This is a genomic window from Chromohalobacter moromii (assembly GCF_023091865.1).
Classification (GTDB): Bacteria; Pseudomonadota; Gammaproteobacteria; order Pseudomonadales; family Halomonadaceae; genus Chromohalobacter; species Chromohalobacter moromii.
The window spans coordinates 334,014-389,866 of sequence record NZ_JAHXDI010000002.1; the positions used below are offsets into that span (position 1 = coordinate 334,014).

Annotated in this window: 55 protein-coding genes (2 of these 55 cut by a window edge); 25 read left to right on the forward strand and 30 right to left on the reverse strand. The window is 63.1% G+C overall.

Annotated features, from left to right (window positions below; genetic code table 11):
- From KZO83_RS08105 to KZO83_RS08130, 6 genes are all read left to right on the forward strand, one after another.
- A protein-coding gene (locus KZO83_RS08105; protein ID WP_247620427.1) for an NfeD family protein crosses the window boundary here: on the forward strand, positions 1-40 show its 3' end. It extends 1,340 nt beyond the left edge of the window; the window shows 40 of its 1,380 coding nt (coding positions 1,341-1,380); its start codon lies beyond the left edge, outside the window; its stop codon occupies positions 38-40.
- A gap of 66 nt (positions 41-106) precedes the next feature.
- Positions 107-967, forward strand: coding sequence for a slipin family protein (locus tag KZO83_RS08110; RefSeq protein ID WP_075368220.1), 861 nt, complete (start codon positions 107-109; stop codon positions 965-967).
- A gap of 61 nt (positions 968-1,028) precedes the next feature.
- A complete protein-coding gene (locus KZO83_RS08115; protein ID WP_075368219.1) occupies positions 1,029-1,760 on the forward strand; it encodes an HAD family hydrolase in 732 nt (243 codons plus the stop codon).
- A gap of 294 nt (positions 1,761-2,054) precedes the next feature.
- Positions 2,055-3,542 (forward strand): SulP family inorganic anion transporter, encoded by a 1,488-nt coding sequence (locus tag KZO83_RS08120; protein WP_075368218.1) that lies wholly within the window; start codon positions 2,055-2,057, stop codon positions 3,540-3,542.
- A 129-nt stretch (positions 3,543-3,671) separates the two neighbouring features.
- Positions 3,672-4,529, forward strand: coding sequence for a universal stress protein (locus KZO83_RS08125; RefSeq protein ID WP_075368217.1), 858 nt, complete (start codon positions 3,672-3,674; stop codon positions 4,527-4,529).
- Positions 4,530-4,571: 42 nt separating this feature from the next.
- Positions 4,572-4,934, forward strand: coding sequence for a RidA family protein (locus KZO83_RS08130; RefSeq protein WP_075368216.1), 363 nt, complete (start codon positions 4,572-4,574; stop codon positions 4,932-4,934).
- Between the two features lie 33 nt (positions 4,935-4,967).
- On the opposite strand, the gene KZO83_RS08135 is transcribed toward KZO83_RS08130, so the two are convergent.
- The 20 genes from KZO83_RS08135 to KZO83_RS08230 all read right to left on the reverse strand — a co-directional run bounded on the left by KZO83_RS08135 (position 4,968) and on the right by KZO83_RS08230 (position 23,361).
- Positions 4,968-5,591: a hypothetical protein gene (locus KZO83_RS08135; protein WP_075368215.1), complete on the reverse strand. Its 624-nt coding sequence runs from the start codon at positions 5,589-5,591 to the stop codon at positions 4,968-4,970.
- Positions 5,592-5,699: 108 nt separating this feature from the next.
- Positions 5,700-6,425, reverse strand: a complete 726-nt coding sequence (fabG, locus tag KZO83_RS08140; RefSeq protein WP_075368214.1) for a 3-oxoacyl-ACP reductase FabG — start codon at positions 6,423-6,425, stop codon at positions 5,700-5,702.
- Entirely contained in the window at positions 6,422-6,895 is a 474-nt protein-coding gene (locus KZO83_RS08145) for a hotdog family protein (protein WP_247620428.1), read from the reverse strand. Before KZO83_RS08145 ends, fabG begins: the two co-directional genes overlap by 4 nt.
- A gap of 1 nt (position 6,896) precedes the next feature.
- Complete coding sequence (locus KZO83_RS08150) at positions 6,897-8,099, reverse strand: beta-ketoacyl-ACP synthase (protein ID WP_247620429.1); 1,203 nt, start codon at positions 8,097-8,099, stop codon at positions 6,897-6,899.
- Complete coding sequence (locus KZO83_RS08155; protein ID WP_075368211.1) at positions 8,096-8,692, reverse strand: DUF3261 domain-containing protein; 597 nt, start codon at positions 8,690-8,692, stop codon at positions 8,096-8,098. Before KZO83_RS08155 ends, KZO83_RS08150 begins: the two co-directional genes overlap by 4 nt.
- Positions 8,689-9,960, reverse strand: a complete 1,272-nt coding sequence (locus KZO83_RS08160) for an NAD(P)/FAD-dependent oxidoreductase (protein WP_336296575.1) — start codon at positions 9,958-9,960, stop codon at positions 8,689-8,691. The genes KZO83_RS08155 and KZO83_RS08160 overlap by 4 nt, the downstream gene beginning before the upstream one ends.
- On the reverse strand, positions 9,957-12,272 hold the full coding sequence (locus KZO83_RS08165) for an MMPL family transporter (RefSeq protein WP_075368210.1): 2,316 nt from the start codon (positions 12,270-12,272) through the stop codon (positions 9,957-9,959). Before KZO83_RS08165 ends, KZO83_RS08160 begins: the two co-directional genes overlap by 4 nt.
- Positions 12,273-12,292: 20 nt before the next feature.
- Positions 12,293-12,889 carry a LolA family protein gene (locus KZO83_RS08170; RefSeq protein ID WP_075368209.1) on the reverse strand — a complete coding sequence of 199 codons (597 nt, stop codon included), beginning with the start codon at positions 12,887-12,889 and terminating at the stop codon, positions 12,293-12,295.
- Between the two features lie 39 nt (positions 12,890-12,928).
- The gene (locus KZO83_RS08175; RefSeq protein WP_075368208.1) at positions 12,929-13,900 is read right to left on the reverse strand and encodes an LpxL/LpxP family acyltransferase; all 972 of its coding nucleotides are present in this window, start codon (positions 13,898-13,900) and stop codon (positions 12,929-12,931) included.
- Positions 13,897-14,655, reverse strand: a complete 759-nt coding sequence (locus tag KZO83_RS08180) for a glycosyltransferase family 2 protein (protein WP_075368207.1) — start codon at positions 14,653-14,655, stop codon at positions 13,897-13,899. The genes KZO83_RS08175 and KZO83_RS08180 overlap by 4 nt, the downstream gene beginning before the upstream one ends.
- Positions 14,648-16,492 carry an ApeI family dehydratase gene (locus tag KZO83_RS08185; RefSeq protein ID WP_247620430.1) on the reverse strand — a complete coding sequence of 615 codons (1,845 nt, stop codon included), beginning with the start codon at positions 16,490-16,492 and terminating at the stop codon, positions 14,648-14,650. The genes KZO83_RS08180 and KZO83_RS08185 overlap by 8 nt, the downstream gene beginning before the upstream one ends.
- Positions 16,482-17,057: a COG4648 family protein gene (locus KZO83_RS08190; RefSeq protein WP_075368206.1), complete on the reverse strand. Its 576-nt coding sequence runs from the start codon at positions 17,055-17,057 to the stop codon at positions 16,482-16,484. The genes KZO83_RS08185 and KZO83_RS08190 overlap by 11 nt, the downstream gene beginning before the upstream one ends.
- Positions 17,058-17,065: 8 nt before the next feature.
- On the reverse strand, positions 17,066-17,329 hold the full coding sequence (locus tag KZO83_RS08195) for a phosphopantetheine-binding protein (protein WP_040242746.1): 264 nt from the start codon (positions 17,327-17,329) through the stop codon (positions 17,066-17,068).
- A gap of 155 nt (positions 17,330-17,484) precedes the next feature.
- Positions 17,485-18,192: a beta-ketoacyl synthase chain length factor gene (locus KZO83_RS08200; RefSeq protein WP_075368205.1), complete on the reverse strand. Its 708-nt coding sequence runs from the start codon at positions 18,190-18,192 to the stop codon at positions 17,485-17,487.
- Between the two features lie 372 nt (positions 18,193-18,564).
- Positions 18,565-18,861, reverse strand: a complete 297-nt coding sequence (locus KZO83_RS08205; protein ID WP_083632673.1) for a con-10 family general stress protein — start codon at positions 18,859-18,861, stop codon at positions 18,565-18,567.
- Positions 18,862-19,020: 159 nt separating this feature from the next.
- Entirely contained in the window at positions 19,021-19,341 is a 321-nt protein-coding gene (locus KZO83_RS08210) for a YnfA family protein (protein WP_247620431.1), read from the reverse strand.
- Positions 19,335-20,861: a PhnE/PtxC family ABC transporter permease gene (locus tag KZO83_RS08215; RefSeq protein ID WP_178999254.1), complete on the reverse strand. Its 1,527-nt coding sequence runs from the start codon at positions 20,859-20,861 to the stop codon at positions 19,335-19,337. The genes KZO83_RS08210 and KZO83_RS08215 overlap by 7 nt, the downstream gene beginning before the upstream one ends.
- A complete protein-coding gene (locus tag KZO83_RS08220) occupies positions 20,858-21,556 on the reverse strand; it encodes an ATP-binding cassette domain-containing protein (RefSeq protein WP_247620432.1) in 699 nt (232 codons plus the stop codon). Before KZO83_RS08220 ends, KZO83_RS08215 begins: the two co-directional genes overlap by 4 nt.
- The gene (locus tag KZO83_RS08225; RefSeq protein WP_247620433.1) at positions 21,553-22,404 is read right to left on the reverse strand and encodes a putative selenate ABC transporter substrate-binding protein; all 852 of its coding nucleotides are present in this window, start codon (positions 22,402-22,404) and stop codon (positions 21,553-21,555) included. Before KZO83_RS08225 ends, KZO83_RS08220 begins: the two co-directional genes overlap by 4 nt.
- A 96-nt stretch (positions 22,405-22,500) precedes the next feature.
- Positions 22,501-23,361, reverse strand: a complete 861-nt coding sequence (locus KZO83_RS08230; RefSeq protein ID WP_246894930.1) for a MurR/RpiR family transcriptional regulator — start codon at positions 23,359-23,361, stop codon at positions 22,501-22,503.
- 282 nt (positions 23,362-23,643) lie between these two features.
- Here KZO83_RS08230 and zwf point away from each other — a divergent pair, with 282 nt between their 5' ends.
- The 7 genes from zwf (at position 23,644) to KZO83_RS08265 (ending at position 31,007) form a co-directional block, all read left to right on the forward strand.
- On the forward strand, positions 23,644-25,119 hold the full coding sequence (gene zwf / locus KZO83_RS08235) for a glucose-6-phosphate dehydrogenase (protein ID WP_246894931.1): 1,476 nt from the start codon (positions 23,644-23,646) through the stop codon (positions 25,117-25,119).
- 18 nt (positions 25,120-25,137) lie between these two features.
- Positions 25,138-25,812: a 6-phosphogluconolactonase gene (pgl, locus tag KZO83_RS08240; protein ID WP_247620434.1), complete on the forward strand. Its 675-nt coding sequence runs from the start codon at positions 25,138-25,140 to the stop codon at positions 25,810-25,812.
- Between the two features lie 32 nt (positions 25,813-25,844).
- Positions 25,845-26,507: a bifunctional 4-hydroxy-2-oxoglutarate aldolase/2-dehydro-3-deoxy-phosphogluconate aldolase gene (locus tag KZO83_RS08245; protein WP_247620435.1), complete on the forward strand. Its 663-nt coding sequence runs from the start codon at positions 25,845-25,847 to the stop codon at positions 26,505-26,507.
- 215 nt (positions 26,508-26,722) lie between these two features.
- Entirely contained in the window at positions 26,723-28,039 is a 1,317-nt protein-coding gene (ugpB, locus tag KZO83_RS08250; RefSeq protein ID WP_247620436.1) for a sn-glycerol-3-phosphate ABC transporter substrate-binding protein UgpB, read from the forward strand.
- A gap of 91 nt (positions 28,040-28,130) precedes the next feature.
- A complete protein-coding gene (ugpA, locus tag KZO83_RS08255; protein ID WP_247620437.1) occupies positions 28,131-29,009 on the forward strand; it encodes a sn-glycerol-3-phosphate ABC transporter permease UgpA in 879 nt (292 codons plus the stop codon).
- A complete protein-coding gene (gene ugpE, locus KZO83_RS08260; protein ID WP_247620438.1) occupies positions 29,009-29,854 on the forward strand; it encodes a sn-glycerol-3-phosphate ABC transporter permease UgpE in 846 nt (281 codons plus the stop codon). The genes ugpA and ugpE overlap by 1 nt, the downstream gene beginning before the upstream one ends.
- Positions 29,855-29,894: 40 nt before the next feature.
- Positions 29,895-31,007, forward strand: a complete 1,113-nt coding sequence (locus tag KZO83_RS08265) for a sn-glycerol-3-phosphate import ATP-binding protein UgpC (protein WP_247620439.1) — start codon at positions 29,895-29,897, stop codon at positions 31,005-31,007.
- Here the strand turns inward: KZO83_RS08265 and KZO83_RS08270 are convergent.
- Both KZO83_RS08270 and ehuR read right to left on the reverse strand, forming a co-directional pair.
- The gene (locus KZO83_RS08270) at positions 31,001-31,933 is read right to left on the reverse strand and encodes a 2-hydroxyacid dehydrogenase (protein ID WP_040242727.1); all 933 of its coding nucleotides are present in this window, start codon (positions 31,931-31,933) and stop codon (positions 31,001-31,003) included. The genes KZO83_RS08265 and KZO83_RS08270 overlap by 7 nt on opposite strands.
- 63 nt (positions 31,934-31,996) lie before the next feature.
- Positions 31,997-33,400 carry a MocR-like ectoine utilization transcription factor EhuR gene (ehuR, locus tag KZO83_RS08275; protein ID WP_247620440.1) on the reverse strand — a complete coding sequence of 468 codons (1,404 nt, stop codon included), beginning with the start codon at positions 33,398-33,400 and terminating at the stop codon, positions 31,997-31,999.
- 181 nt (positions 33,401-33,581) lie between these two features.
- Between ehuR and doeA the strand changes: the two genes are divergently transcribed.
- The 11 genes from doeA to KZO83_RS08330 all read left to right on the forward strand — a co-directional run bounded on the left by doeA (position 33,582) and on the right by KZO83_RS08330 (position 47,614).
- Positions 33,582-34,781: an ectoine hydrolase DoeA gene (gene doeA, locus KZO83_RS08280; RefSeq protein WP_247620441.1), complete on the forward strand. Its 1,200-nt coding sequence runs from the start codon at positions 33,582-33,584 to the stop codon at positions 34,779-34,781.
- A gap of 31 nt (positions 34,782-34,812) precedes the next feature.
- Entirely contained in the window at positions 34,813-35,829 is a 1,017-nt protein-coding gene (gene doeB, locus KZO83_RS08285; protein ID WP_247620442.1) for a N(2)-acetyl-L-2,4-diaminobutanoate deacetylase DoeB, read from the forward strand.
- A 19-nt stretch (positions 35,830-35,848) separates the two neighbouring features.
- Positions 35,849-36,322, forward strand: coding sequence for an Lrp/AsnC family transcriptional regulator (locus KZO83_RS08290; protein ID WP_247620443.1), 474 nt, complete (start codon positions 35,849-35,851; stop codon positions 36,320-36,322).
- A 96-nt stretch (positions 36,323-36,418) separates the two neighbouring features.
- Positions 36,419-37,198, forward strand: a complete 780-nt coding sequence (locus tag KZO83_RS08295) for a formate dehydrogenase accessory sulfurtransferase FdhD (protein ID WP_247620444.1) — start codon at positions 36,419-36,421, stop codon at positions 37,196-37,198.
- A gap of 77 nt (positions 37,199-37,275) precedes the next feature.
- A complete protein-coding gene (locus tag KZO83_RS08300) occupies positions 37,276-39,702 on the forward strand; it encodes an FdhF/YdeP family oxidoreductase (protein WP_261505575.1) in 2,427 nt (808 codons plus the stop codon).
- A gap of 194 nt (positions 39,703-39,896) precedes the next feature.
- Positions 39,897-40,553 carry a hypothetical protein gene (locus tag KZO83_RS08305; protein ID WP_040242719.1) on the forward strand — a complete coding sequence of 219 codons (657 nt, stop codon included), beginning with the start codon at positions 39,897-39,899 and terminating at the stop codon, positions 40,551-40,553.
- A 232-nt stretch (positions 40,554-40,785) separates the two neighbouring features.
- Entirely contained in the window at positions 40,786-42,255 is a 1,470-nt protein-coding gene (locus tag KZO83_RS08310) for an NAD-dependent succinate-semialdehyde dehydrogenase (RefSeq protein ID WP_178999270.1), read from the forward strand.
- Positions 42,256-42,421: 166 nt separating this feature from the next.
- The gene (locus KZO83_RS08315; protein ID WP_247620445.1) at positions 42,422-43,828 is read left to right on the forward strand and encodes an aspartate aminotransferase family protein; all 1,407 of its coding nucleotides are present in this window, start codon (positions 42,422-42,424) and stop codon (positions 43,826-43,828) included.
- 102 nt (positions 43,829-43,930) lie between these two features.
- Positions 43,931-44,926 carry a hydroxyectoine utilization dehydratase EutB gene (eutB, locus tag KZO83_RS08320; RefSeq protein ID WP_247620446.1) on the forward strand — a complete coding sequence of 332 codons (996 nt, stop codon included), beginning with the start codon at positions 43,931-43,933 and terminating at the stop codon, positions 44,924-44,926.
- A 61-nt stretch (positions 44,927-44,987) separates the two neighbouring features.
- Positions 44,988-45,947: a cyclodeaminase gene (locus KZO83_RS08325; protein WP_247620447.1), complete on the forward strand. Its 960-nt coding sequence runs from the start codon at positions 44,988-44,990 to the stop codon at positions 45,945-45,947.
- Positions 45,948-46,063: 116 nt separating this feature from the next.
- On the forward strand, positions 46,064-47,614 hold the full coding sequence (locus KZO83_RS08330) for an alkaline phosphatase D family protein (RefSeq protein ID WP_247620448.1): 1,551 nt from the start codon (positions 46,064-46,066) through the stop codon (positions 47,612-47,614).
- A 69-nt stretch (positions 47,615-47,683) separates the two neighbouring features.
- Here the strand turns inward: KZO83_RS08330 and KZO83_RS08335 are convergent, their stop codons facing one another.
- Both KZO83_RS08335 and KZO83_RS08340 read right to left on the reverse strand, forming a co-directional pair.
- Complete coding sequence (locus tag KZO83_RS08335; RefSeq protein WP_247620449.1) at positions 47,684-48,292, reverse strand: LysE family translocator; 609 nt, start codon at positions 48,290-48,292, stop codon at positions 47,684-47,686.
- A gap of 17 nt (positions 48,293-48,309) precedes the next feature.
- On the reverse strand, positions 48,310-49,140 hold the full coding sequence (locus KZO83_RS08340) for an AraC family transcriptional regulator (RefSeq protein WP_247620450.1): 831 nt from the start codon (positions 49,138-49,140) through the stop codon (positions 48,310-48,312).
- Positions 49,141-49,349: 209 nt separating this feature from the next.
- Between KZO83_RS08340 and KZO83_RS08345 the strand changes: the two genes are divergently transcribed.
- Positions 49,350-49,952, forward strand: a complete 603-nt coding sequence (locus KZO83_RS08345) for an exopolysaccharide biosynthesis protein (RefSeq protein ID WP_247620451.1) — start codon at positions 49,350-49,352, stop codon at positions 49,950-49,952.
- A 336-nt stretch (positions 49,953-50,288) separates the two neighbouring features.
- On the opposite strand, the gene KZO83_RS08350 is transcribed toward KZO83_RS08345, so the two are convergent.
- The 6 genes from KZO83_RS08350 to narH all read right to left on the reverse strand — a co-directional run.
- The gene (locus KZO83_RS08350; RefSeq protein ID WP_247620452.1) at positions 50,289-51,542 is read right to left on the reverse strand and encodes a molybdopterin molybdotransferase MoeA; all 1,254 of its coding nucleotides are present in this window, start codon (positions 51,540-51,542) and stop codon (positions 50,289-50,291) included.
- Positions 51,539-52,132, reverse strand: a complete 594-nt coding sequence (gene moaB / locus KZO83_RS08355; RefSeq protein WP_178999278.1) for a molybdenum cofactor biosynthesis protein B — start codon at positions 52,130-52,132, stop codon at positions 51,539-51,541. Before moaB ends, KZO83_RS08350 begins: the two co-directional genes overlap by 4 nt.
- 64 nt (positions 52,133-52,196) lie before the next feature.
- Positions 52,197-53,012 carry a peptidylprolyl isomerase gene (locus KZO83_RS08360; RefSeq protein WP_097021969.1) on the reverse strand — a complete coding sequence of 272 codons (816 nt, stop codon included), beginning with the start codon at positions 53,010-53,012 and terminating at the stop codon, positions 52,197-52,199.
- Between the two features lie 14 nt (positions 53,013-53,026).
- Entirely contained in the window at positions 53,027-53,704 is a 678-nt protein-coding gene (gene narI / locus KZO83_RS08365; protein WP_097021968.1) for a respiratory nitrate reductase subunit gamma, read from the reverse strand.
- 17 nt (positions 53,705-53,721) lie between these two features.
- Positions 53,722-54,459 (reverse strand): nitrate reductase molybdenum cofactor assembly chaperone, encoded by a 738-nt coding sequence (narJ, locus tag KZO83_RS08370; protein WP_097021967.1) that lies wholly within the window; start codon positions 54,457-54,459, stop codon positions 53,722-53,724.
- On the reverse strand, positions 54,452-55,853 hold the 3' portion of the coding sequence (gene narH, locus KZO83_RS08375; protein WP_097021966.1) for a nitrate reductase subunit beta. 221 nt of this gene lie beyond the right edge of the window; the window shows 1,402 of its 1,623 coding nt (coding positions 222-1,623); the start codon falls outside the window, past its right edge — the gene reads right to left on this strand; the stop codon is at positions 54,452-54,454. Before narH ends, narJ begins: the two co-directional genes overlap by 8 nt.

A 55,853-nucleotide genomic window follows, 5' to 3' on the forward strand; every position in this document is an offset into this window, starting at 1 on the left:
CTTGACGCTGATCGTCGAGCCAATGACGGCAACCCCTTAGTCGCCATGCGGCGCCTGGGGCACGCTATCGTTTATCGAGAAGGGTTCATCGAGAAGGAGTAACGCCATGTACGCGAGTTATGCCTATTTAGTGCCGATCGTCCTGGTCGTGCTGTTGCTGTTTGCGGCGATACGCATCTTGCCGGAGTACAAGCGCGGCGTGGTGTTCTTCCTGGGCCGTTTCCAGGCGGTGAAGGGACCGGGGCTGTTGCTGCTGATCCCGGGAATTCAGAAGATGCAGGTCGTCGACCTGCGCACCGTGACGCTGGATGTGCCGGAGCAAGACGTCATCTCGCAGGACAACGTCACCGTACGCGTCAACGCGGTGCTGTACTTTCGCGTGGTCGACCCGGAGAAGGCCATCATCCAGGTCGAGAACTTCGGCGTCGCCACCAGCCAGTTGGCGCAGACGACCTTGCGCTCGGTACTCGGCAAGCACGATCTCGACGAGATGCTGTCCGAACGCGACCGTCTCAACAACGATATCCAGGAGATCCTCGACGCCCAGACCGAGTCATGGGGCATCAAGGTCGCCAATGTCGAGATCAAGCATGTCGATCTCGACGAGAGCATGATCCGCGCCATCGCTCGGCAAGCCGAAGCCGAGCGCGAACGGCGTGCCAAGGTGATCCATGCCGAGGGCGAGCTGCAGGCCTCGCACAAGCTGGTCGAGGCCGCCGATGTCATGGCCAGCAATTCGGCGTCGCTGCAGTTGCGTTACCTGCAGACGCTCAGTGACATGAGCAACAAGAACGCGTCGACCATCGTGTTCCCGCTGCCGATGGACATCATGGAGGCCTTTAAGGGGCACTTGAACAAGGCGGGCGGTGCGTCTTCGCAAGACCAACCCTCGAATGCAGCGATGGCATCCGGCCCGTCGTCGGGCCGTACCTCGACGGGTGACGAGACGCCGGGCAACGAAGCGTGACAGACGGCTGTCATATCGAGCGGTTAGAATGGCGCCTCGTTTTTACTAGGAGTCAGGCGCCATGCCCTCTGACCGCCGCCATCTGGCGATTTTCGATCTCGACGATACCCTGCTCGACGGCGATTGCACCGGCTTGTGGATCGCTTGGTTGGTGCGGCGCCGCTGGGTGGAAGATGGCGAGGCATTCATGGATCAAGTGGCGCATCACGAGCAGCAATATCACGCTGGCACGCTGGATATGCAGGCGCACCTGCGCTTCGTACTGGCGCCGCTGGTTGGGCGTCGGCGCGAGACGGTACGCGACGAGGTCGTGGCCTTCGTCGAGACCTGGATTCGCCCGCGCCTGATGCCGGGCGCGCTCGAACGCTTGGCCTGGCACCGTGACCAGGGGCACGCCACCTTGATCATTTCGGCCTCGATGTATCATCTGGTCGAGCCCATCGCACGCGAGGTCGGTGCCGACGACGCCCTGGCCACGCCGCCGGCGTTCGACGCCGAGGGCCGCTTCACCGGCGAACCCACCGGCATCGTCACCTACCAGTCGGGTAAGCTGACGGCGCTGGAGGCCTGGCTCGCCGAGCGTGAGGCCGCCCATGCACGCCCCGACATCCTCTGGGGCTACAGCGATTCGCACAACGATCTGCCGCTGCTCGAGCATGTTGACCATGCGCATGCCACGCAGCCCGATGCCCGCCTGGCACGTATCGCCGAATTGCGTGGCTGGCCGCGATTCGACTGGCGCAGCGCAAGCGCCATGTCGACCAAAGGTGCAAGTGCGGCGTCGAGTTGGTAGAATCCCGCGCTTTCACGGGCACATGATGCCATGTGCCCGCAACCGACCGTTCAAGGCCGATTGATTTCATGAGCGCAACGCCGCCCTAGCGTTTTTCCTCTCCCCCGGAGCGTTTCCCGCTCCCGCGCGGCTCCACATGACGCCACCCAGCGTCGCGGGGCCGTGTTCGGCCGTCTTTTCGGTTCTCGTCGCATTCTCGACATTGGCACATGACACGATGCCCGTGACTCGGATGAGCCGTCGCCAGACGCGCCGTTTAAAACTTCTGACCTTTCTCATCGACTGGACACAAGCATGTACGCATCAATCAAACAACGTTGGTTCTCGAACGTCCGATCGGACGTCTTGGCCGGCGCCGTGGTGGCGTTGGCGCTGATCCCCGAGGCGATCGCCTTCTCGATCATTGCTGGGGTCGACCCCAAGGTGGGACTCTTCGCGTCCTTTTCCATGGCGGTGGTGATTTCCTTTACCGGCGGCCGGCCGGGGATGATTTCCGCCGCCACCGGTGCCATGGCGCTGCTCATGGTGACCCTGGTCAAGGAGCATGGGCTGGAGTACCTGCTCGCCGCGACCCTGCTGACCGGGGTGTTGCAGATCGTGGCCGGCTATCTGCGCCTGGGTGCGTTGATGCGTTTCGTCTCGCGCTCGGTGGTCACGGGCTTCGTCAACGCCTTGGCAATCCTGATCTTCATGGCGCAATTGCCGGAGTTGACCGACGTGACCTGGCACGTCTATGCCATGACCGCCGCGGGTCTGGGGATCATCTATCTATTCCCCTATGTGCCGGTCATCGGTCGCATGCTGCCGTCGCCGCTGGTCTGCATCATCGTACTCACGGCGGTCTACATGCTAGGCGACTTTTCCATGGTGCGCACCGTAGGCGACATGGGCGAGTTGCCGGATACGCTGCCGGTGTTCCTGTGGCCCGACGTACCGCTCAACTTCGAGACCCTGGCCATCATCTTCCCGTATTCCGCCGCGTTGGCCGTGGTAGGCCTGCTCGAGTCACTGATGACGGCGACCATCGTCGACGAACTCACCGACACGCCCAGCGACAAGAACCGCGAGTGCAAGGGCCAGGGCGTTTCCAACATCGCGACCGGTTTCCTGGGCGGCATGGCCGGCTGTGCGATGATCGGGCAGTCGGTGATCAACATCAAATCCGGCGGACGCACGCGGCTTTCCACGCTGTGTGCGGGGGTTATCCTGTTGATCATGGTGGTGTTCCTCGGCGACCTCGTCGCGCAGATTCCCATGGCGGCGCTGGTAGCGGTGATGATCATGGTCTCCATCGGGACGTTTAGCTGGGAGTCGCTGCGCGACATGCGCAAGCATCCGATGTCGACCAACATCGTCATGCTTGCCACGGTGGCCGTGGTGGTGGCGACCCATAACCTGGCCATCGGCGTGCTGGTCGGCGTGTTGCTGGCCTCGCTGTTCTTCGCCAACAAGGTCGGCCAGATCCTGTACGTGGGTAGTGAGATGGACGACGAGCATACCCGCGTCTACCGCGTGGTGGGGCAGGTGTTCTTTACCTCGGCGGATCGCTTCACCGACGCCTTCGACTTCAAGGAAACCGTGGAGCGCGTGCGTATCGACCTGACGCGCGCACACTTCTGGGACATCACCGCCGTGGGCGCCCTCGACAAGGTCGTCATCAAGTTCCGCCGTGAGGGCACCGAGGTGGAGGTCGTGGGTCTCAACGAGGCCAGTGCCACTCTGGTGGACCGTTTCGCGGTGCACGACAAGCCCGACGCCGTGGAAAAACTCATGGGCCACTGAGTTGCGCTAAGCCTGTCGGCCTTCGGCTTAGGCCTTAAAGGGGAGACGACAAGTCTCCCCGACCCTGAGTATCATGCAATTAGCCCACTTCGATGGGACCCGACAAGAACATTGGAAGGAGCCCGCCACATGAAAGCCCCCCACGTCATGGCGTGTATCGATGGCTCGAACTATGCGGAAACCGTAAGCAACGCGGCGGTCTGGGCGAGCCAGCGCATGGAGGTGCCGCTGTCGTTCGTGCATGTGCTGGATCGTAACCAGGCGCCCAGCCAGTTCGATCCTCGCGGCAACATCGGGCTGGGCTCGCGCGAGCACCTGCTGGAGGAACTGGCCAGTCTCGACGAGCAGCGCGGCAAGCTCGCCCAGGAGCATGGCCGCTTAATGTTGAGCGCAGCCCGCGAGCGGGCCGAGGCCGCCGGCATCGCCGAGGTCGAGACGCGACAGCGCAACGGTGAGCTGGTCGAAGCCTTGGTCGAAATCGAAGAAGAAGCGCGACTGATCGTGTTGGGCAAGCGCGGTGAATCGGCGGACGCCTCGCCGGAGCACATGGGCAGCAATCTCGAGCGCGTGATTCGTGGGTTACATCGACCGATTCTGGTCGTGCCGGAAACCTTCACGACCCCGTCGCGCTACCTCATCGCCTTCGACGGCGGGCCGACGACCCGTAAGATGGTCGAATTGCTCTCGGAGCGCCCGCTGCTGCGCGGCCTTGAGTGCCACCTGGTGCTGGTGGGGGCCGACACCGACGAGCATCGCGAGCAACTGGCTTGGGCGGAGAAACAGCTAGCGCCGACCAGTAGCGCCGTGCAGTCGCACATCATCGCCGGCGAGGTCGAGAAAGTGCTGTGCGACTATCAACATGAGCATGATATCGATTTGCTGGTGATGGGCGCCTACGGTCACTCGCGCATTCGCCAGTTTCTGGTGGGCAGCACCACCACGGCGATGATTCGTCGCGCCCAGTCTCCCTTGCTACTGCTGCGCTAAGCGCCGCGACCCATTAGCGCCACAACCTATGAGGATCATGCCATGATCATTCAGCGTCATGATACCAAGGCCCGCATGAGTCGGGCCGTGATTCACAACGGTGTCGCCTATCTATGCGGCCAGGTCGCCGGCCCGGATGCGCGCCACGGCGATATCACAGCACAGACGGAGAGTATGCTGGCGCGTGTCGATGCCTTGCTCGAGGAAATCGGCTCGGACCGCGAGCACCTGCTCACGGCGACCGTCTATTTGGCTGATGGCGGGAACATGGCAGCCATGAATGCGGTGTGGGATGCCTGGGTACCCGCTGGTCATGCGCCGGCGCGTACCTGCGTGGTGGCGCCGATGCCTGCCGATGAACTCAAAGTTGAAGTGACCGTGACGGCTGCAGTCAAAGGGCAGTAGCGGGCCACACGGCGTCACGGCGTAAGGCGTCGGTCACGTAGACGGCGCCTCCTCTTCCTCGTTCTGGGGCGCCGGCGGCGGCTGGTGACTCAGAAACTCGCCCACGCGTTCCGGCTCGCTTTCGCCGACACGGCATAGCTGGTCGGCGATTTCCGCATATTGCATCAGCACCGGTACCAACAAGCGTTGCCGCTCGGCATTGTCACCGGTGGCGCGTGCCTCGCCGTCGAACCATTCGAAGAGCCGCGCCAGCCGCGCGTAATTGGGATCACCGCGCCCGCTATTGCCGCGCAGCGCATCGATGGACAGGCAGCGCAGCACATTGCGCTTGTTGGGATCCAGCCCTTCTTTCTCCAACAAGCGTTCGGCATGTTGCATGAAATGCTCGGCCAGCAGCGCCGTGGTCTGCGTACGCCCATGATGCGACAAGGCATCGAGGCTATCGTGCAGGGCACGCTGCTGTTGGGAAAGCTGCTGCCACAGCGCCAGGCCCAGTAGGGCGAGGATCGCCAGCGCACCCAGCGCGAGCACGAACGCTCCCAATGGGATCAGCGCCGAAGGCGGTAGCGGCCAGGCGAGGTCAGTGGCCGACAGCAGCACACCCCCCAGTAGAGCGATGGCGAAGAGTATGGCAAGCATCAAAGCCAAGCGTTTCATCGAGTCGTATCCATTGCCTCAGGCGTATGCCTCATTATCGGCCCTGTCGCGCCAAGCTTGATGGTAGCAAGCGACATCTTACCCGAAGGGGGCTAACAAAATAGCCGCTCAGCACATGCCGCCGTTAACCGGCAACACCTGGCGCGTCATGTAGGCGGCATCCTTTGAACATAGAAAGCTCACCACGCCGGCGACGTCCTCGGCTTGGCCGGTACGGCGCATGGGGATCAGCTTGAGCACTTCTTCCTGGGATAGATGGTGCGTCATATCGGTGTCGATCCACCCGGGGGCGACGCAGTTGACGGTGATATGACGCTTGGCCAGTTCGATGGCCAGCGCCTTGGTGGCGCCGATGATACCCGCCTTGGCGGCGCTGTAATTGACTTGGCCGCGATTGCCGATGAGCCCCGACATCGAGGCGATGGTGATGATGCGTCCCGGCTTGCGGCGCTGGATCATCGGCATGACCAGCGGGTGCAGCACGTTGTAGAAACCGTCGAGATTGGTATGTACCACGCTGTCCCAATCGTCGCCGGTAAGCGCGGGGAACGGGTTGTCGGCGGTGATGCCGGCGTTGCAGACCACGCCGAAATAAGGGCCATGAGCCTCGATGTCCGCTTCGAGAAGGGCGCGTGCTTGATCGCGATCGGCCACGTCGAAACACAAAAGGCGCGCTTCGCGACCCAGCGCGCGAATTTCTTCGGCGACGCATTCGGCGTCCTGCTTGCGGGAGCGGTAATGAAGGACGATATCGAAGCCGTCGTTCGCGAGGCGCAGGGCGGTGGCGCGACCGATGCCACGGCTGGCACCGGTCACCAGAATGGTGTCGGTCATCGAGCGTTTTGCCTTTCTGCAGGAGAAGAAGAAGTTGACGGCGTTGGCTGGAAGATGCTCAGGCGGCCTTCGGCGAGGCGTTGGCCCGCCGCCGTCGAGAGTGTGCCGGAGAAGGCGCGGACGCCGTTGTCGGCGACGAATTCCCGTGTCACTTGGACATGCACCGGCTCGTCGAGGGAAAAGTTATCCACATGGGCATGATAACGCCGGCTGGCGATCAAGAAGCCGGGCGGCGGCGGTGCGCCATCGATATGCGCCCAAACCCCGGCCCAGGCGGCGACGCCCTGGGCCATCCATTCGAGTCCGACCCAGGCGGGAATCGCGCCGTCCTCGACGAAAAGATCGCTGTCTCTGGGCGTGATCTCGACGGTGGCGCCTGCGGCGTCGTAATCCAGCAGCGTGTCGAGCAGACACATGGCGCCGTCATGGGGAACGAATGGCCTTACCGCACAGGGGAGCTCAAGGCGCATTTCATGCCTCCTCACGGGTCATCAACAGCGCGGCGTTATTGCCACCGAAGGCGAAGGAATTGCTCAGCGCATACGTGAGCGGACGCGACGTGTGCTCGGGCGTGACCGTAGGCATGACATAGTCGAGAGGGGGCAGCTCGGGATCGGGTACGGCGTCGAAGACATGCACCGGCAGCCGCCCGCGGTCGAGCACCAACCAGCAGAACGCGGCTTCCAGCGCGCCGGCGGCGCCCAGGGTGTGGCCGGTCAACGCCTTGGTCGAGCTGCACGGTGGCGAAGTGGCGAACAGCGCCGCGACCGCCTTGGCCTCCATGCTGTCGTTGTGGTGAGTACCGGTGCCGTGCAGGTTGAGATAGTCCACCGCCTCGGGCGCGCAGCCGCCCATGGCCAGGGCTTGGCGCATCGCCTCGTGCGCACCGCTGCCATCCGGACGTGGCGCGGAGACGTGGTAAGCGTCGCTGGACTCGCCCGTACCGCTGAGCTGAATGCCGCCGTCTTCCGGTGTGACCACGAACAATGCCGCCGCCTCGCCGATATTGATGCCGTCGCGCTGCGCGGAGAACGGCAGACAAGGGCGCTCGCTGATCGCTTCCAGACTGGCGAAACCGTTGACGGTCAAACGGCAGAGGCTATCCGCGCCCCCCGCGATGACTGCGTCACACGTCCCGCTGGCGAGCAGGCGTCGGGCGCTAGCCAGGGCGCGTGCGCTGGAGCTGCACGCCGTGGAAAGCGCATACACCGGCCCCTGAGCGCCAATGCGTTGGGCCACGAAGTGTGCCGGTGCGCCGAGCTCCTGATTGGCGTAGCGAAACGCCTCGGGTAGCGGGCCCTCACGGCCCGCCTCGGCGATGGCACGTTCGGTCTCGCCGATGCCTGAGGTACTGGTGCCGATGACCACGCCGATGCGTTCGGGCGCTACCGACTCACGCAACGTGTCGAGCGGGCCATTCAGCCGTTGCATGGCGAGTGCCAACAAGCGGTTGTTGCGGCTGCGTTGCTCGGGTGGCCAGTCGTCCCAGTCGGGGAGCGCGCATGTGACCATGCCCAACGGTAGCGCGCGTTCGGGTGTGAAAGCAGCGCTGGATGTCAGCCCGCGTCGCCCGTTGAACAAGGCGTCGGCGATGGTCTCCAGGTCGTCGCCGAGGCTGCACACCACGCCGGGGCGCGACAGACGACAGGGTTGGCGGTTGGCGGATAGGCTCATCGCGAGGCCTCGTGGTCGGTGGGCGAATCCAGCGGCGCGATGCGCAGCCGGTAATCGCCTTGAAAGTCTTCCAGCAATACGTCGCTGTTACCGTTCATATCGCGTTGCGCCGGTGGTGGCGTAATGCGCGCGACACGCTTGCCGCGATAGGCGATCAGGCGCTCTCGGCGATTTTCATCGAGCGTCCATTCGCTATCGGCGAACGCGTTCTCGAGCGCCGCGCGGGGCCACAGCGACCATTCCAGCCGCGTCGCCAGCCAATCCGGTGGAAACGGTAGGGCATCGTCGCGCGGAGCGTCGCCTTGCTCGAAGCGGCTGCCCGAGGCGTCGCGCACCAGCGTCGTCAGACGTTGCCCGTAGGGGGTGGTCAGCACCACGCGCAATTCGTCTGGAGCAAGGCGCAGCACGGCGATCAGGGTCCGTTTGTCGGCGTCCTTATCGTCCGGAATGAAGGTCAGGCGACGGGTGAGCGTCGCCGAGCGTTCGGCCTGATCCAGCGCCGGGTGTGGCGCGATGGGTGGCGCCAGCGAGCAGCCGCCAAGCAGCATCAGGCCACACAGCGCGAGCGCCAGAGCGAATCGTGACAAGCTCATGAGCGTACCTCGTCGCGTTGTGCGCAGACCTCGGCAAGTGTCGCTAGGCGGCGTCGTGAAGCGGTGACGAATGGATTGTCGCGGTCCCAGGCGTAACCGGCGAGCACGCCGCTGATCCAACGTTTGAAACGCGGCGGGGGCGCTTCATGAAAGACGATGGTCTGCAGCGTACCGGCGTACCATGCCTCGACGAAGGCGCGGAAGGTATCCACCCCGGCGCGCAGCGGCGTCTCGAAGGCGGCGTGCCAGTCGATCTCCTCGCCGCGTAGCTGGCGGTCGACCAGAGGCGCGGCGAGGTGCGCCGAGTGCAGGGCGATGGTAACGCCGGAGGAAAACACCGGGTCGAGAAATTCCCCGGCGTTGCCGAGCAGTGCGTAACCGGGACCGTGCAGGCGCGTGACGCTGGCCGCGTAGCCGCGTATCTCGTTGACCTCGCGCACGCGCCGCGCCTGGTGCAGAAGCTGTCGAAAGCGGGGCTCCTGGTCGAGCAGGGCTTGCCAGCGCGCCTCAGGATTGTCGCCATGCGCGGCGAGGGTGTCGATATCACCGACGACGCCCACCGAGGCGTGTCCGTCGGCGAAGGGGATCAGCCAGTACCAGATGCCGGCGTCCTCGGGGTGCACGCCGATCAGGATTTTCTCGCGGTCGTAATCGGCGTCCTCGATGCCGTCCTCGACATGGCTGAAAATCGCCATGCGTGGCTCGGCGCGAGGATCGCGTTCGAGTGCTTCCAGGCGCGCCAACACACGCCCGTAGCCGCTGGCATCGAGTACGAAACGCGCGCTCAAGTGGCGCGTCGTGCCCTGTTCGTCCTCGAGTTGCAGTACGGGGCGCGCGGCATCGGCATTGAAAGCGGTGACCGTGGTGCCGAACTCGAGTGTCGCACCTTGCGCTTCGGCGGCGTGGATCAGGCGCTGATCGAAGTCGGCGCGCGGGACCTGGTAGGTGGTGCCCCAGCCGGGGGTGGATTTCTCGCGGAAATCGATGGTGGTGGTTCGTGCGTGGCGCGTGAAGGCGGCGCCGTTCTTGGGTTGATAACCGCCGGCCTGGACCGTCTCCAGCAAACCGGCCGCCTCGAGATAGGCCATGCTCTGCGGTAGCAGGCTCTCACCGATAGAAAAGCGCGGGAAATGGCTGCGCTCGATGACATGCACGCGCCAGCCGAGGCGGCTCAATCGCGCGGCGGCCGCCGCCCCGGCGGGTCCGGCACCGATGATGGCGACGTCGCAGTCGGCGGCTTGCAGGGATGCCTCGGTGTGCATGTTCATCCTGCGTCTCCTCGTGGACCGGGCCTGAGCAAGTAGACCAACCCCCATACCGCGGCTAGGCCGATCAGGCACGTCAGGCCGAGATAGTGCAGCGCCGGGGTGGCACTGAAAGCAAGTAGCCCAAAGGCCAGCAGACTGGTCAGTGTGGACAGGCTAATGGCCAACCAGGCGGCGGCCTGGCGGGGATGCTCGGCATTGAAGATACCCGCGTCGAGGCCGATGCCCAAGACCAGTAACAGCCCCAATTGGCTGAAGACGTTGAGCGGGATGCCGGCCACCGCGAAGCTCGTCAATACGATCAGCGTAGCGCCCAGCGGGGGCAATAGCACTCGCCAGGTACGGCGACGATAGCGCAGGGTTAGCCCCATGCCCAGTAAGATCAACCCCAATGCTAGCCATTCGGCGATATGCGTGCGTAGTTCGCCGAGCAGGCCCGACAGACGCTCGATGCGATCGACATAGGTCACACCGGGCGTATCGGCGGCGAGTTGCCGCAAGGGGGCCTCGCCGTCACCGTCCGCGACACCCTGCAGCGCCACGCTGGCGGCGACGCCGCCGTCGTCGGTCTTGCCCAGCCACAAGCGTTGCTGGGATTCGCCCAACGGCGTATCGAGCCAGGTAGTGACATCCAGCAACGGGCTCTCGTCGAGGCGAGCACGTGCGCGTTCGGCCAGTGTGTCCGGCAGGTTCGCGCGCTCAAACAGGTGGCTAAGCGGGGCCTGATAAAGCCGCTCGACACGGGCCAGGTTGGCGTTTTGCCGCTCGGGTGGCGGCACGCTGTCGGCAAGATCGACGTGTCCGCTGATCACGCCTTGGCGTTGCAGTGTGTCCAGCGGCGTATGCAGGGCGCTCAGTCGTTCGAGCAGCGTGGCTTCGTCGTCGCCGTGCACCAGCAGGTAATGCGTGCCGGTATCGTTGCCTAAATGCTGTTGCACGATGCGCTCTTGCTCGAGCAAGGCATCGGGCGATGAACTGAGCAGCCGTAGGCTGTCGTCGCTGTGCAGGCGCCAGACGCAGATGGCGAGCAGCATCACCGCCACCACGCTCACCACGCCGGGCTTGAGACGCCACGGCGAGCGGGTGAGGCGTTCCCAGCGTGTCGCCAGGCGCGCGGTGGCCGGCGAGATGGGCAGGCGCAGGCGGGGCAGCCATAGCACCACCGAGAGCCAGGCACCCAACAGCCCCAGCGCGGCGAAGACCGCCATCTGGCGCAGGCCCGGCAGCGGTGTGAGGGTCTGGGCGAGATACGCGACCAGGCTCGATGCCAGGCCCAGCGTGAGTCCGGGCAGCAGGGCGCGAAGACGAAAGTCACGCCCGGCGATGGCGCGATGGCTCTGCAGATGCAGGGCGTAATCGATGGCGATGCCGATCAAGCTGGCGCCGAAGGCTAGCGTCAGCAAGTGCAGACTGCCGAACAACGCCAATGTCAGGGTTAGCGCCATCAGTAGGCCGCTGCCTAGCGGTAGCAACAGTGCGAGCAGGACGCGCGGCGAGCGAAAGACGATCAGCAGTACCGCGATCAGGCCGAGCAACGCGCCCAGGCCGATGGTCGAGATCTCGTGCTTGGCCTGCTCGGCGCCGGCCGCGGCATGAAAAATCAGCCCCGAGCGCAGTAGTGTCGCCTCGGGATGCGCGATCTGAAAGTCCTCCAATGTCCTGGTCAGGCGCTGCTGGGCGTCCGGTGCATAGGGGGACGTGGCGAGCTTGCCGATCAGCAGGTTAAAACGCTGGCCATCGATATCGATGCTCAAACGGCCGTCGTGCGGAGTGATGCGACTCGTGGTGCGCTCTTCGAGCCAGGCATCGAGCAACCCGAACGGGTCGCGTCGCGGATCTGGGCGTGCGGCGGGCGAGAACAGCGTCTTCAGTGCGGGCGCGACCAACGATTCACCGCCGTTGGCATCGATGGACTGGCGTATCTCGGGGGTCAGCAGGCGATAGCGATAGGCGTCGAGTGCTGTCTTGGGATCGTCGTCGAGGAGGTCGGTATCGCGCCAGGTCAGGGTGTCGATCACCGACGCAGCGCCGTCGTCCCCGGTGAGCGCCTCGGCTAGCGCGGGCATGGTACTCGACAGGTCGTCGGCGTGTACCAGCAGCACGAAACGATCCTCGAAGCTCGTGCCCAGTTTGGCACTGGCTTGCTCCACCAGCGGGGCCTGACGGTCCTCCGGCAGCATGGCGGTGAGCCGGGTGTCTGCAGGGAGGCCGTCGCGAAGCAGCCAGCCGAGTGCCACCAGACACAGCAGATGGGCGACTAGCCAGGCCCAGGCGAGGTAACGGGGTGCGCGCGTGGCGGTGGGCAAAGGCGACATGGGCAGTCCTGGCGATCCGGTCAGCGGGTATCGGCGTCGGGGAGGGCGGCGATCGCCTCGGGCGTCAGCGGCGCCTGATCGCTGAAGTCGACGCTCAAGCGGTCGCCCTCGGCGGTGTGCATCTCCAGATGCTCGACGTAGCGGCCACCGGCCAGACGAATCTCGCCGATGCGCTCGGCGAGAGCCGCGTCGCGTGGGCTGAGCGTGACGCGCCAGTCGTCGGCGTGGCCCTCGAGCGTCTGGGTGAAGCGTGAATCCAGTGCCGACCAGTCGCCGCCGAGCAGACGCAACAATAGCGCGGCGATCTGCTCGCGACCGGCTTGGCGAGCACTTTCCGATTGCGTGGCGTCATCCGCATCGGCCGGCGTGAGCACCAGGAGATCCTCCACGGGCGTTTCCAACTGCCAGACGACCTTCTCGTCACGCACATAGGCGAAGCGCCCCTGGCTTTCGAGCTCGGTGTCGACATCGGCGAGCCAGCGGATCTGCGTGAAGTGGCCTGCCAGCGCCGGAGTCTGCTCGAGACGCGCCTGGAGCGCCTGGCGGTCGAAGGCGTGTGCGGCGAGCGGCAGTCCGACGAGCCCCAGGCAGGCGTAGGCGATCAAGCGGCGCATCATGTGCTTTCTCCCGTGTCGAGATGACAGCGACGATGAAACTCAGTCGTCGTTGCGTGTGTGCGTTGTCGAAGAAGCCCAGAAGGGGAAGAAGTTGAACCATTGCAGGGGCTGGCGCTGGCATTGATCGGTCAGCCATTGTACGTAACGGCGCATGGCTTGGTCGCGCCAGGCATCGCGCTCGACGCGTTTAACGTGGGTGGTATCGTCGAAGTCATTGAACTCCACCCGATAGCCTTCGGCGTCACGCAGGCAGGCCACCGTGTAGAGCGGACAGCGCAACAGGGTGGCTAGATGGAACGGACCTTCGGGAAAGGCGGCGGGGGCGCCCAGGAAGTCGAGTGTCTGGGTGCGCCCGCCGTCGTGAATCGGCACGCGGTCGGCGGCGATCATCACGAAGCGCCCCTGTTGAATGCGCTCGGCGAGCAGCATGGCGGTGGCCGGGGTGATCTCGCTGACCTCGATGATCTCCGGCGCGCGGCGCAGGTTGCTGCGAGCCAGCAGCTCGTTGAACTTGCTGGCGTTGCGGGTATGCATGATCTGCACGACGTGAAAGTCGTCGCGACGTTCCTGCATGGCGCTGCAAACTTCCAGGTTGCCGACGTGCGAGACCAGCACCAGACCACCGCGCCCGCTGCGGATGGCGGCGTCGAGACGGTCACGGTCCTCGCCGTCTACCCGAGCCTCCAGGGTACGCCCACTCCAGGCATCGATCTTGTCCATCAGCATGCCGCCGAATACCAAGAAATGACGCAGGCTCAGCCAGTGCAAGCAGCGCGGCGCCCGCCCGGCATGCAGGGGCCAGATGCGCTTGAGATAATCCTGCGATGCCCGGCGGGGAATGTGGCGTATCGCATAGTAGTAAAGAATGACCGGTACCAGCATGAGCCGAAACGGCCAGCGTCCCAGGTGGCGGCGAATCCAGATCATCAGACGCATGCCGGCCAACGTGCCGGACTCCTGAACGCGCGACCAGTGCCGTGCATCGCGTTGCGTATCGTCGCTGGAGGTCATCCGGTACTCCTCGTCATTCGTGCATGGCGGCCTAGCAGAAGTGGCAGCCGACGCAGCATACCGGCGAGCAAGCGTAAATGCATCGCGGTGAGTTGGCGATTATCGCGCCACATGGCGAAATGCGAGACGCCATCGAGGGGATAGCTCACCCGCACGGGCAGGTTTTCGACCGGACGTGCATCCCATATCCAGCGCACGGGTAACTCAGTGTCGAACTGCATGCGGTCCCCGCAGGGATGCTGCGCGACCAGTTGGTTGGTTGCCGCTACCGGATACAGCTTGACGCCGCACATGGTATCGCGCAGCGCGAAGGACAGTGTGCTCAACCACACCAGCGAATGGGTGAGATAACGGGCGTAGAAGCGGTGACGCGGCACGCTGGCATCGAAACGTGGATAGCCGATGCGCAGCGTCGTGTCATCGGCACTGAGGCCAGCGAGAAACGGCGGCAGGTCGCTGGCGTCGTGCTGGCCGTCGGCATCGACCTGCAGGGCGTGCGTGAACCCCAGCCGCTGCGCCTCGCGTAAGCCAGCCTTGACTGCCGCGCCCTTGCCTTGGTTGTGCGGCAGCTTGAGGAGATGGGTACGGGGCGCGTCGGCGAGCCGCTCAAGAACGGCGGCACAGGCGAGCTCGCAGCCGTCGTCGATCAATAACAGAGGGACCTCCAGACGGCGTAGCGCTTGGCAGGTGCGTCCCACTGCGTCGGCGTGATTATAGACTGGAATGATGACACAGGCGCGGGCGTCGTCACGCATGATGGGCGCCCTCCTGTGGCGTCAGCGTCAGCGTGCCGGTCCCGTGAGTGCCGCGCTGGCTGGTAAACGTGAAGCGTAGTCGGGTCGTCATATCGTTCTTGTGAGCGTCGTTATGGGCGTTGTCGTGGGCATTGTTATGAGCGCGATGATGAACCTTGTCGTGAGTCGCTTCACGCGGGCTGTCATGCGTGACGTCGAGCGTCAGGGTGACGCGTTCCCCCGGAAGCAACAGCAGGGGAAATTTGATGCGAGTCATGTCGCGGCACACGCCATGCAGGCCGAGGCTTTCGCGCGCGGCGTGAAGCGCCCAGCGCACCATCACCACGCCGGGCACCACCGGCTGCGTCGCGAAATGCCCCTCGGCATAGGCGAGACGCTCGGGCACTTCCAGGATCAAGCGCGCGCTTTGCGGGCCGTCCAGTGTTTCGCCCAGCCAGCGAGGCGCTCGGGGGTCGTCGAGATCCGCAAACAGGCGTGACAGGCACGTCGCGCCAAGCTTGCCCTGGGCATCGCGGGGCCAGGCCTCGACGAATCGCCAGTAGCGTGGCAGTACGGCGTTTTCGAAGCGTGGCGTCAGGGCGGCGCGTAGCGCTTGGATCAGTTGGCGTCGTGCGTCATGGTCGTGCGGCACGGCCTCGGGGATGAGTTCGACGATGGCACCCAAACGGCCATCGCGCCTCGGCAGAGGAGTGCAGTGGGCGCGCCGTACGTCTGGCAATTCACCCAGGGCGCGGTCGAAGGCGGTAAGCGAGACACGCTTGCCGCCGACCTTAGCGATACGGTCGCTACGGCCGAGTAGCTGAAAGCGGGTGCCTTCGACGACCACGCGGTCGGCTTGTGGCGTCCAGGTAGCGGGTGTGCTCAACCAAGGGGCGCGCAGCCATAGTTGATGCTCGGCATCGTCGCGTATCTCGACGCCGGGGAAGGCGGTCCAGCCGGTATTTTGGGATTGAATGCGCCAAGCGATGCCGCCGGTTTCTGAGCTGCCATAGACTTCGTGTACCTCGGTACCGAGCAGACGTTGGGCATGCTCGGCGGCGTTGCGTGGCAGAGGGGCACCGGAGGAATGAATGCGTGCCAGGATGCCATCGACTGCCGGCCAGTCGAGTGTCTCCGGGAGCCGCTCGAGGGTTGGCGGGGCGCTGATCAGCACCGCCTCGCGCTGGGTTTGCGCATACCAGCGCGCCAGCCACAGATGCAAAGTTTCCGGGTAGCGGCACATCTCGGCGGCGAACGGTGCACGCTCGCACAGCGGGCGCAGCACGCTGAACAGTAGGCCGTAGATATGTTGGTGGCTCACCTGACTCAAGGTCAGGCGTGCCTCGAGCGGCCATAGCGCGGCATGCATGGCCAATTCGGCGTCGAGCTGGGCGAAGCTCTTGTCGAGGCGTTGCGGTTCGCCGGTGGAGCCGGAGGTATAAAGCGTCACGGCGATGCGTGCCGCCTCGAGTGTGCCCCAACGTGGTGCGTGAGGGGTGTCGCTCGCCGTCAGGCCGCCAGGAATATCTCCCAGACGTGCGGCATCCAGGGCATCGAGGGCCTCGAGTGTCGTGGGGCGCGTGTCGGCCGGCAGGATGACATGGTCGCCGCGTTCCCAGGCGGCGATCAATGCACAGCCGAAGCGGTACGGATCGTGTGTGCTCAGCATCCAGCTGCAGGGGGATTTGGCATGCGCGTCCAGCGTCGCCTGCCAGGCGCCGACGTCGGACTGGAACGTTTCCAGCGTTCGCCAGGGCGTCTCGGCGTGAGCGTCGGTTTGCCAGGCCACGGTGCGTGCAGGGTCGCATTCGCGCCATGGGGCGGCCAGCAGCGGACCGTGCGCCGCGTCATTCGTCATCGGGCGTTTTCCTCACCTGCCGGCGGATCAACCATTCGCCGCCGAACATCGTTGCCAGTAGGGCATAGACGATCCCCCCGTTGTAGAGCGTCCATGTGGCCAGGTCGGCGTAGAGTGCGGTCCAGAGCGCGATGCTGCCATTGATGGCGAAAAATACGCACCAGGCCTGCGTGACGCGACGCGTGTAGCGAACGCCGCGTGGCCCGAGGTTGGGTTCGCGGCGCCGCGCCAGGCGTTCTATCGCGCTGGGTGGGCGGGCCAGGCTGTATGCGAAGGCGGCCAACATGGCGGTATTGAGAAGCACTGGCCAGGCGCGCACGCCTAGCTCGGCGTGGCCGGCCACGAGTATGACCCCACCGACAATGAGCAATCCCCAGCCCCAGCCTCGGTGTGCGGCCGGTAGTCGCCACCAAGCCAATACGACGAGGGTGATCAGCAAGGGCCAGGCGCCTAGACGCGGCAGCAAGGCATGCACGGCCAGCGGCCATCCTAATGCCAGAATGCCGAGTAGTAGATTGAACAGGGCCGAGCGCGGTGCGGTCGACGACGGGATACGAGAACTCATGCTGGGCTCTACGCGGTGCGGCGCTCCTCGACCAGTGCGGCGAGCGTGCGCAGGTTGCGAAAGTGGTGGCGTGTTTCGTCACTATCGGATTCCAGCTTGATACCGTAGCGCTTCTGCAGGGCGAGCCCCAATTCCAGGGCGTCGATGGAGTCCAGGCCGAGGCCTTCGACGAACAGCGGCTCGTCGGGATCGATATCTTCCGGCGTGACGTCCTCGAGCTCGAGGGTATCGATGATGAGGTGCTTGAGCTCTTGTTCCAATTCGCTCGTCATGGGCGACTCCATTCTTGTCGATGCAGCATAAGGCGTATGTCGTGTGCGTAAACGTTGCCGGCGGCGGGGCGCACTATATCGGCTAGCCTATGATACAGGGAGTAAGCGGGTATGGGGCAGGGCGTCGATGGGCATGAGGCGATCTCGTCCATGCATCATTCGGCGCGTACCAGCGACCATGCCTGGCGTGGCCGGTGGCAATGGAGTTCGTCGCGTGCGCCGCATAGCCAGTCGATGAGATCGCTGGGCTGTGGGCTGTCCTCGGCGGTATCGTCGCTCGTCAGAGGGCGTGGAGTGAGCGCCCAGGCGTCATGCGCGGGCGTCGACGACACGCGTAGTGCCACGGCGGCAGTTTCGACCGGGGGCGTGAAGTGTGCGGCGAAGCGCGCGGGGATCGCCTGATCGGCGAAGGCGAGGATCACTGTCGGCTCGCCCTGGGCCAGATACCCCTGGGCTTCGACGAGCAGTGCGGCGAACTCATCGCCAGAGGCGGCGATTGCCTGCTGGGTGCGGCGGTTACCACGTCCGATCGAGTATACGCCGGGAATGGCATTATGCACCGAGAGACCGAAGCGTGCCGGTGACAATGGCGCTTCCTCGGCCAGGGTATTGAGCATTTCCAGGGTGCGTTCACCATCGCCGTGGCGGGAGGCATACAGCAAAGGGCAGTCTGCATCGGCATCGAGCTCGGCCAGCATGTCGCATAGTGCGCGACCGATGCCGGTCAAGCGGCGTCGCAACATGGCGGGCACATGGCCGCCGGCAGGTTTTTCCGCGACGCTGAGGCGGGGCTGCGACGTATCGCGGCGGCCGGGCTGCCAGGCGCGCCAGTCATGCACATACATCATGGCCGGTGTCGTCATGCAGACGTCTTCCCTTTCGTCGGCGAATGCCGCTGGCTCGACGCGTGGTGTGAGTGACAACGTATACGGATGTTTACCCTACCCGAGTCGCGGCATGATGGCTACTGTCTTGGGGCGCCGACATGAGGGTTGCGGGGCGATGATGAGGTGCAAAAAAAGACCGCCCTGGCGGGCGGTCTGGCCTGGGGCCAAACCCGCGTGTGCGGGCGCAGGGAAACGGCGCTTGGCGCTGATATGCAACGCGCGTGAACGTAAATTCTGTAGGTGTCATCCTATGTCAATGCCGTGTGGCTGGCTGTCAGTCATAGCAGCGAAAGGCGTAGGCAAAGCTTGCGGGGAGGCGCAAGTGACTGGCTATGAACGGGGTGATCGTTACGAGGCATGAGTGGCGCGTTGGCGCCCACCTTTGCGGCCCGCCTCGCGAGCACGATTGGTGTCTTGCTTGAAGTTGCCGGGGCTTTGACGGCCCCCCTTACGTCCCGCTTCGGCGGCGCGCCCAGGGTCGTTCTTGAAGTTGGTGGGGCTGGCCTGGCCGCCCTTGCGCCCAGCCTCGGCGGCGCGTCCGGGGTCATTGGCAAAATTGCCGGTGCTGCGTTTTGGCGTTGAAGAAGGCGATGTGGGGGGCGGTGTCTCTTCGTCCTTGATCAGCGGGCGTGGCGGTGTGGTCATGTGAACCTCGTCGATGGAACACGTTAGCGACACGAGACCAGGCAGTCAGCCTGTCACTGGTGATGCTTCCCCCCTCCATGGGGCGGTGCATCGTTTCCAGACACTAGCAGGTTGACGCGCAACACAGCGCAGCAAAACGTAATCTTCTATGGTGTTTTCTTATCGCCACCCGCTGGCGATCACGCCCATACCGGCAAGCGCGAGACCGGCGCCGACCCAGTCGGTGGGTTGCAACGGTTCGCCATCGACCGCCCACAGCCAGCCCAAGGCGCAGACCACATAGACGCCTCCGTAGGCGGCATAGATACGTCCGCTGGCGGCGGGGTGCAGCGTCAAAAGCCATGCAAATAGCGCTAGGCTGACGGCTGCAGGGATCAGCAGCCAGGGCGAGCCTTGCTGGCGCAGCCACAGCCAGGGCAGATAGCAGCCGATGATTTCCGCCAAGGCGGTGGCGATGAATAGCAGCGTCGTGATCAGCATGTGGCTTCTCTCCCAGGATGGCCGCGCTCGCCTGGAGTATCGGCGATTTCGCGCGGCCGGTAACGGCGTGCCAGAGCGTCGACGGCGATGTTCAGGCCGGCGGTGATCAGCAACAGGAAGAATGCCTGATCGAACATCAGATAGGCGAAGCTGGAGTCGATGTGAAAGCCCAGCGTGGCGATGCCGAGCATGCCCAGCAGCGCGGTTTCACGAATGATCGTCTCGGCGCGGTAGAACAGCAGTGCCAGCAAGCCGCCATAGAGGCGTGGCAGCAACTCATAGGTATAACGTGATGATGCCGGCAGTGCGTGGCTACCCGGCACGATGGCATCGGCATGCCGCGCCACCAAAAAGGCGATCAGTGCGCCGTTGTGCAACGACAACGCCAGCCAGGCGGGCAACATCGAGGGGCCGAGCATCAACAGGAAGATGAACGCCAGCATCAATTCCGGTGTCGAGCGCATCAAGATCAATACGCCTTTGCCTGCCATACGTGTCGGGCGGTTGCCGAAATGGTGGCTAGCCATTGGCCACAGCAGCAAGGCCACTACCAGGCTACCGGCGGTGCCCATCAGCCCCAGCAGCAGGGTATTGCCGATGGCGGGCAGCAGGTCGGGTATTTCGCCGAACCACTGCCAGAGCCCGCTCCAGTTCCCTTCGAGCAGGGGCTTCGGCCATAGATCGACACTCACGAAGCGCCATAGCAGCGCGCCGTCGATGTCCGGCCAGGGCCCGAGAAGAAATAGGCTTCCTAGTGCGATCCAAGGTAGTAGGCGGCGGTGTCCCCATAGATGCAGCGAAGCGATCATGAGATAGAACACCCACAGCAAGGCACCGGCCTCTGGATAACGCCCCTCGCGGAAGGCGCTCTCCAGATGAAAACCTAGCGTCGGCAGGCCCACGAACCCCAGTAGTACGCTCGAGCGCATGGCGCATTCGAAGCGATAGCGGGTGTAGCTCGAAAGCCTCGCCCAAACCATGGGCAGTTCGGCATACACGAAACGCGAGAGACGTCCCACGCCCTCGGGCAGGGCATCGACCGGTGCGCGTGGCGTGAGTTCGAGTATCTCGGCGTAGACCTTGGCGAAGATGCCGGCGTAGGGGATCGTCAGGGCGGCGATGGCAGTGACGGCGGAAAGGCCGAAGACCTGCAGCAGAAGTAGCGCCCAGAACAACTCATGAATGGCGCGCACGAACGCACAACTGCCGCGTAGCAGGCGCGAACGCGGGAAGAGCAAGGCCAGCGGGAAGCCGAGTACCACGCCGAGCAGCGTTCCCCACAGCGCAAACCCGATGGTCAGGGCGATGGCATGGGGCAGCGACTGGGTTGCCAGGATATCGGGGTGCAGCAGGCCTGAGAGCATGCGTTCCAACTCGGCCCAAGGATCGTGGGTGGTGATTGCCAGATCGGCGAACGGCAGCAATACCAGACACAGCGCGATCAGTCCCAGCGAGCGCCGAGCAAGGCGCAGATTGAGGGAGTCACCGGCGAGCAGGCCTGGGGCACGTTCGGCACTCATGCCGGCTCCGGTTGGGCATCAGACGAGTGGGCGTCAGGATAGAGCGTGTCGAGATCGTCAAGCGTCAACTCGCGCGCCGGCGCGTCGAGTATCAGTTGGCCGTCGCGCAGACCCCATACGCGGTCGAAATGCGTCAACGCGAGTTCGCGCTGATGCAAGGCGATCACGCAGGTGGCGTGCTGGCTCTGAACCATATGCAGCAGGCGGCGTGCTTGGTGCGGGTCGATGCTGGCGACCGGCTCATCGCCGAGGAATACCTCGCGCGCCTGATAGAGCGCCCGGGCGATGGCCACGCGCTGGCGTTGGCCACCGGAAAGTTGTGCCACGGGACGCTTGAGCAGTCCTTCGAGGCCCAGCTCGCCGCAGAGTGCCTGAATGTCGCGCCAGGCGTCGCGGCGCGGGCGCAGCAGATTGATGAGATTGGCAAGCGCAGAGTGGCGCTCCAAGCGGCCCATGTAGACGTTGTGATAGACTGACAGCGGCGGTACCAGGCCGTGCTCTTGTGGGCACCAGGCCGCGCGCTGTCCGAGGCGCTCGCGTAAGGCGGCCAGGAGGGTCGACTTACCCACCCCGCTGGGGCCGAGCAATGCCACGCGTTCGTCGGCCCGAAGTTCTAGCGTGAGATCGGCGAGGACGGTGTGGCGTGCATGGCCCAGCGCCTCGCCGTCGAAACGAACGAGTTCCTTCACACTCAACGCAGCAGGCCTAGTTTCTCGCCGACGTCTTCGATGGGTTGATAGTCGTCGTTGTCGGCGGGAATGAAGCCTTGACGGGGGAAGCTCTCGAGCAGTTCAGGGTCGTGCATGTCGAGCAGGGCCTGACGCACCTTGTCGGTAAAGCCGTCCCCATAGCGGTTGTCGACGTCGCCACGCACGGTCCATTGATAGTCGGGGTAGGTCGGTGTCTTCCAGATCACGTCGACCTTGTCGGTATCCACGCGTCCATCGGCCACGGCGGCGTCCCAGACCTTGAAGTTGACGGCCCCGATGTCGTAGGTGCCGGATTCGACCAAGGCGATGGTGCGCGTATGGTCGCCGGAAAAGCCGACGCGCGAGAATAGCGACTTGGGTGGCGCTCCGAACTGTTCGCGGATGTAATATTCCGGCATCAAGCGTCCGGAGGTGGAAGTTTTGGCGCCGAAGGTGAACGACTTGCCTTGCACGTTCTTGGGCAGGTCATCGCCCTGCGTGTCGACATCGCTGTCATGGTTAGCGATGAAGTAGGTACGGAATTCGGCGTCTTCCTTGCCTTGGGCGATGGCGCGAGAGCCGGGTACCAGACGGCGCGCCTGGACGCCGGTCAGGCCACCGAACCAGGCCAGTTGCACCTGGTCGTTGCGGAAGGCCGAGACGGCAGCGCTATAGGATTTGACCGGCACGTACTCGACTGCCACGCCCAGTTGGTCCTCGAGGTAATCGGCGACCTTGTCGAAGCGCTCCTCGAGCCGCGACTGGTCTTCATCGGGAATGGCCGTGAAGCGGAACGTGTCCGCCGTGGCGGCGGTGCTGACGAGAATCAACAGGCAGGCGACGAACCAGCGCATGGGCATACTCCTTGGGAGAATAAACGACGCAATGAGCGTGGTGAGACGTTCATTGTCGTGACTGTGCGATGTGGCGGCAAGCGCGTTCCACGACGTTCATTCGTCGTGGAGCGGAAACCGCGTGGCTTGCAGACTGTCCTTTATCTTTTTGAGGTGCGGCAAGAAGTCTTCGCCGCGACGCAGCGTGACGCCCGTCGCCAGTACATCGATCAAGGCTAGATGAATCATGCGCGAGGTCATCGGCATGTAGACATCGGTGTCTTCCGGGGTGATGACTTCGAGCGTTTCGGTACACTCATGGGCGAGTGGTGAGTCGGGCGCGGTGATGCCGAGCACGATGGCGCCATTGTCACGCGCCACGCGGGCGATCTCGACCAGCTCGCGGGTGCGGCCGGTGTAGGAAACGATGACAATGACGTCGCCGGTATGAGTGGCGGCGGCGACCATGCGCTGCATCAGCACGTCTTCATAGGCGGTGACGGGCAGGTTGAAGCGAAAGAACTTGTGCTGCGCATCCTGGGCCACGGGGCCCGAGGCGCCGAGGCCGAAAAAGCTGATCTGCTTGGCCTGGATCAGATAATCGACGGCGCGCTCGACGCGCTGGGCATCGAGTGCGCGGCGAGCGTCGTCGAGAGCGGCAATGGTGGCGCCGAATATCTTGTCGCCATAACTCGCGGCGCCATCGTCACGTTCTACGCTGCGGCTGACATAGGGCGTGCCGCCGGCTAGGCTTTGGGCCAGTTTGATCTTGAAGTCGGGGTAGCCCTTGGCGTCGAAATTACGGCAGAAGCGGTTGACCGTGGGTTCGCTGACCGCCGCCGCCTGTGCCAGCGTGGCGATGCTCATGCCAGTGGCGGCGGCCGGGTCGTGAAGAATCACGTCGGCCACTTTGCGTTCGGAACGATTGAGTTCCTCCAAGCGGGAACGGATACGGTCGATCAGATCGAAGGCTGGCATGCGTAATGGGAGTCTCTGTCTGCCAAGGGTGTCGAATTAACTACGTTGTCACGTAACCACATTTTCCGGTAATTACGTTTTCGAGTAACTAGGTTTTCAAGTAACTACGTTGTGTTAGATGAGGCATCCTAGCGTGGTGGCGCAGGGTCGCCAAGCCAAGTCGTTCGCGGATAGGGTCGAATGGGTGCCGCAATGGTAGTAAATTTACATAATATATTTGCCGAGGAGCCCCGATATGGCTTATTTTATAGGTAAGTTAACCAGATTTTTGGGGGCCGCGTCATGAGTCGAGATATCACGCCCGATGTCGATCTGGCCCTTTTCGGGGCGCTTGGCGATTTGGCGCTGCGCAAATTGTATCCGGCATTGTACCACTTGGATCGCGAAGGATTGCTCGGCGATACCACGCGTATCCTGGGGCTGGCGCGCCAAGAACACGATGTCGACAGTTTCCGCACCAACGTCAAGGAAGCCCTTAACAAGCGGCTCAAGCCCAACGAGCTGGAAAAGGCCTGTCTCGAGCGGTTCCTGGCGCGTCTCGACTACCAGCAACTCGACTTTGCCACCGTCGCGGGGTATGACGCCATTCGCGATTGGCATGACGCCACCGAGCGCCCCATGGTGGTATATCTCGCGGTACCGGCCAGCATCTACGGTGATATCTGCGCCAATCTGCATGCCAGTGGCAGCCTCGATGACGAGACGCGCGTGGTGGTCGAAAAACCCATCGGCTACGATCTCGAATCCTCTATTCAGATCAACGATGCCATCGGCGATGTGTTCCCCGAATCGCGCATTTATCGCATGGATCACTACCTGGGCAAGGAGACGGTCCAGAACCTGATCGCGCTGCGTTTCGCCAACCCCCTTTTCGGCAATCAGTGGAACCAGAACCAGATTTCGCATGTGGAAATCACCGTCGCCGAGAAAGTGGGCATCGAAGGCCGCTGGGGATATTTCGACGAGGCCGGGCAGTTGCGCGACATGGTCCAGAACCACTTGTTGCAGCTGCTGTGTCTGATCGCCATGGACCCGCCGTCGAATCTTGATGCCGATGCCATTCGTGACGAGAAGGTCAAGGTACTCAAGGCGCTCAAGCCCTTGGTAGGCGAAGAGTTGTCGCGCAACGTGGTCCGCGGCCAATACATCGGCGGTTCCGTCGACGGCGAGAGTGTACCGGGGTATCTCGAAGAGGAAGGTGCCAACACCGCGAGCCATACCGAGACTTTCGTGGCCATGAAGCTCGAGGTTGCCAACTGGCGCTGGGCGGGGGTGCCGTTCTATTTGCGTACCGGCAAGCGCATGCCGGAAAAAATGTCGCAGATCGTCATCCACTTTCGTCAGCAGCCGCACTATATCTTCGATCCCGACCAGCGTGGACTCGCGGCCAACAAGCTGGTCATTCGGCTGCAGCCGGAGGAAGGCATTGCGCTGCAGGTGCTGACCAAAGATAGCGGGCTCGACAAGGGTATGCGCCTGCGGCCCGGGCCGCTGCATCTGGATTTCAATCACGCCTTCCCCAAGACACGGATTCCCGATGCCTACGAACGTTTGCTGCTCGAGGTGATGAAAGGCCAGCAATACCTGTTCGTGCGTCGTGACGAGGTGGAATATGCCTGGAAGTGGGTAGATCAGCTGATCGCCGGCTGGGAGGCGCGGGACATGCCGCCGCGCCGGTATCCCGCAGGCTCCTGGGGGCCCGTGGCGTCGATCGCCATGATTACTCAGGACGGTCGCTCCTGGTATGAAGACTATTGATTTGATAGGCAGCCGATTATGACAAGCATCGATGAAGGCCGTCGTTACCTTGCCGAGCGTCTCGCGGATACCGTGGCCAAGGCGCTCGAAGCCGACCTGACCAGTCGCGAACGGGTGCTGTTGATCGTCTCCGGCGGCTCCACGCCGAAACCGTTCTTCAGCGCCCTGGCTAGCAAGGCGCTGCCCTGGTCACGTATCGACGTGACATTGGCCGATGAACGTTGGGTGGCCGACGACGATGCCGACAGCAATGCGCGTCTGGTCCGCGAGACGTTGCTGGTCGGGCCGGCCGCCGAAGCGCGTTTTCATTCCTTGACCACCGACGACGCTACCCCCGAGGCCGGCGTCGAAGCGGTTTCGGCACGCGTCGCGTCGCTGCCATGGCCGGCCAGCGTGGTCGTCCTCGGCATGGGCGGCGATGGCCACACGGCCTCGCTGTTTCCCGACAGCGAACAGCTAGCCACGGCGCTTGAAACGTCCGAGGCAGCGGTGGCGGTGCATGCGCCCAGCGTCCCGCAGGCGCGCATTACGCTGAGCGCCGCACGCCTAGCCGATGCCCATCTGCATGTCCTGCACATGACCGGCGATGACAAGCGTCGTGTCCTGGCCAACGCGTTGGGTGGCGATGATGCCCGGCAATTGCCGATTCGCACCTTTCTCTCCCAGCCGATCGCGACGTATTGGGCCCCCTGAGCCCTGCGTTTACGAATACCCGGAGCATCCCCATGACTATCGACAAACAGCTTCCTTCCACTCGCACGACGGAACTCGACGGTATCTGCCAGAAGGTGGAGGTGATTCCGGTGCTGGTGATCGATCGCCTCGAGGATGCCGTGCCCATGGCGCGTGCCTTGGTCGAGGGCGGGCTCAACGTGCTTGAGATCACGCTGCGCACCGATTGCGCGCTGGATGCCATCCGGCGTATGCGCGCCGCACTGCCGGGTGTGAGCATCGGCGCTGGCACCGTGCTGACGCCTGCTCAGTACCGGCTGGCCGAAGAGGCCGGCGTGGATTTCGTGGTCACGCCCGGCACGACCGAGGCGCTTTATCGCTATGGCGTGGAAAGTCCCGTGCCGATGCTGCCGGGGGTGGCTACGGTGTCCGAGTTGATGACTGGCTGGCAGTACGGCTATCGGCGCTTCAAGTTCTTTCCCGCGGAAGCCAGCGGCGGCGCGAAGGCGATCAAATCCATTGGCGGTCCGATTCCCGATGCTCACTTCTGCCCCACCGGCGGGATCACCGTAGAAAACGCCGACGATTATCTCAGTCTACCCAACGTGATGTGCGTGGGCGGCTCATGGCTGACGCCCAAGGACCTGGTCGAGAACGAAGACTGGGATGGCATTCGCGAGCTGGCGCGCCAGTCCGCCGAACGCTTCCATCACTAAGGCCGCTCATCACCAAGACTACTTGCTATTCAGCAGGTAACCGCTTCTCTCTCGACAGCTGATGCTGTTCTTCCGACCCGCCGTTTGGCGGGTCTTTTTTTGTTTCGTGCACGTTACCGGGATGGCGCAGATGGGTTGCCGTCATCTAATTGAAAGATTTCTTGCCTAATCTGGCGCAAGTGGCATCGCCCCCTGTGCTGGACAAGGAGCCTTTCATGCAACGTGCTTTCCTGCTTACGTCACTTGGCATTACCCTCGCTTTGGGGGGCTACGCGAGTAGCGCCCAGGCCAATACCGGCATTACCTGGTGGCATGCCATGGGTGGCGCGCTGGGCGATAAGGTCGAGCAGATCGCGGCCGACTTCAACGCCAGTCAGGACACTTACACCGTCAAGCCGGTCTTCAAGGGTAATTACAGCGAAACGATGACCTCTGCTATCGCGGCGTTTCGTGCCGATAAGGGGCCGGATATCGTCCAGATCTACGAGGTCGGCACGGCGACGATGATGGGCGCCAAGGGCGCTATCGTGCCGGTTTATCAATTGATGGAGGCGACGGATGTCGAGTTCGATCCCCAGGCCTACCTACCGGCGGTCACCGGCTATTACACCGATCCTGATGGCAATATGCTATCGCTGCCGTTCAACTCCTCGACGCCGGTAACCTATTACAACCGCAAGCGCCTTGAGCAGGCGGGTGTCGAGGAAGTTCCTCATACCTGGCAGGCATTGGGCGATGCATTGGAAAAGATCGTCGATTCTGGGGCGGCGAGCTGTGGTTTGACCACGACCTGGCCTTCCTGGGTCATGCTCGAGAACTACTCCGCCATCAACGACGTGCCTTTCGCGTCGCAGGCCAATGGCTTCGAGGGAACCGACGCTAGATTGCAGTTCAATAGCACCCCTGCGGTCGATCATATCGAGCGTCTCACGCAGTGGCAGGAGGACGGGCGTTTCGCCTATGGCGGACGCTTCGATGATGCTGCGCCCAAGTTCTACTCTGGTGAGTGCGCACTGATGATGGGATCTTCGGCGTCTTACGCCAATATCAAGGAGAACGCCGATTTCGACTTCGGTGTGGCACCGCTACCCTACGATGCCGATGTCGTCGAGAAGCCCAATAACTCGATCATCGGCGGTGCTTCGCTCTGGGTGCTCGATGGACTGGACGACGCGCATCGGCAAGGGGTGGCCGAATTCTTCGAATACCTATCGTCACCCGAGGTTCAGGCCGATTGGCATCAGTATTCCGGTTACTTGCCGATCACTCAGGCGGCGGCCGATCTGACGCGCAAGCAAGGTTTCTATGCCGATCACCCCGGTACCGATGTGGCAATCAAGCAGATTACCGCCGGCGAGCCCACCGAGAACTCCAAAGGACTGCGATTGGGCAACATGGTGCAGATTCGCGATGTCATTAACGGCGAACTCGAAGAAATATTCTCGGGTGACGTAGGCGCCCAAGAGGGGCTCGATGAAGCCGTCTCGCGTGGCAACGCGCTATTGGAAAAGTTCGAGAGCGCTCATCAGTGAAGCCTTCCACCTTTAAAACGGCGCCCGGTTGCCGGGCGTTCGTGTTTGAACGTGGAGGCAGATCGTCCTCATCGAGAAGCCGAGGAATGTAATGAGTGCTCCGTTTCAGCGCCATCGACTCACGCCTTGGGTATTGATGGCGCCGCAGCTAGGCATCGTCCTGGTGTTCTTTTTCTGGCCGGCCTTGCAGGCTATCGAACAAGCCTTCTATGTCGAGGATGCCTTCGGCCTGTCGCGGGAGTTCGCCGGGCTTGCCAACTTCAAGGCCGTATTGAGCGACCCGACGTATTACCAGGCGCTGGGGACCACGCTGGTCTTCTCGCTTGCAGTGGCGCTCGGTGCGATGAGCATCGCATTACTCCTGGCGGTCATGGCTGACCGCGTCATACGCGGTGCACGTGTCTACCGGACACTGCTGGTTTGGCCCTATGCGGTCGCGCCGGCGGTGGCGGGCGTGCTGTGGCTATTTTTGTTCGATCCGACGCTAGGGCTGATTAGTAGCCTGCTGGGCAATATGGGGATCGATTGGGACCACAAGCTCAATGGCGCACAGGCCTTGGCCTTGGTGATCATGGCGTCGGTGTGGAAGCAGATGAGCTACAACTTCGTGTTCTTCCTCGCCGCGTTGCAGGCGCTACCCAAGAGTCTTCTGGAAGCGGCGGCCATCGACCGTGCGGGCCCGTGGCGGCGTTTCTGGACCATTACCTTCCCGCTACTGTCGCCGACCTCGTTCTTCCTGCTGGTCATGAACAGCGTCTACGCCTTCTTCGAGACCTTCGGCACCATCGATACGGTGACATCCGGCGGCCCCGGGGGTGCAACCACGACACTGGTCTACAAGGTCTATCAGGATGGCTTCGTCGGTCAGGATATGGGGTCCAGCGCCGCTCAGTCGGTGTTGTTGATGGCCTTGGTCGGAGGCCTGACGTGGTTTCAGTTCCGCTATGTCGAAAGAAAGGTGCAGTACTGATGCATTATCGTCGACCCGGGTTGGATAGGCTGAGTCATGCACTGCTGGCGCTGTGTTGCCTATTGTTTCTACTACCGGTGTGGCTGGCTTTCACGGCGAGTACTCATACGCTGGACGCGCTTTATTCGCAGACGGCATCGTTATGGTTCGGAGAGGCGGGGTGGGGCAACTATCGCCACCTGCTCAGCGGTTCGTTCGGTGGCCTGGGGACCGATGTTCTGACCCTGCTCATCAATTCGACGATCATGGCGTTAGGCATTGCCATCGGCAAAATCGCGATCTCGGTGCTGGCCGCTTATGCCATCGTCTTTTTCAGGTTTCCCTTTCGCCGCCTATGTTTCTGGCTGATCTTCATCACCCTGATGCTACCGGTAGAAGTACGGATCCTGCCGACATTCGAGGTGGTCGCCGACCTGGGACTGCTGGATAGTTACGCGGGATTGATTTTACCGTTGATCGCCAGTGCCACCGCGACGTTCCTGATGCGCCAGTTCTTTCTCACCGTGCCTCCAGAGCTGGTCGAAGCGGCACGTATCGATGGCGCCGGCCCTTGGCGCTTTCTGCGTGACATTCTGCTGCCGCTATCGAAGACCAATCTCGCGGCGTTGTTCGTGATCATGTTCCTGTATGGCTGGAATCAATACCTGTGGCCGTTGTTGATCACCAACGATGCCGATTATCTGACCATCGTGGTCAGCCTCAAACGTTTGTTGACTAGCGCTGATGGTCTCGTGCCTTGGCAGAACGTCACGGCCACGGCGATCCTGGCCATGCTGCCCCCCGTCGCTGTGATTCTGCTGATGCAGCGTTACTTCGTGAAAGGGCTGGTCGACAGCGAAAAATAGGTGCGTCCGGCGTTGGTCGGCGTTCAATGAGTGATTCTATATGGCGACCTTACGACTCAATGGCATTCGCAAACGTTACCCCAATGGCATTACCGCCTTGCATGGCATCGACCTGAGCGTCGCCGATGGCGAGTTGATCGTGGTGGTCGGACCGTCAGGGTGTGGCAAGTCGACCTTGCTACGGACCGTGGCGGGGCTGGAGTCGATCAGCGATGGAGAGCTCATGATCAACGAGCAGCGCGTCAATGCGCTGGAGCCTGCTGAGCGCGATATTGCCATGGTGTTCCAGAACTATGCGCTCTATCCCCATATGAGCGTGTTCGAGAATATGGCCTACGCGTTGAAAAATCGAGGCACGCCCAAGGACGAGATACGTCGTCGAGTAACCGACACGGCGCGCTTGCTCGACCTCGCTGAACTGCTGGACCGGCGTCCGCGACAGCTATCTGGAGGACAACGTCAGCGTGTGGCGATGGGGCGGGCAATCGTGCGTGAGCCGCAAGTCTTTCTCTTCGACGAGCCACTCTCCAACCTCGATGCCAAGCTGCGCGTGCAGATGCGTCTGGAAATCCGGCGTTTGCAGAAGCGCCTGGGGATCACCTCTGTCTACGTCACACATGACCAAGTCGAGGCGATGACGTTGGCGGACCGCTTGGTGGTGATGAACGGTGGCCACGTCGAGCAGTGCGGTACGCCGATGATGCTCTATGCGCAGCCGGCGACGCGTTTCGTGGCGAGCTTTTTGGGCTCGCCGGCGATGAATTTCCTGCCCTTGGCGGCGCATCGCGACGCTGTGGTGCTGCCTAACGGGGCACAGGTCGCACTCCCCGACATGCTATCCGCGGGGCGCGCGGCGACCCTTGGGATTCGTCCGGAACATCTCGTCGAGGCGGCATCCCAGCCGGAGGCGGCAGCGGTCTTGGACGTGACGGTCGAGATGCTCGAGCCGCTGGGGGCGGACACGCTGGCTTATACGCGTTTACCTGGGCTCGATGAATGGTTGGTGGTACGCCTGGACGGTGCGCACGCTGCCCGCGAGGGGCAGCGCTTGTCACTTGCGTTTGCGATGGCGAATTGCCATGTGTTCGATGCTCAGGGGATGCGCGTTCCGGTGTCTAATGAGGCCAGTGTCTCCTTACGGGAGGCTCAGTAGCCGACCTTGGGGTCCACCGTGTCGATGGCTTCCCCGGCCTGCATGGCCGTGATGGCCTTGGCAACCTGATCGGCAGCCTCGTCGATGGGCGTCGGGCCGGCCATGTGTGGGGTAATCCATACGCGTGGATGCGACCATAGCGGGCTATCGTCGGGTAGCGGCTCCGAGGGAAAGGCGTCGAGCAACGCGCCGCGAAGTCGGCCGTTTTCGTCTTCGCCGGTACCGAGTGCCTCGAGCAATGCGGCTTCGTCGATCAGCGTGCCGCGTCCGGGGTTGATCAGGTTGGCGCCGTGGGGTAATGCAGCTAGGGCGTCGCGGTCGATGATGCCGCGTGTGGAAGGCGTATCGGGTAGCAGTGTGACCAGAGTGTGGACCTTGCCGAGCAGGGCCTGGAGGCCGTCGTCGCCGTGATGGCAGGTGATACCCTTGAGGGCCTTCGGCGAGCGGCTCCAGCCGTGCACTGGGTAGCCGTCGTCGGCGAGCTGGCGGGCCACGTGGTGACCGATGGCGCCCAGCCCGAGAACGCCAACCGCCCATTCGCGCTTGGGCGTGAGCGCGTGTTCGCGCCAGGTGGTGTGATGTTGCTGGCGACGGTAACGGTCGAAATCGCGCTGAAAATGCAGCACGCCATAGCGTACATAGTCGGCGATCAGCTCGCCCATACCGGCATCACGTAGCTTGACGATGGGGATATCTCGAGGCAGCGCGGGGTTGTTGAGCAACGCATCCACGCCGGCGCCGAGATTGACGATGCCCTTGAGTGCTGGCTGGGCCTCGAAGAGTGACGCCGGTGGTTTCCATGCCGCGAGATAATCAGCCTGGAAATCGCTCGTTTCGCCACTGATGGCGAACTCCGCCGAGGGTAAACGCGAAGCGAGCCTGTCTTTCCAGAGCGCGGCGTCGTCGGCATGGATCAAGATGCGCATGAAGTCCTCATGAGGTCGTCGTGGATGGTGTATGAGCGTCGGCGTTGGTGCGCGCCTCTCGCACTATACGATTTGTAGCATCGGTGGTGGTGCTTCGCCGAGCAAGCGGGCGAGAATCGTCAAACCCTGATTGAAGCGTTCGGGATCGTTTTCGCCTCCCATGCTCAAGCGAATACGCCGGGGTGGGGGACCCTGATCGACCATGAATGACTGCGCCGTGGAAATCGCCAAGCCTTCTTGAAGCGCCTGTTGCTGAAGTTCTTCCGCACGCCATGCTCCGGGCAGGGCCAGCCAGATATGCATCCCCGTGGGACGCGAGGCCATGGCGTGGCCCGTGAGGCGTGTGCGGGTCAGCTGCTGGCGCTCGGCGAGCAGACGCCGCTGCTCGCAGGCCAGGGCATCGACGGTGCCATCGGCCAGCCAACGGTCGGCGACCTCGAAGACGAGCGGCGTGGCCATCCAACTGGTGGCGCGCAATCGGGGCAAGGTGTGGTGCAACTGCCCGCGCGGCACGCTGAGATAGCCGGCGCGCAGCCCCGAGACGGTGGCCTTGGTCAGGCTAGTGACATGAAAGCTCTGGCGCGGTAGACGCGCGGTCAGCGGGCTCAACCCTGGCGGTTCGAGCAGGGCGTGAACATCGTCTTCGATCACCCAGGTGCCGTGGCGTGCCAGCACCTCGGCCACGGCATCGCGGCGTGCGTTGTCCATGGTCGCGCCGGTGGGGTTGAGCTGGGTGGGCGTCAGGCATACGGCACGCGGTCGATAGCGTCGGCACGCGGCGTCGAGGGCATCGGGAATCACTCCTTGTTCGTCGATGGCCACGCCGCGCAGTTGCAGGCCCAGTGTGCGTGACAAGGCGATCAAGCCGTGGTCGGTCAGCGCTTCGGTCAACACGACGTCGCCATGTTGGACTAGCGTGGCGATGGCCAACATCACGCCATGGGCGGCGCCGTTGCACAGCACGCGGTCGTCGGGTGTGCCGGGTACGCCGAGCGTATCGTGTAGCCATTGGCTGGCGCGCTCGCGCTGGTGGAGCAATCCTGCGATGGGGCGGCAGGCATCAATGACATCCGGGTGTGCGCTGTCTGCCACGTCGCGAAGCGTTTCGCGAAAGCGTAGATGGTGCCCGGGTGGGCAAATCGGATGCGCAATGGAAAGGTCCACGGGAGAGGCATCCATGGCCATGTTGGCGCTTCGTAGGTACTCGGTCTCCTGGCTGTCATCGAGACTGTTGATCCAGGTGCCGCTCCCTACGCGGGCCTGTACCAGGCCCATCTTTTCAGCCTGAGCGTAGGCCCGCGAAACGGTTTGCACGCTCACTGCCAATGTCTCGGCAAGACAGCGGTGTGGCGGTAGACGCGTGCCAGGCGTGAGCTCGCCCTGGCGAATGGCCTCGGCGAGTGCTCGGGCAATGGCCAGATACTTGGGCCCATGGGCCGGGAGATAGGGTGTCAGGTCAATTGTCATGACACAATAAAGCCTTTGACGACAAGCAGCGCGTGAATGCTAGTATCGTTGACAACGCATTGATCGACAATTGTACTGATTTTTCCTTCCTTGTGTCAGTACAATTCATTTCATCGAATGCAGGGTCCTGCCTCCCGTCCGGGAGATCAGGGATGAGCAATTCTGTCGGGCGAGTGGTGCCATGTCTGAGGTTTCCCTGCCTTTCACTCGTGAGGAATACGCCGGCCGGCTGCACAAGGTGCGTTCGGCCATGGCCCATCGAGGGATCGACGTTCTGGTCGTCAGCGATCCGTCCAATATGGCGTGGTTGACGGGCTACGATGGCTGGTCCTTTTATGTGCATCAGTGCGTGCTGCTCGGCCTGGAAGGCGAGCCGGTCTGGTATGGGCGTCGCATGGATGCCAACGGGGCGCTACGCACCTGCTGGATCCATCCGGAGAACATTACCTATTACCCGGATTATTACGTTCAAAATCCCGATATGCATCCCATGGAGTACCTGGCGCAGTCGATCCTGCCGGATCGTGGCTGGCATGTGGGTACCATCGGCATGGAGATGGATAACTACTACTTTTCCGCCAAGGCGTATTTGAGCCTCATACAACAGTTGCCACACGCACGTTTCGCGGATGCCAATTCGCTGGTCAACTGGTGTCGGGCGATCAAGTCGCCGCAGGAAATCGAGTACATGCGCATCGCGGCGCGGATCGTCGAGGGCATGCATTCGCGCATCCTCGAGGTCATTCAGCCGGGGGTGCCCAAGAGCAAGGTGGTGTCCGAGATCTATCGCGTGGGCATCGAGGGCTGGGTCGATCCGCACGGGCGCGTCTACGGCGGTGATTATCCGGCCATCGTGCCCATGCTGCCGACCGGCAAGGACGCCGCCGCACCGCACCTGACCTGGGACGACACCCCGTTTCGCGAGGGCGAGGGCACCTTCTTCGAGATCGCCGGCGTCTACAAGCGTTATCATGCGCCGATGTCGCGCACGGTGTTTCTGGGCACGCCGCCGAGTCAGTTTCTCCGCGCCGAGTCGGCCTTGCTCGAGGGCATCGAGAATGGCCTGGCGGTGGCCAAGCCGGGCAATCGTGCCGCCGACATCGCCATGGCACTGGGCGCGGCAATGGACAAGTACGGCTTCGACCGTGGCGGCGCGCGTTGTGGCTATTCCATCGGCATCAGCTATCCGCCGGATTGGGGCGAGCGTAATATCAGTCTGCGTCCCTCCGATGACACCATCCTCGAACCAGGGATGACGTTTCATTTCATGCCGGGTCTCTGGGAAGACGACTGGGGCCTGGAGATCACCGAAAGCATTCTGATTACCGAGACCGGCTGCGAGACGCTGGCCGACTTTCCACGCCAGCTGTTCGTGTGCTGAACCGTGGGACGCGAGACGAGGAGAACATGATATGAGCAAGCGACCCGGCCCGGTGTCACCCACCGTCGATTTCGATGCCGATGGCATTCAGCACGGTTTTCTCAAGCTGCCGATCTCTACCGATGAGTCGGCCTGGGGCGCGGTGATGATTCCAATAACCGTGATCAACAACGGTGCGGGACCCACGGCGCTGCTCACCGCCGGCAATCACGGCGATGAATACGAAGGCATTACGGCGCTTCTCAAGCTCAGCAACACATTGCGCGCCGAGGACGTGCGTGGTCGAGTGATCATCGTGCCGATCATGAACGTGCCGGCCGCTACCGCCGGCAAGCGTACCTCCGGGCTGGATGGCGGCAATCTCAACCGCAGTTTCCCTGGTAACCCGGACGGCGGCGTCACCGAGCAGATCGCCGATTACTTCACGCGTGAACTGGTGCCGATGTGTGACGTGGCGTTGGATCTGCATTCTGGCGGTCGTACGCTGGATATCTTGCCCTTCGCCGCGGCACACCGTCTCGATGATCGTACCCAGGAAGCGCAAAGCCTTGCGGGCGCGGTTTCTTTCGGCGCGCCGGTGGCGATGATGATGTTCGAACTCGACGCCACCAAGCTCTACGACACGGCCGTGGAATCTCAGGGCAAGACCTTCGTGACCACCGAGTTGGGGGGCGGCGGCACGACCACGCCGGAGCGCATGGCCATCGCCGAACGCGGCGTGCGCAATTTCCTGATTCACTACGGGCTGATCGAAGGGCAACTGGAGTCGCCGGCCGGCCAGCAGGTGTACGTGGACATGCCCGATGCCTCTTGCTACGTGCAGAGCGAGCACAGCGGCCTGCTGGAGCTGAGTTGCGCGTTGGGCGAAACGGTACGGCGCGGCGATGTGATCGCGCGGATCTATGACATGACGCGTACCGGTAGCGAGCCGATCGTTTACCATGCAATGCGGGATGGCGTTCTGGTGGCGCGTCGCTTCCCGGCGCAGGTGAACATGGGCGATACGATTGCGGTGATTGCGGAAGTCGTCGATAGTCTCGAGCGTTGATGATGGGTCGCCATACCACATGAAACTTGACCGCTACGATCTCAAGATTCTCGATATCCTGTCGCGCGATGGGCGCATCACCAAGTCGAAACTGGCCGAGGCGATCAACCTCTCGGTCAGTCCCTGCTGGGAGCGTGTGCGGCGCCTGGAAAAAGCCGGCGTCATAGAAGGTTATAGCGCCCGGCTCAATCCATCCCTAGTCGTCAAACGTACGCCGGTCTGGGTGCAGATCGAGCTTGCGACTCATCAGGCGGCGAGTTTCGCGCGTTTCGAGAAGGCTGTCGCCGAGACGCCGGAGGTGACTGAGTGCATCGCGGTGGGTGGCGGTGTCGACTACCTGGTCAAGTTCGAGACCGACTCCATCGATGCCTACCAGCGCACGATCGATGCTTGGCTGATGGATGGCCTGGGGATCGAACGCTATTTCACCTATATCGTGACCAAGACCGTGAAACGCACCGCGCCACCACTGTCGTTGCACGACGACGCTTAGTAGCACGTCAGGCGTCGTCTATGGCCATTGGCCGACGCCCTCCAGGCGCTAGGGTCGTAATATCCGGTGGCCTCGTTTCCGCAATGGGATATTCACATGCCGTCAGAAGTGGTGACATCGCATTCATTTTCTGCCGCCTCGCGCTATGACGACCAGCGCGACCGGCCCTTGTGGACGCTCGATGGCCCGCAGGAACAGCCGCTGACCCTGTCGCTCAACGATACCGCCATGGTGACATTGCTGGCGACGCCAGAGGCCCTCGAATCCCTGGCGCTGGGGCATGCCTTCACGGCGGGCTGGATCGAGCGCGCCGAGCAGGTCGGGGACATTCAGCTATCGCGACTGCGTCACGGGCTGTTGGTGCGGCTGGCGGTTTCATCGCAGACCGAAGCGCGCGCCGCTACTCTGCAACGCGCTGGGGCCTCGGTGTCGAGCTGTGGTGCTTGCGGGGTGGCCGAGGAGTCGCAGTTGATGCAGGGGCTGAAACGTTTGCCAGCATGTGCACCTCTGGCGCCCGAGGCCTTGATGCGCGGCGTGGAGAGTCTGCAGCGTCACGCACGTGCCGGACTCCATATGGCGTTGGCTCTCGACGGCGATGGCGAGGTGTTGACGCGTGGCGTTGACATCGGACGCCACAACGCCCTGGACCGAATCATTGGCGAAGGCTTGGCACACGGCCAGATGCCGGCGGCGGTGTTGCTTTCCAGCCGCTGTAGCATGGAACTGGTGCAGAAGACCGTGCGTGCTGGTATTGCCACCCTGGCCACGCTGTCGTTGCCTTCGGCCCTGGCGGTAGAAATCGCGCGTGCCTGTGATCTCAACCTGATCTGTTGTCATCGTGGTCGGCATCTCGAACGCTTGAGTGGCGCGACATAGCGTCCGAGGCTTTGCTGGGGTTTCACTGCCGTTATCGCGTCATCCTTTCACCTTTCTACTACGTCACCGAGATTGTCATGGCTTCTCATCATCAGACTCCGTTCCCCGACGGCCGCGAGGCGACTCTCACACACGAGGCCGGGGAGCCTCTTCCCGAAGCGGATGCAACCCTGACCCGTGCGCCGAGCGTCGAATCCTATACCGGCCCGGCCGGTGGCTGGGGGGCGATGAAAAGCGTGGGACGTCACCTCAAGCGTAGCCAGGCACCGCTCAAGGGCGCGCGGGCGTTGTTATCGACCAACCAGCCGCAAGGCTTCGATTGTCCGGGCTGCGCGTGGGGGGATCCGTTGCACGGCTCGTCGTTCGAGTTCTGCGAAAACGGCGTCAAGGCGGTGGCCTGGGAAAGCACCAAGAAGCGCGTCACGCGGCGTTTCTTCGAACGCCACACGCTGAGCGAGCTGCGTGGTTGGGATGACTTTCGTCTCGAGGATCAGGGCCGGCTCACCGAACCCATGCAATACGATGCGGCCAGTGACCGCTATGTCCCCATCGACTGGGACGCGGCGTTCGCGCTGATCGCCGAACGCTTGGCGGCGCTGCCCGATCCCGACCGCGCGCTGTTCTATACCTCGGGACGCGCCAGCAACGAAGCGGCGTATCTGTATCAGTTGTTCGTGCGCCTCTATGGCACCAACAATTTCCCCGATTGCTCGAACATGTGCCATGAGGCCAGCGGCGTGGGCATGCAGGCCAGCCTCGGCGTGGGCAAGGGCACCGTCCAACTGGACGACTTCGAGCACACCGACACCGTCCTGGTTTTTGGTCAGAACCCCGGCACCAATCATCCCCGCATGCTCGGTGATTTGCGTCGCGCGGCGGAGCGGGGGGCACGCATTGTTAGCTTCAATCCGCTCAAGGAACGTGGCCTGGAGCGTTTCGCCGATCCGCAGAACAAGCGCGAGATGCTGACCCAGGGTAGCCATCGCATCTCCTCGCATTACTATCAGCCCAAGATGGGCGGTGATATGGCGGTGGCACGCGGTATCGCCAAAGCCTTGTTCGCGCTCGAGGCCGTAGGGCGCTTCACGCCGGATCGCGACTTCATCGAGTCGCACACCGCCGGCTACGAGCAATGGCGGGCTCGGGTCGAGGCCACGTCGTGGGCGGACATCGAGGACCAGGCCGGCCTGACACGCACGCAGATCGAGGAGGTGGCGGATATCGTCGCCCGTGCCGAGCGCATGATCATTACCTGGGCGATGGGTATTACCCAGCACGAACATTCGGTGGACACCGTGCGCGAGCTGGTCAACTTGCTGCTGCTGGGTGGTCACCTCGGGCGTCCCGGTGCGGGAGCTTGCCCGGTGCGCGGTCATTCCAACGTCCAGGGTGACCGTACAATGGGCATCGACGAGAAGGCGCCCGCGCGGCTGATCGACGCCCTGGAGGCGCGGTATGGTGGAAAAAACGGTGTGACCATGCCGCGCGCGCCAGGGCACAACACCGTGGGCGCCATTCGCGCGCTGGAGCTGGGTGAGGCCGATGTGTTCATTGGGCTGGGCGGCAACTTCACCCGGGCCACGCCGGACAGTCAGCGCACCGAACGCGCTTTCCGGCGCCTTGGGCTCAATGTGCAGATCAGCACCAAGCTCAATCGTAGCCATCTGATCACCGGTGGTGACGCGTTGATCCTGCCCTGCCTAGGACGCACCGAGATTGATCGCCAGGGTGAGACGGGCGCGTCGCAGCAGGTCAGCGTCGAGGATTCCATGTCGATGGTACACGGCAGTGCCGGCATTCAGGCGCCGGCTTCCGAGTGGCTGCGCTCGGAGCCGGCGATCGTGGCGGGGATCGCCGAAGCTACGCTGGCGCGGGTACTGCCGCGTCGAGGGCTCGACCCGGGCGTGGTCGATTGGGCCGCGATGGTGGCCGATTATGATCGCATTCGCGACGAGATCGAGGCAGTCATTCCCGGTTTCGAGAACTTCAATGCGCGCCTGAGACAGGCGGGTGGTTTCTGGTTGGAAAACGCTGCTAGCCAACGCCGCTTCACTACAGCATCCGGTCGAGCTTCGTTCTGTGCCGCACCGCTGCCCGAAGCGGTGATGCATCAACGCCTGCACGCACACCGCGATGACGGCTGGCTGACACTGCAGACGCTGCGCAGCCACGATCAGTACAACACCACCGTTTACGGTTACGACGACCGTTACCGAGGTGTCAAGGGGCAGCGGCGGGTGGTGTTCGTCAATCCTGCCGACCTCACGCGACTGGGGCTAGAAAGCGATCAGTGGGTCGATCTGGTGGGGCTCGATCACGAGGGCGTGCCTCGCCGCGCCCCGGCATTCAGGATCGTCGCCTACGAGACACCCGAGGGGTGCGCCGCCGCCTACTATCCCGAAACCAATGCCCTGGTGCCGCTGGAAAGCGTCGGTGTGGGGACCGATACACCCACCTCCAAGGCGGTCGCGGTGCGTCTGGAGCCGAGTCAGCGTATCGCCTGATGCGCTGGCGATCGAACCTTACGACCAAAGTTGAGACGCATGACCGGTGTCGCGGCGCTATGCTGTTAAATATTACATAAGCGTCGCCACATAAGTTGGTATTACACACAATAGTCGCACGACGCCATTAATGCCCCGCCGATACTCAGGGGGCACGCCGCTCAACTCAACGAGGTCGCCCGGGAGGTGCCGTCATGGAACTATTCATCCAGACTGCATTGGGGTTTCCTTTTGCCTTCTTTCTCATCTTGCTGGCATTAGTGGCAGTTTACTGGTTGTTGGCCGGGCTGCGCGTCATCCGCGTCTCGTGTTTCGATCACGACAGCCTGCGTGACGATCATCTTGCCAGTACCTTGATTTCCTTGGGCTTTGCAGGGGTGCCGGCGTCATTTGCGCTGAGTGCCTTGATCGTCACCGCTACGCCTATCGCGTTCGCTTTAAGTTTGGTACTGCAATGGTTGCCGCTGGGGCTGCTACGTCTGCCACTGGGCTTTCTGGCTATCTGGGCGGCGTTCGCGCTGGCGTCGTCGCCGAGCGTTGCTGCCTGTCACGGCTTGGCGCGGCGTTTTCATCATTCGCGTCGGGCCTCTCCACGCTGGCTTCTGGGCGAAACCGTCGTCGTGCGCCAAGCAAGCGACAGCGAAGGGCGCTGCCAGGCGACGCTGGAAAACGATCCTGACATTAGCGTGACCCTGCATGGCAAGGGGGCCGGCTGCAACGCTGGCGAGCGCCGCGTGCTGGTCAAGCATGTCGCCCAGCAGGATGTGTACCGCGCGGTGCCCGCCGAGGAGTATCTGGACGCCCACGCGCGCCTGCGGAAGTTGCATTTACTGCCGCGTCACGATATCTGAGCGCTTCACGCCTGCCGCCGCCCTTGCTCGCGGCGGCGGGCGGGCGCAGAAAAAAACGCCCCTGCTAGCGCGTGACTCGAAAAAAACCGTTGTCGATCACCCCTCCAGACAAAAACTCTCCCACCTTGCGCTGCTTTATCCTGTAGGCATTGGATGAACGCCATCCGCCACGACCTACCCGGGCCCAATGTTAGTCCATCCAGGCCCGGTTCGTTTTTGGGAGAAGTAACGCATGAAACTCAACGATCCGCGTCTATTGCGTCAGTACGCTTATATCGACGGTAAATGGACCCATGGCGACGCCGGTCGCGAAGAAGCGGTCGTCGATCCCGCCACGGGTGAAGTGCTGGGCCACATTCCCTGGCTCGAGGCTCCGCAGTTGCGGGAGGCGGTGGATGCCGCAGAGGCTGCCTTCGCTCAGTGGCGGGCGTTGCGTGCCGATGAGCGTGCCGAGCGTCTTCAGGCGTGGTATGACCTGCTGATCGAGCACCGTGAAGATCTGGCGATCATCATGACGCGCGAGCAGGGCAAGCCGTTGCCCGACTCACGTGGCGAAATCGAATATGGCGCCAGCTTCATTAAATGGTTCGCCGAGGAGGGTAAGCGCACCTTCGGGCAGACCATTCCCAGTCATATCCCCAATGCCGCCCTCGGTTCGCTCAAGGAGCCGGTGGGAGTGGCCGCATTGATTACGCCCTGGAACTTCCCATTGGCGATGATTACGCGCAAGGCCGGTGCCGCGCTAGCCGCCGGCTGCACGGTCATCGTCAAGCCGGCCGGCGAGACGCCGTTCTCGGCCCTGGCGCTGGCGGAACTCGCCGAACGCGCCGAGATTCCTGCCGGGGTCTTCAACGTGGTGCTGGGCGAACCCGCCGAGGTATCCAAGCTGTTGTGCGAAGAGGAACGCGTCAAGGCACTGTCTTTCACCGGCTCCACTCGCGTCGGCCGGCTGTTGCTTGAGCAGTCCGCCAATAGCGTCAAGCGCGTCTCACTGGAACTGGGCGGCAATGCGCCGTTCATCGTCGGCCCCGACATGGATCCCGCGGAGGCCGCGCGTGCCGCAGTCGCCGCCAAGTTCCAGACCGGTGGGCAAGATTGCCTGGCCGCCAACCGCATCCTGGTGCACGAGTCGATCCATGACGAGTTCATCGAGCAGTTCGTTGCTTGCATGGAAACGCTCAAGGTCGGCAATGGCCTGGTGACCAATATCGATATTGGACCGCTGATTCATCAGCAGGCGGTGGAGAAAGCGTCGAGTATCGTCGATGACGCCATTTCGCGCGGCGCGACGCTGGTGCATGGCGACCAGTCCATGGCGCCGGGGCCCAATTTCTTCATGCCCACGTTGCTCACTGGTGTAACGCCCTACATGAAAGCCTGGCGCGAGGAGAGCTTCTCGCCGGTGGCGGGGGTCACCGCCTACAAGGATGACGATGAGGTCATCAAGCTGGCCAACGATACCGAGTACGGTCTGGCGGCTTATGTCTATACCCACGACATCCGTCGTATCTGGAAGCTCCTGCGTGCTCTGGAGTACGGCATGGTGGCGATCAACTCGGTGAAGATGACTGGCCCACCGGTACCCTTCGGCGGCGTCAAGCAGTCCGGTCTCGGGCGCGAGGGCGGCACCGCTGGCATCGAGGAATATCTAGAGACGAAGTTTTATTGTCTGGGGGCCTTGGGTTCCGTTTCCGGGAGCTAGCTGCGCTCGGCCTGACGGCGTTGGGCCCGACATCGAACATGCTCATTTACGCCAGTAAACTCCGCTGTTCTCCGTCGGGCCCGCCTGGTCAGGCCGTCGCTCGCAGAGCTCTCTGGTTTTGCGCCGCGCTCCCTCTGTTTTTTACGATCATTTTTAGGAGCCAGATATGAGTCAGCACCAAGACCTGGTCGATCGCGATCGCAAGGTCACTTTCCATGCGTCCACGCATCTGCGCGATTTCGCGCATGGCGATGTGCCGGGGCGCGTGATCAGCGGCGGCCAGGGCATCAATATCGTCGACAAGGACGGTCGCGAGTTCATCGACGGTTTCGCCGGTCTTTATTGCGTCAATATCGGTTATGGGCGTACCGAAGTCGCCGAGGCGATCTATCGGCAGGCGCTGGAGCTGGCCTATTACCATACCTATGTCGGCCATTCGAACGAGCCGCAGATCCAGCTTTCAGAGAAGATTCTCGAGCTGGCCGGGCCGGGCATGTCCAAGGTTTACTATGGTATGTCGGGCTCTGATGCCAACGAGACGCAGCTCAAGATCGTGCGCTATTACAACAACGTCCTTGGACGGCCACAGAAAAAGAAAGTGATCTCGCGGCAGCGCGGGTATCACGGTTCCGGCATCGCCTCTGGCTCGCTGACCGGTCTCAAGGCGTTTCACGATCATTTCGACCTGCCCATCGACGGCATCCTGCATACCGAAGCGCCGTACTATTATCATCGTGGCGCCGAGCAGGAAGGCATGAGCGAGCGCGAGTTTTCCCAGCATTGCGCGGCCAGGCTCGAGGAAATGATCATCGCCGAGGGCCCGGACACCGTGGCGGCTTTCATCGGCGAGCCTGTGCTGGGCACCGGCGGTATCGTGCCGCCGCCCGAGGGCTATTGGGAAGCGATCCAGGCGGTCCTGGGCAAGTATGACGTGCTGCTGATCGCCGATGAAGTGGTGTGCGGCTTCGGGCGCATCGGTACCGATTTTGGTAGTCATCACTATGCCATCAAGCCCGACCTGATCACCATCGCCAAGGGCCTGACCAGCGCCTATCAGCCATTGTCAGGCGTCATCGTCGGCGATCGCGTGTGGCATGTGCTGGAGCAGGGCGCCGGTGAATACGGCCCCATCGGCCACGGCTGGACCTATTCAGGCCATGCGCTGGGTTGTGCTGCAGGGCTTGCCAACTTGGCCATCATCGAGCGTGAAGGATTGACTGCTAACGCCGCCGAGACCGGTGCTTATCTGCAGCAGCAAATGCAGCAGACATTCGGCGAGCATCCACTGGTGGGGAACGTGCGTGGTGTAGGCATGCTGGCGGCGCTGGAATTCTCGCCGGACCCGGCGCGGCGGGCGTTTTTCGATCCCGCGCTCAAGATCGGGCCGCGCGTGAGTGCCGCTGCGTTGAGCGAAAACCTGATCGCACGCGCCATGCCGCAAGGTGACATTCTCGGCTTCGCGCCGCCGTTGGTGACGACTCGCGATGAGGTCGATGACATCGTCGCCCGTGCCAAGCGCGCCGTCGATAAGGTGACCGACGAGCTGTCTCGTTCGGGAGACTTGAAGGCCTGAGCGCGTCCCGCCATCCTTGCTGTGGAGGCACCAGCTTCCACAGCATCGCCGTTTACCTCGCCCGCCATCTCGAGAGTGCCCGATATCTCGATGGGAGGCCGTATGTCCGATACCCAGTCCACCATTAATCTCGCCTCGATCTATGCCGCGCGCGCCCGCCTGCAAGGGCAGGTCGCGCGTACGCCACTGGTGCGTTCGCAAGCCTTGTCACAGCGTTTCGAGGCCGAGGTGTTCCTCAAGCTGGAAAACTGCCAGCCTACGGGAGCGTTCAAGTTGCGCGGTGCGACCAACATGATCGCGGCCCTGATCGAACGTGACGGCCGCGACGCCTTGGCGCAAGGCGTGACCACGGCCTCGACGGGCAATCATGGGCGCGCCGTCGCTTACGCCGCGTATCAACTGGGGATTCCTGCGGTGATCTGTCTGTCGCGTCTGGTACCCGACAACAAGGCCGCGGCCATCGAGGCCTTGGGCGCCGAGGTGCGGCGTGTCGGGGAGAGCCAGGACGACGCCTTCGACGAGGTCGAGCGTCTGGAGGCCTCGGGTATGACGGCGATCCCGCCTTTCGACGATCCGCTGATCGTGAGTGGGCAGGGGACCATCGGCCTCGAGCTGATGGAGGATCAACCCGCACTCGATCGGGTCCTCGTCGGGCTTTCCGGCGGCGGTTTGTTGGGCGGCATCGGCGCGGCGGTAAAGGCGATTCGTCCTGCGACGCGGGTGACCGGGATCAGTCTTTCCCAAGGCGCGGCGATGTGGGAAAGCCTCCAGATCGGGCATCCGGTCAACGTGGCGGAAGTCGAGAGTCTCGGTGACTCGCTGGGTGGCGGCATCGGATTGGACAATCGCTACACTTTCGCGCTGGTGCGCAAGGTAATGGATGATCATTTCCAGGTTTCGGAACCTGCCATCGCTCGTGCCATGGTCGACTTGCTCAACGCCGAGAAGATGCTGGTCGAGGGGGCGGCGGCCGTGGGGCTAGCGGCGCTCGACGAACATGACCTCGACATTCGTGGCCAGCGCGTGGCATTGATCGTCTCCGGCAACGGTGTGGCGCTGGGAACGTTTGACCGCGCCCGGGCATTGGCGGGAGCCTGATGCTGCTCCCTACTTATTTACTCCCTCTCTTCATTCTTCTCTCTTCCGTCTGGAGGACGTCATGCAGCTCCATCAACGCGAGGCAATCGAGGCCGCCGTTCAACTGGACACGGAGGCCCTGACCGTTATCGAAGCGGGATTCGCGGCCCTGGGGCGTGGCGAGGCCGTGCAGCCGCCGATCCTGTCGATGGCCATCGAGGAGGCCAATGGCGAGGTCGATGTCAAGACCGCGCACATTCGCGGTTTCGAGCGCTTCGCCATCAAGGTGAGCTCAGGGTTCTTCGACAATCCCAAGCAGGGGTTGCCCAGCCTCAGCGGGCTAATGATGATGTTCTCGGCTCGCACTGGGCTAGTGGATGCCGTGCTCTTCGACGAAGGCTACCTGACGGCGGTGCGCACGGCGCTCGCGGGAGCGCTTTCCGCCAAGTATCTGGCGCGTGAAAACAGCCGTCGCGTCACGGTCCTCGGCGCCGGCGAGCAGGCCGAGTTGCAGATCGATGCCCTGCGTCTGGTGCATGACATCGACACCGTCGATGTCTGGGCGCGTCGAGGCGAGGCCGCCGAGTCCTATGCCGAGCGGTTGCGCCAGCGTGGCCTGACGGTCAACGTTCACGATGATGTCCACGCGGCATGTCGTGAGGCGGACATCATTGTCACCGCGACGCCTTCGCAACAGCCAATTCTCGAGGCCGCCGATCTCCCCGAGGGCGTGCATGTCACGGCGATGGGGTCCGACAGCCCGGATAAGCGCGAGCTCGCCGACAGCGTGATGACGCGCGCCGATGCCTTCGTCTGCGATACCCGTGCGCAAAGCGAGCGCAACGGTGAGCTCAAGGCCTTCGTCAAATCCGGTGAGGCAGCGGCCAATGTACCTTTCAAAGTCTTCGAGCTTGGCCAGGTGATCGACCGGGGACTGACGCTACGCCTTTCGGGCGCGGGTATCACCGTGTGCGATCTCACCGGTACCGGCGTGCAGGACACGGCGATTGCCGATTACGCCCTGAGGCGGTTGGAAGCCTAAACAACGCGGTGCTGGCACGAGCTGGCGTGCCACTCAATCGTCATGGGTCTGCCATGTCGTCGTCATGCCCTCTCGAGATGCTGAGTGGATCATGGACACTCAGTGGAGGGTTGGCGATGCGTTATTCCCGTCGCGATGTATTGGGGTGGGGCGTCAAGGCCGGGGTCGCGCTCGGCACGGCGTCGCTGGCACCGTCGATCGTGTTGGCCGAGTCACGGCGTCCCCGCGTGACCTCGGGAGTGATGAGCGGCGACATGCTGAGTGACCGGGCGATGCTCTGGTCGCGCAGCGATCGTCCCGCGCGGATGCTCGTCGAGCTGGCTGACAATCCCGCGTTTCGCAGTGCCCGCCAAGTGCGTGGCCCCGAGGTGCTGCCCAGCGATGGCCTGGTCGGCAAGCTGGATGTCGCGGGGCTCGGCGACATCGATACCCTGCATTACCGCGTGCGCTTTGCCGCGCTGGATGATCCGCGTGCTCTGAGCGAGCCGGTCGAGGGGCGTCTAAGTCTGCCACCGTCCCAGTCGCGAGACGTGCGCTTCGTGTGGTCCGGCGATACGGTCGGGCAAGGCTGGGGCATCGACGAATCGCGTGGCGGCATGACGATTTACGACACCATGCGTCGCCAGCGTCCGGATTTCTTCATCCACTCCGGCGATACCGTCTACGCCGACGGCCCTCTGGAAGAGAGCGTGACGCTCGCCAATGGCGAAACCTGGCGCAACGTGGTCACCCCGGCCAAGCAGAAAGTGGCGGAAACGCTGGACGAGTATCGTGGCCAGCACAGCTACAACCTGCTTGATGCCAACCTGCGGCGTTTCAATTCCGAAGTGCCCATGCTCGCGCAATGGGACGACCACGAGACGACCAACAACTGGTACCCCGGCGAGTGGCTCGAGGATGAGCGCTACACGGAAAGGAACGCGTCGCTATTGGCGGCACGCGGACGTCAGGCCTTTCTCGAGCATACGCCACTGCGCCAGGAACCGACGGCGCCCGGACGTATTCAGCGGCGCTTTGCATATGGTCCCTCGCTTGAAGTCTTCATGCTCGACATGCGGACCTATCGCGGTGCCAACAGCCGCAACCGCCAGACCGAGAGCACCGCGCAGACTGCCTTTCTGGGGGAGGATCAGTTCGCCTGGCTGCACCGTTCTCTGAAAGAGTCCACAGCGACATGGAAAGTCATCGCTTCGGACATGCCCATCGGCCTGGTGGTCAGCGATGGCGATGCGTACGAGGCCATCGCCAATGGTGATTCGGGCGCCCCCTTGGGGCGTGAGCTGGAGATCGCCAGGCTGTTGCGGGCGATCCACGACGACAAGATCAAGAACGTGGTGTGGCTGACAGCGGATGTTCACTACACGGCCGCGCATCACTATTCGCCTGAGCGCGCCCGTTTCCAGGAGTTCGCGCCTTTCTGGGAATTCGTCAGCGGTCCGCTGCATGCTGGCACCTTTGGTCCCGGCGCGCTGGACGCGACCTTCGGTCCCGAGGTGGTTTTCCAGAAAGCCCCGCCGGAAGGCGAGTCTAACCTGCCGCCGTCCCGCGGCTATCAATTCTTCGGCCAGGTCGACCTGGACGGCGACAGCGAAGCGTTGACGGTGAGCCTGATGGATGCCGCCGGCAACACGCTGCATCGCCAGCAATTGACGCCGCAGACGGCGTAATACGCTATCGAGGCAAGATGCCCGTATTGCTACGTTCCAGAAATGGTGCCTGAGAATGGCAGGTTGATGCTATGAATCGAGAAGCGGCAAGACGACGTATTCATACCCGATAACCAAGCCCGTCAGAGCCAAAAGAAGCGCCAGGATGATATTGATGAGCCGCAATAAGGAGTGATCACGAATGGCTTTTCCCATCGCGCTACCCAGTAATGCGTAGCTTCCAGGTGCGCCCGTTGCCAGCACGCCGATGAGTAGCGCCACCATGACGAGGCCTGGCCCTTCTATATGCATTGCGGGTAGCTGGATGGTTGCGATGGGTAGCGTGGCGACGATGCCTTTGGGGTTGAGTAATTGCATCAACAACCCTTCCTTGAAGCGTAAAGGACGATATATAGCGTCCAGGTCGTTCTTTTGAGGAGTGGATCTCGCGATCTTGAACGACAAGTAAAGAATATAAAGCGTACCGATAGCACTGATGGCCAGCAGTGTTTTTCCTTGGATAAAAACGCTGCCCAGCCAGCCAAACAGCAGAAGCATCAGCAACATCGCTGTCCCGACGCCGATAAAGAATCCTGTCGATTTCTTGGCTTTGCCGTTTATTCCGGCATTCAGGCCAAGCAGATTCACGGGCCCAGGCGTATACATCACGCTTATGGCATAGGCGAGCATCGCGAGCATGAGGGTTTCCTGTCTTGCTAGGTAAAAATATGGGCTTGGTATTGTCGTGGTGTCATGCCGTAAATACGCTTGAAACGGCGGTTGAAATGACTGAGGTCAGAAAAGCCACAGCATAAGGCAGCCTCCATGACACTCTCGCCGTTTTCGAGGTGGCGCCGGGCGGCATTGACCCTGCAGTTCAATACATATTGGTGCGGCGTAATTCCGTACTGTGTCCTGAACGTTCTCAGGAAGTGATACTTGGAAATGTTGGCGGAATGGCTGATGTCATCCAGGCTGATATCGTATCTGGCATTTTCATGGATGAAGTCCTTTGCCCTTTCGAGCAGCGAGTCCGGCCGCCTGGCCTGCTCATTTGGGGCAAGATTTCCGGCGCGCTCGGCCAGGCGAGCCGCAATGCGATACAGAGCATATTCTTGCTCGATCTGACTCGTCTCCTGTTCCTCGATCATGCGTGACAGGGCGATGATCTCGTCGCGCAAGGGGACATCTTTCATGAGGGTGGGGGCCAGGCGAGTGGCCTGCAGGCCTTGCACGCCCATGGCATTGGCAATGAGCGGGTCGAGCTCGTCGGGGTGAATATAGAGCATGACATAATCGAGGGCGTCGCCGCCCCCGGCGTGGCCGTCATGCACCTCATCGGGATGCAGGGTGATCACGCTACCTGGTGGGCTGCGGTGAAATTCACCGTTGCTGAAGAAATCCTGACGTCCCGCCAGCGTGACACCCAGGGCATATTCTTCATGCGCATGTCGGTCGTACTGGAAGTCGTTCATCGTGGCATGCAATACCGTCATGCGTGCCACATGCCGGCTTTTCATGAACCGGAAACGACTCGTGGCTTGCATGGTGTCCTCCTTACGATCCGGTCGTGCCATGACAACGCCACTTTAGCGCGTCACGCGGGAGCGGACTTGAACGATATTGCGCACTTCGTGCTTTCGGTGCGCCGGACGCGCGCACCCAGGACCCTGGCGGGCCCGTGCGCTGCACCTCGGCACGACGAGCGCGTCCTGCTAGTCTGCAAGCTCGGCTAATGACGGGACAGGGGATGCGCATGGCGGAAGATCGGCGGGAGGAACTAGCGGGATTGACTCACTTGCTCGAGCGGATCGGGCAGGCGCCCCGGCGCGACGATGAGCGTGTCCAGCTTGGCGATATGCTGACGGCGGTGGGACAGGGGTCGTTTGGCTCCTTGCTGCTGGTGCCCGGGGTGATCACGCTATTGCCGCTGGTGGGCGATATCCCCGGCGTGCCCACGCTCATGGCGCTGCTGGTGCTATTGGTGGCGGGACAACTGTTGCTTGGGCGCCGCACGTTCTGGTTGCCGCAATGGCTTCTGAAGTGTTCGGTCTCACGGTCCAAGCTGGACAAGGCGGTGGCCTGGATGCGTAAGCCGGCCCGGGCCATCGACCGCTTGTTGAAACCGCGTCTGACTTGGCTGACCCAGCGCGCCGGTACCTATCTCGTGGCGATTTTCTGCTTCCTCATTGCTCTGGCCATGCCGCTGATGGAAGTGGTGCCTTTCTCGGCTAATGGCGCGGGGCTTGCCTTGATGATGTTCGGCTTGTCGCTGATGGCCAATGATGGCCTCTGGGCGCTGCTGGCGCTGATCCTCACCGGCGGCACGGTGGGAGCGGTGATCGTCGCGTTGCTGTGAGGCCTGTCAGTAATGGTGCTCCGAGCCGGCCCTCAGGCTTTGGGCGGCGGATAATGACACATAGCCTAGGCACCTAGTCGTGCATCGAACATAGTTTGCTTTGGTTGAGGATGACTGATGGCGCTCGACGAGGCCACGGCAGTCTTCATGGTTCAGGCTGTCCCAGCAACGGCTAACGCCGATCGCCAGGACGTGGGTACGGCGCAGCGCCTCGGCGGGATAGAGGTACGTGGTCTGCTGCGAGATCAGACTCAACTCGCCCAGCGTGCCGCCGCGCTCGACGCAGCGGATCGTTCCAGGTGGCCGTCGTCGGTGGCACGCAACAGCCGCACGGCGTCAGATGGCGAATTGTGCAACGGGCAGGAATGCATAGTCGCTCCCCTCCATCACCGGCATGTCGCCGGGCACCACGAGATAACCGTCCGCCTGACAGGCCGCGCCGAGCATGGCCGAACCCTGGCCGCCGGCCAGCCGGGCCGTTGGCTCGAATTCCGTATGCTCGACAACGACGCGCAGCAACTCGCAGCGCCCGTGCGTGGCACGACGGCTGAACCCCGCCTTGACGGAAAACTGCTGAAGCGGGCGCGGACGCCGGCCCTGGCAGGCCTGTACGAAGACCTGTCCCAGCACCTGCCAGGTCACCAGTGCCGCGACCGGGTTGCCGGGCAGACCGAGCAGCGGCACGTTGCCGTCGGCCCCATGGAGACGGCCGAAGGCGAAGGGCTTGCCGGGCTTCATCGCAACACCGTGGAAAATCAGCTCGCCGAGCTCGGCGAGCACCGGGCGAACGTGGTCCTCCTCGCCGGCCGAGACGCCACCGGTACAGATCACCACGTCGGCACGGTCACGCGCCTGGCATAGTGCCTCGCGCAGCGCGGCGGCGGTATCGGCAACGATGCCCAGGTCGACGACGGTGCAGTCCTGCTGCTGGAGCAGGGCGTCGAGCATGACGCGGTTGCTGTTGTAGAGCTGGCCCGAGGCCAGGGGCGTGCCCGGCTCGACCAGCTCGTCGCCGGTGGAGATCAGCGCCACCCTGAGGCGGGCGAAGACTTCGACCTCGACGATGCCCTGGCTGGCCAGCAATGCCAGGCCGGCGGCGTCGAGGCGCTGGCCGGCGGGCAGTAGCGGCGTGCCTTCGAGGGACTCCTCGCCACGCCGACGGATATTGGCGCCGGCCAGCGCCTCGCCCTGGACATGAACGCGGCCCTGGTCATCGATGCGGCAGCGCTCCTGAGGGACGACGCAGTTGGCGCCGGGCGGAATCGGCGCGCCGGTGAAGATACGTGCACAACCGCCCTCGGCAAGTGGGGCCGGCGCACAGCCTGCCGGAATGCGCTGGATGATCGGTAGACCGTCGGGAGGACTGACGAGATCGGCAACCCGCAGGGCATAGCCGTCCATGGCGCTGTTGTCGGCGCTGGGTATGGCCAGGCGGGCGCTGACCGGCGCGGCGAGGACGCGTCCCAGGGCGGCATCGAGCGGGCAGGGCTCGCTTGGGGGCAACGGCCGTGCGGTCGCCAGCAGGCGCTGACGTGCGTCCTCCAGGTCGAGCAGGCCGGGAGTAAGGGTGGCACAGCTTACGCAACTCATGGCTGTTTCTCCTCGCCGTGCTCTGCGGTCACTGGCGTTGTGGTGGGCTGCCGGCTGGCACAGGGCGCGGCATCGGGGCGCACCATGGCGACAAAATTGCAGGGCCGGGTGCGGGCGTCGAGCTGCGAGGCGAGGATGCCGTCCCAGGCGGTGGCGCAGGCCCTGGGCGAACCTGGCAGGGCGAACATCAGGGTGCGGTTGGCCACCCCGCCGATGGCTCTCGATTGGACTGTCGAAGTGCCGATATCGGCATGGGAGATCTGCCGGAACAGCTCGCCAAAACCCTCGATGGTCTTGTCGAACAGTGGCACGAGAGCCTCGGGGGTGGTGTCGCGTGGGGTGAAACCGGTGCCGCCGTTGACCAGCACGGCATGGATGCCGTCACGGGCGATCCACTCGGAAACTACCGCACGGATGCGGTAGATGTCGTCGGCAACGATGCGCCGGTCGCCCAGCCAGTGACCGGCCTCGACAAGGCGTGTGCTGAGCAGGTCACCACTGCCGTCGTAGTCGAAGTCGCGGGTGTCCGAGACCGTCAGCACCGCGAGGTTGAGCGGCACGAAGGGCGCATCGACGTGTACGTGGGCCATGAAACTCTCCTCGGCCACCCGCGGGTGGCGGTAATATGATGTTACGGAACGCGTCTGTAATGGCTTACTGCATCAGCGCGCCGGCGGCGTCGTCATCCAGTGCCACGCCATTCACCCCCAGGCGCGCTTCCAGCGCCAGCAGGTAGTGGCGCAAGGCACGTCGTGTGGCCTGTTCGCGCAGGGTGTGACGGACCCGGTCAGCGGCCTCGGCATAGGGCTGGGCGTGGCCACCCTCGCGGCAATCGAGGCTCACCACATGCCAGCCGTAGCGCGAGGCCAGCGGCCGATCATGCAGTCCTTCGGGCAGGCGCTGCAGTGCGCGATCCAGTTCGGCGACGGTCTGCCCCGGTGTCAGCCAGCCTAACTCGCCGCCGTCATCCTTCGACGGGCACGCGGAGTGGCGTTGGGCGAGTTCGCTGAAGCGCTCGGGGGTCGACTGCAACTCGGCGATGAGCGTCCGGCCCAGACGGTACTGACGATCGCGGGCCTCGGCATCGTCCGGGGCGGCGGCCAGCAGAATATGGCGTACCGCCAGGCGCAGCGGTTCGCTGAAGCGCTCGGCGTTGGCCTCGAAGTAGCGTTGACAGTCGGTTTCGGCGGGCTCGGGTACCTCTAGTTCCGTGTCCAGTAGGGCGGCCAGGGCCGCCTCTTCGCCATCCTCGACGTCCCAGCCCAGCTCGTCGCAGCGCTGGCGCAGCAGCTCGCGCACGACCAGGGCGCGCGCCGCCTGCAATTGGGCTTCTTCCACGGAGTCGGCCTGATGGTACTGCATCTCCCGGGCGATCTCGTCGGCGGGGATGTTCACGTCGCCGACCCACACCGGCGGGATCGCCATGGTCTGCGCGTTGTCGGGCAGGGTTTCGAGTGAAATCAGTTGCATGGGATTGCCCTCATTCATGCTTTACGACGCACGATTTGATAACGGCGACCAATGTAGCCCAGCGGCGCGCTCCACACGTGCACCAGACGGGTGAACGGGAACACCAGCACGATGGTCAGGCCGAGCAGGATGTGCAGCTTGTAGACCAGCCCGATCTCGGCCAGATGCTCGGCGGCGCCACCCTTGAAGAACACGATGGACTGCGCCCACTCGGCCAGCTCCAGCATCGCGCCGCCATCCAGATGCCCCATCGCCGGGATGATGGTCAACAGCCCCAGCGACACCTGGGCGACCAGCAGCGCCAGGATCACGATGTCGGCACGGCTGGAGGTGGCCCGCACACGCGGGTTGGTCAGGCGGCGATGCAGCAGCATGGCGCCGCCGGTCAGGCACATCAGCCCAGCGATGCCGCCGACGATGATGGCGATGATCTGCTTGCTGCCGGCGCTGATGAACGGTGCATAGACCCAGTGCGGGGTGAGCAGGCCGACCAGGTGCCCGAAGAAGATCACCAGGATGCCGATGTGGAACAGGTTGCTGGCGAGGCGCATCTGTCGCTTGGAGAGCATCTGGCTGGAGCCGGTCTTCCAGGTGTACTGGCCATGGTCGAAGCGCAGCAGGGAGCCGGCCAGGAAAATGGTGCCCGCCACGTAGGGATACAGGCCGAACAACAGTTCATTGAGATAGTTCATGACGGCAGGCTCCTGACTTAGTGACCTGGGGCGGCGTTGACGGTGGATGGAACGATGCGGATCGGCACGTCTTCCTGGAACTGGCGCTTGAGCTCCGCCTGACGACGGCCGGTGGCGGACTGCAGTGCGCAATCCTCATCGGAGGTCGCGTTGAAGCGTACGGCTTCTTCTTCCCACACCGCGTCGAGGGCGGCGGGGGTATCGTCGCGCGCTTCCTGGCTGACGGCCTCGGTGTGCTCGTCGATGGCGGCGTCAGCGCCGACCATGGCCAGCAGCGCGGTGGGCACTAGCGTATAGTCGGACTCGCGTTCGCGCAGGCGGGCGGCGAGTAACCCGAGAATGTGGGCGATGTCGCTGAGTTGCTGGGCTATGTCGGCCTCGTCACGGGTCGACAGGTATTCGAGGAATACCGGCAGGTAGTCCGGCAACTCGCGGGCGCGGAGTTCGAAGCCGGCCTGACGGTACTGTTCGAGCAGGTCGACCATGGCCTGGCCACGGTCGCGGGACTCGCCGTGGACGTGCTCGAACAACAGCAGCGAGGTCGATCGGCCCTTGTCGAACAGCGCCACGTAGTCGGCCTGCAGGTCGAGCAGGTCGGTGGCGGCGATGCGCCCGATCCAGCCATGCAACGCGGCGCGCTGAGGATGGCTCAGGTGGTCTTCGTTGGCGATGACGCTCTGCATTTCAGCGGCGGCCAGCTGCAGCTCACCGGTGGGGTAGTCGAGCAGACGGGCAAGGACGATCAGACTACGCATTGGACTCTTCCTCCGGCGCGGGACGTTTCGGTGTCGGCGTGTAATGGTTGACGGCTTCGGGCGTGGCCGGAGCCGTGGGCTCGTCATCTGGATGTGTCATCGGCTTGACCAGCGTGGCGGTTTGCTTGCGTGCGCCGAACAGGCTGGCATCGCTGTCGCCGCCGTGGCAGCCGTTGCCGAACGAGAAGCCGCAGCCGCCGCGTTCGGGGAAGGCTTCGCGGGCCTGCTCACGGTGGCTGGTGGGGATCACGAAGCGGTCCTCGTAGTTGGCGATGGCCAGGTAGCGGTACATTTCCTCGACCTGGGCTTCGGTCAGGCCCACGGCGTCGAGCACCTCCTCGGCTTTGTGGCCGTCGACCTGCTGGGCACGCTTGTACAGACGCATCGCCATCAGACGCTTGAGGGCGAGCACCACGGGTTCTTCCTCGCCGGCGGTGAGCAGGTTGGCGAGGTAGCGCACCGGGATGCGCAGCGACTCGATGTCGGGCAGCACGCCGTCGCTTTCGATATACCCGGCCTCGGCGGCGGACTGGATCGGCGACAGCGGCGGCACGTACCACACCATCGGTAGGGTGCGATATTCCGGGTGCAGCGGCAGCGCTAGCCCCCAATCCATGGCCAGCTTGTAGACCGGCGAGGCCTGGGCGGCCTTGAGCACGTTCTCGGGGATGCCGTCACGCTTGGCCTGGGCGATCACTTCGGGGTCGAAGGGGTCGAGGAAGATCTCGCGCTGGCGGTGGTAAAGGTCGCGCTCGTCGGGAGACGACGCCACTTCCTGGATACGGTCGGCGTCGTACAGCAACACGCCGAGATAGCGGATGCGGCCCACGCAGGTCTCGGAGCAGACCGTCGGCATGCCGGACTCGATGCGCGGGTAGCAGAAGATGCACTTCTCGGATTTTCCGGTTTTCCAGTTGTAATAGATCTTCTTGTACGGGCAGCCCGAGATGCACATACGCCAGCCGCGGCATTTGTCCTGATCGATCAGCACGATGCCGTCTTCCTCGCGCTTGTAGATCGCGCCACTCGGGCAAGATGCCACGCATGTCGGGTTGAGGCAGTGCTCGCATAGGCGCGGCAGGTACATCATGAAGGTGTTCTCGAACTGGCCGTAGATATCGGCCTGGATCTTCTCGAAATTCTTGTCCTTGCGGCGCTTGGAAAACTCGGTGCCGAGGATCTCTTCCCAGTTGGGGCCCCACTCGATCTTGTTCATGCGCTGACCGGTGATGGCGCTGCGCGGGCGCGCTACCGGCTGATGCTGGCCTTCGCCGGCCTTGTGCAGGTGCTGGTAGTCGAAGTCGAACGGCTCGTAGTAGTCGTCGATCTCGGGCAGGTCGGGGTTGGCGAACAACTTGGCCAGTACCCGGTAACGCCCGCCGATACGCGGCTGG

Coding starts and splice junctions, on each gene's coding strand:
- KZO83_RS08110 (WP_075368220.1), top strand. CDS start 107: ATGTACGCGAGTTATGCCTATTTAGTGCCGATCGTCCTGGTCGTGCTG.
- KZO83_RS08115 (WP_075368219.1), top strand. CDS start 1,029: ATGCCCTCTGACCGCCGCCATCTGGCGATTTTCGATCTCGACGATACC.
- KZO83_RS08120 (WP_075368218.1), top strand. CDS start 2,055: ATGTACGCATCAATCAAACAACGTTGGTTCTCGAACGTCCGATCGGAC.
- KZO83_RS08125 (WP_075368217.1), top strand. CDS start 3,672: ATGAAAGCCCCCCACGTCATGGCGTGTATCGATGGCTCGAACTATGCG.
- KZO83_RS08130 (WP_075368216.1), top strand. CDS start 4,572: ATGATCATTCAGCGTCATGATACCAAGGCCCGCATGAGTCGGGCCGTG.
- KZO83_RS08135 (WP_075368215.1), bottom strand. CDS start 5,591: ATGAAACGCTTGGCTTTGATGCTTGCCATACTCTTCGCCATCGCTCTA.
- fabG (WP_075368214.1), bottom strand. CDS start 6,425: ATGACCGACACCATTCTGGTGACCGGTGCCAGCCGTGGCATCGGTCGC.
- KZO83_RS08145 (WP_247620428.1), bottom strand. CDS start 6,895: ATGCGCCTTGAGCTCCCCTGTGCGGTAAGGCCATTCGTTCCCCATGAC.
- KZO83_RS08150 (WP_247620429.1), bottom strand. CDS start 8,099: ATGAGCCTATCCGCCAACCGCCAACCCTGTCGTCTGTCGCGCCCCGGC.
- KZO83_RS08155 (WP_075368211.1), bottom strand. CDS start 8,692: ATGAGCTTGTCACGATTCGCTCTGGCGCTCGCGCTGTGTGGCCTGATG.
- KZO83_RS08160 (WP_336296575.1), bottom strand. CDS start 9,960: ATGAACATGCACACCGAGGCATCCCTGCAAGCCGCCGACTGCGACGTC.
- KZO83_RS08165 (WP_075368210.1), bottom strand. CDS start 12,272: ATGTCGCCTTTGCCCACCGCCACGCGCGCACCCCGTTACCTCGCCTGG.
- KZO83_RS08170 (WP_075368209.1), bottom strand. CDS start 12,889: ATGATGCGCCGCTTGATCGCCTACGCCTGCCTGGGGCTCGTCGGACTG.
- KZO83_RS08175 (WP_075368208.1), bottom strand. CDS start 13,900: ATGACCTCCAGCGACGATACGCAACGCGATGCACGGCACTGGTCGCGC.
- KZO83_RS08180 (WP_075368207.1), bottom strand. CDS start 14,655: ATGCGTGACGACGCCCGCGCCTGTGTCATCATTCCAGTCTATAATCAC.
- KZO83_RS08185 (WP_247620430.1), bottom strand. CDS start 16,492: ATGACGAATGACGCGGCGCACGGTCCGCTGCTGGCCGCCCCATGGCGC.
- KZO83_RS08190 (WP_075368206.1), bottom strand. CDS start 17,057: ATGAGTTCTCGTATCCCGTCGTCGACCGCACCGCGCTCGGCCCTGTTC.
- KZO83_RS08195 (WP_040242746.1), bottom strand. CDS start 17,329: ATGACGAGCGAATTGGAACAAGAGCTCAAGCACCTCATCATCGATACC.
- KZO83_RS08200 (WP_075368205.1), bottom strand. CDS start 18,192: ATGACGACACCGGCCATGATGTATGTGCATGACTGGCGCGCCTGGCAG.
- KZO83_RS08205 (WP_083632673.1), bottom strand. CDS start 18,861: ATGACCACACCGCCACGCCCGCTGATCAAGGACGAAGAGACACCGCCC.
- KZO83_RS08210 (WP_247620431.1), bottom strand. CDS start 19,341: ATGCTGATCACGACGCTGCTATTCATCGCCACCGCCTTGGCGGAAATC.
- KZO83_RS08215 (WP_178999254.1), bottom strand. CDS start 20,861: ATGAGTGCCGAACGTGCCCCAGGCCTGCTCGCCGGTGACTCCCTCAAT.
- KZO83_RS08225 (WP_247620433.1), bottom strand. CDS start 22,404: ATGCGCTGGTTCGTCGCCTGCCTGTTGATTCTCGTCAGCACCGCCGCC.
- KZO83_RS08230 (WP_246894930.1), bottom strand. CDS start 23,361: ATGCCAGCCTTCGATCTGATCGACCGTATCCGTTCCCGCTTGGAGGAA.
- zwf (WP_246894931.1), top strand. CDS start 23,644: ATGAGTCGAGATATCACGCCCGATGTCGATCTGGCCCTTTTCGGGGCG.
- pgl (WP_247620434.1), top strand. CDS start 25,138: ATGACAAGCATCGATGAAGGCCGTCGTTACCTTGCCGAGCGTCTCGCG.
- KZO83_RS08245 (WP_247620435.1), top strand. CDS start 25,845: ATGACTATCGACAAACAGCTTCCTTCCACTCGCACGACGGAACTCGAC.
- ugpB (WP_247620436.1), top strand. CDS start 26,723: ATGCAACGTGCTTTCCTGCTTACGTCACTTGGCATTACCCTCGCTTTG.
- ugpA (WP_247620437.1), top strand. CDS start 28,131: ATGAGTGCTCCGTTTCAGCGCCATCGACTCACGCCTTGGGTATTGATG.
- ugpE (WP_247620438.1), top strand. CDS start 29,009: ATGCATTATCGTCGACCCGGGTTGGATAGGCTGAGTCATGCACTGCTG.
- KZO83_RS08265 (WP_247620439.1), top strand. CDS start 29,895: ATGGCGACCTTACGACTCAATGGCATTCGCAAACGTTACCCCAATGGC.
- KZO83_RS08270 (WP_040242727.1), bottom strand. CDS start 31,933: ATGCGCATCTTGATCCATGCCGACGACGCCGCGCTCTGGAAAGACAGG.
- ehuR (WP_247620440.1), bottom strand. CDS start 33,400: ATGACAATTGACCTGACACCCTATCTCCCGGCCCATGGGCCCAAGTAT.
- doeA (WP_247620441.1), top strand. CDS start 33,582: ATGTCTGAGGTTTCCCTGCCTTTCACTCGTGAGGAATACGCCGGCCGG.
- doeB (WP_247620442.1), top strand. CDS start 34,813: ATGAGCAAGCGACCCGGCCCGGTGTCACCCACCGTCGATTTCGATGCC.
- KZO83_RS08290 (WP_247620443.1), top strand. CDS start 35,849: ATGAAACTTGACCGCTACGATCTCAAGATTCTCGATATCCTGTCGCGC.
- KZO83_RS08295 (WP_247620444.1), top strand. CDS start 36,419: ATGCCGTCAGAAGTGGTGACATCGCATTCATTTTCTGCCGCCTCGCGC.
- KZO83_RS08300 (WP_261505575.1), top strand. CDS start 37,276: ATGGCTTCTCATCATCAGACTCCGTTCCCCGACGGCCGCGAGGCGACT.
- KZO83_RS08305 (WP_040242719.1), top strand. CDS start 39,897: ATGGAACTATTCATCCAGACTGCATTGGGGTTTCCTTTTGCCTTCTTT.
- KZO83_RS08310 (WP_178999270.1), top strand. CDS start 40,786: ATGAAACTCAACGATCCGCGTCTATTGCGTCAGTACGCTTATATCGAC.
- KZO83_RS08315 (WP_247620445.1), top strand. CDS start 42,422: ATGAGTCAGCACCAAGACCTGGTCGATCGCGATCGCAAGGTCACTTTC.
- eutB (WP_247620446.1), top strand. CDS start 43,931: ATGTCCGATACCCAGTCCACCATTAATCTCGCCTCGATCTATGCCGCG.
- KZO83_RS08325 (WP_247620447.1), top strand. CDS start 44,988: ATGCAGCTCCATCAACGCGAGGCAATCGAGGCCGCCGTTCAACTGGAC.
- KZO83_RS08330 (WP_247620448.1), top strand. CDS start 46,064: ATGCGTTATTCCCGTCGCGATGTATTGGGGTGGGGCGTCAAGGCCGGG.
- KZO83_RS08335 (WP_247620449.1), bottom strand. CDS start 48,292: ATGCTCGCGATGCTCGCCTATGCCATAAGCGTGATGTATACGCCTGGG.
- KZO83_RS08340 (WP_247620450.1), bottom strand. CDS start 49,140: ATGCAAGCCACGAGTCGTTTCCGGTTCATGAAAAGCCGGCATGTGGCA.
- KZO83_RS08345 (WP_247620451.1), top strand. CDS start 49,350: ATGGCGGAAGATCGGCGGGAGGAACTAGCGGGATTGACTCACTTGCTC.
- KZO83_RS08350 (WP_247620452.1), bottom strand. CDS start 51,542: ATGAGTTGCGTAAGCTGTGCCACCCTTACTCCCGGCCTGCTCGACCTG.
- moaB (WP_178999278.1), bottom strand. CDS start 52,132: ATGGCCCACGTACACGTCGATGCGCCCTTCGTGCCGCTCAACCTCGCG.
- KZO83_RS08360 (WP_097021969.1), bottom strand. CDS start 53,012: ATGCAACTGATTTCACTCGAAACCCTGCCCGACAACGCGCAGACCATG.
- narI (WP_097021968.1), bottom strand. CDS start 53,704: ATGAACTATCTCAATGAACTGTTGTTCGGCCTGTATCCCTACGTGGCG.
- narJ (WP_097021967.1), bottom strand. CDS start 54,459: ATGCGTAGTCTGATCGTCCTTGCCCGTCTGCTCGACTACCCCACCGGT.